The sequence below is a fragment of the Acinetobacter sp. 2JN-4 genome (assembly GCF_003687745.1).
Taxonomy (GTDB): Bacteria; Pseudomonadota; Gammaproteobacteria; order Pseudomonadales; family Moraxellaceae; genus Acinetobacter; species Acinetobacter halotolerans.
Window position 1 is genome coordinate 1 of sequence record NZ_RDNY01000011.1, and the last position, 57,671, is coordinate 57,671.

Here is a 57,671-nt window from a genome sequence, read left to right on the forward strand (position 1 = left end):
GAACTCAGAAGTGAAACCTCTTCGCGCTGATGGTAGTGTGGCACTTGCCATGTGAGAGTAAGTCATCGCCAGCTTTTAAATTCTAAACACCCCAGTCTCGTAAGAGGTTGGGGTGTTTTTATTGGCGCTGAATAATTGAAAAAATAGCGTTTTATAATGAATTTGAGCTTAGACAGCACATTAAATTTAATCAATCCTTTATTGTGAGGCGTAAATCAAATATAAATATTTGAACAGAACAATGTAAGCTATTATTTAGATGTACTTTTAGTACCTTAAAATTATAAGAAGGAAACGTTTGTGTTCAATGTCATTGTGCAGTTAATGGGTGGAATCGGTTTATTCCTTTTAGGCATGTCTCTGATGACAGATAGTCTAAAAGCAATTGCGGGTGAAGCCCTGCGACAATGGCTAGTCAGATTTACAAACTCACCAATCAAAGCTGTACTATCGGGGATTGGTTTGACCGTTGTCGTTCAATCCTCCACAGCTACCACTTTGGCAACGATCGGTTTTGTCAGTGCAGGGATATTAAGTTTTAGTCATGCGATTGGTGTGATTATTGGTGCAAACATAGGCACGACAAGCACAGGTTGGATGGTTGCATTACTTGGTTTAAAGTTTTCTATTGCCAGTTTTGCCTTGCCCTTGATTGGTATAGGTGCGGCACTCAAATTATTTGGTAAAGAAAAATTTAGTTTTATTGGACTCACTTTGGCAGGCTTTGGGCTGTTATTTCTAGGGATTCAATTTTTACAAGATGCCATGAGTGGTATGGCTTTATTAATCGATCTATCTCGGTGGGCTGAACCAACTTTAATGATGAAACTCATTCTTGTGGTTATTGGTGTCCTCATGACGATCTTATTGCAATCCTCCAGTGCAGCGATTACAACCACATTAGCAGCACTATCTACCTCTACAATTAATTTAGAACAAGCTTTAGCCTTAGTGATTGGTCAAAATGTCGGAACGGTTGCAACTGCTATTCTCGCGGCGATAGGGGCGACTACCAGTGCTAAACGAACAGCGGCAGTTCATGTCATGTTTAATATTGTGACTGCCATTTTTGCATTTATTTTATTATCTCCAGTATTTATATGGGCATATCATCATATTGAAAGTATTCATCAATTGGATTCTGTGATCTTAGTTGCGGGATTTCACACGACTTTTAGTTTATTAGGTGCATGTATTTTCATGCCATTTTTGTCTCAATTTGAACAATTGATTATTCGCTTACTGCCCGAAAAACAACCGCTGATCACACGGTATTTAGACGAGTCACTTTATAGTGTTCCAGCTTTGGCGATTGCAGCAGCAGAACGTGCACTTTTGCAATCGATAGCTGATATGTATGAGATTTTTATACGTTGTATTCGTGGAGGAGTCGTTACTTCATTGGTTAAAACGGATGAGTTCGATCAAACTTTGCTTAAAGTTGAGCATTATTTAGATAAAATGACGGTTTCACAATCTTTAGAAGATCAACATCGTTTAATCATCTTATTGAGATTGGCGGTGTATGTCCGTGTTCTTAAAAATGATTTAAGTAGTGTGGCGCATATTGAAAGCATTCAAAATCAAAGAAATATTCATGAATTAGCCAATCAGTTTGCAACAATTCTTGAGCAATTTATTCCGTATTTAATGCATGAACCATTTGCGCGAATCCCAAAAAAACTTGTAGATGAGTTAGCTGATTTTTCCGCTGAGATGCAAGCACATCAAGATTTGGTGCGGCAGAAAATTATCGAGGACTCTTCATTAAGAACAGTATCGGTCACTTATACCTTGGACCAACTCGCTGCACAACGTTGGTTAGAACATTTAGTAATTCATTGTAGTCGTGTGGCGATTTTACTGGGTGATACAGAGCAAGTATTATTGAATGAGGAATTGGGATCAACTCAATTACCATCATGACAGTGTGGCGTGATTGGGTTTTCAAATGATAAAAATATGAATCGCAGGTTTTATGGGCTTATGTTTTCTATGCAGTGATAAGTTGTAGCGTTGTCATGGTCTGTGCCTAAGGCGTAATGCGTTTTTATTATGAACCATAAGATCTCATGCTCTAAAAATATTGTTTTTCATAAAAGCTAAGGTTTTCTACTTTTCTCACAGGCTGACATGCCTATAATGATTGGGAATCATTCCAAATCTAATAAGGAAATAACATGTCTACTGATCAACAATTTCCAACACCTGCCAATCTTGGTATCGCAGTTTATGAAAATAATGCAGAGGCAATTGGTAATACCCCTTTAGTGCGTATTAACCGTATTATCAAAACGGGTGCAACGGTACTGGCAAAAATCGAAAGCCGTAATCCTGCATTTTCAGTAAAATGCCGTATTGGTGCAGCTTTGATTGCCGATGCGGAAAAACGTGGTGTACTCAAAGCAGGGATGCATATTGTTGAACCAACCAGTGGTAATACTGGTATTGCCTTGGCTTTCGTGGCAGCAGCAAAAGGTTATCCCATTACTTTAACCATGCCATCGAGTATGAGTTTAGAGCGTCGGAAAGTGCTTAAAGCTTTGGGTGCAAACTTAGTCTTGACTGATCCAGCCATAGGTATGAAAGGTGCGGTAGATGAAGCGGTACGCTTGGCTACTGAAAATCCAGAACTGTATTTTTTACCACAACAATTTGAAAATCCAGCAAACCCGCAGATCCATGTTGAAACAACGGGTCCTGAAATTTGGCAAGCAACCAATGGTCAAGTGGATATTTTGGTTGCAGGTGTCGGTACAGGCGGTACCATTACAGGTATCTCACGTTATTTTGAGCAAATAAAAAATCAGCCTTTGTATTCTGTTGCAGTTGAACCTGCTGAATCGGCAATCATCACCCAAACGAAACGCGGTGAAAGCATTACACCCGCGCCACATAAGATTCAGGGCATTGGGGCGAACTTTATTCCGAAAAATTTAGATCTAGATTTGGTCGATGAGGTTGTACCCGTGAATAGTGCCGATGCAATTGAATGGGCGAGAAAATGTGCGATGCAAGAAGGAATTTTAGTCGGTATTTCTAGTGGTGCGGCATTAGCAGCGGCAGCTCAAATCGCAGAACGTCCTGAAAATTCAGGTAAAACTATTGTGGTTATTTTACCTGATAGTGGCGAGCGTTATTTATCTTCAGTATTGTTTGAAGGTTTATTTGATGAGGCTTAGTTATAAGTTTAGCAAAAAAAGCCATGCTTAAAGCATGGCTTTTTTATACTTGCTGCAATGATTTATAACGCAGCTTTCAGCATTTTTTTATGATGTTTAACCGACTTCGCATATTTTTTACCTTGGCGCTTCATTTTCCAATTACGCTGATAACCCGTTGGCCCCACATTATAATAAGCCAGTGCTTTTTCCCAGCTACCCGCAGATTGATTATATTTTGCAAGAATATAAGTACCACAATTGACGTTGGTATATTCATCAAATAAGTTACCGCCACAGGTGCTTTGCCAATAACGCGGGATGATTTGTGTGAGTCCAACTGCACCTGCTGACGAGGTGACATAAGGTCTGTAGCTTGACTCTTGTCGAATCATCGCAGCAATCAGGAGCGGATCAACATCATGTTGTTTGGCACTTTGAATGATCATCGGGGCAACGCGATTGGCTGTATCTGGTTGTACCGAATAGGCTTTTTGAATCCCAACTGATAATTTCTGAGCGCGTGTTGCGCTTGAACCACTTAAATGGCTACAAGCCGTTAAGTAAACAGCAGCAAACATCATGCTGAGTTTAAAAAGTAATATCGCGATATTACTGATATGGCGTTTTGCACTGTTTTTTGGAGTGATCATCGTGAAAATAAAAACTTAATCGCATATTCGAAAGTAGGGTGATGGTATGAAGTTAAATTCATGCCGTCAAGTGTGGTTATTTTACTGAGTACAAACAAAAAAGCCCCGACATCCTGTCGAGACTTTTTTATATTCAGTTTATTGCCGTTAACTCCTGTCAACGACCACATCCTGTGTATATTGTTATTCTGAATGAGACTTCCTGCCTCTCTATGATTTATATATTACGGAATAAACCTGTACACGGGTATATTCGCCATTCACTGCAAGTGATGTAGGCTTTAACTTACAACGCTGTTATCGAAGATAAATATGCTTAGCGGTTTTTAAGAATGAGACCGACAAGTTTCTGAGCGATAGGTGCACAGACCAGTACACTTGGAAAAGCAAACATCCATGCAATCATCCAAGCTGACATCCACATGGAAAAGAAATTTTCAACGAAGCCTAATGCTTTTAAAGTGGTGATTCCAGAAATTAGAAATGACATCATACAAGATAGAATTAATGGAAATAAAAGCGTAGCTGCCTTCATCGGTTAGCCTCTTGAGTGGTTCGGATAAAAAGGTATGGCCAATCGCTATCATACCGTGTTCGCTCGAAAAGGTGAAAAGTGAATTAGAGGAGCTTAAGGGATGAGGATAATCATTGTTGGGCATATCAACCGACTAAACTTGAATGTGTTGTTGTGAAAATTTAAGTGAAAAGTCACCAATATTGTCATTGATTATTTTGATGAGAACGCGCGTATACTGATCAGGCATAAGGAGTGGTCATGTCTGAATCAGTTTTACGCCCAAGCCATATTGAGTATGGTTCTAAATCGTTTACTTCAATTTTATGGTCATTGTTTTTTGCAGGTTTTGCTTCATTTTCATCGCTCTATTGTGTTCAACCAATGATGCCGATTTTTGCAAAATTCTTTCAGGTTAGCCCGACGCATAGTAGTTTTCCTTTGTCTTTCTCCACCATTGCATTGGCAACTGGTCTGTTATTTACAGGCTTTATTTCAGATCGGTTTGGACGTAAACCGATTATGGTCTTTGCCTTATTTCTGGTTTCGATTTTATTGTTGATTAGTGCCTCTTTCCCGATTTGGGAAGTGTTTTTAGGTACCCGTATTTTTATTGGTTTAGCGGTCAGTGGTGTGGCAGCCGTAGCCATGACCTACATCGGGGAAGAAATCGCACAAAAAGATATTGGTTTCGCGATGGGACTTTATATATCTGGAACCGCGATTGGGGGCATGGGTGGTCGCTTGATTGCAGGGGTGTTGGTCGATTTTATTTCTTGGCAATCTGCTACTTATATTATTGGATTTCTCAACCTCATAATCGCCTGTTTATTCTATCTGTTATTACCAAAATCTCAGCATTTCCAACCCTATCCGTTCCGTTTTTCTCGCTTTAAAGCTGCTTTTGAACAGAATCTCAAAGATCCAAAATTACGGATTTTATTTGCTCAAGGTTTTATCCTGATGGGGTGTTTGGTGACGGTGTTTAATTACATCAGTTATCACTTGTTAGAAGCGCCTTTTCATTTATCACAAACATGGATTGGGGTGATTTCGATTGCCTATTTGGCAGGAATTTATAGTTCACCTAAAGCGGCACAATGGGGCTTTAAATACGGACGGGATAAGGTTCTGCCATTTTTATTGTTGAGTATGATCATTGGATTATTGATTACCTTGATCCCATCGCTTTGGGCCATCTTAATTGGTTTAACTGTTTTTACCTTTTCATTTTTTGCTGCCCATTCAACCGCAAGTAGTTGGGTCTCGGTACAAGCCGTGCAATATCGAGCAGTGGCTTCATCACTGTATTTATTTTGCTATTACCTAGGATCTAGTGTGTTGGGGAGCAGCGGCGGTTTGATTTGGGAAAACTTTGGCTGGCTCGGCATTAATTTAAGTGTGGGTGTGGTCTTGGCAATAGGTTTCATGCTCACCTTTTATTTGGGTGACTCAAAAAAAACAGGATATTCTCGTAAAATAAAGCGACAGATATAGTCGCCGAGGGCTTGCTAAAAATCATTGGATTTTAGTAACTTAAGCAAGTGCTAATTTAAAGCATTATCATATTTTTTAGATTTTTTATCGTGGGGAAAGAGCAATGGAATTACATAGTCGTGTTTATTATAAGCATCCAGATGCAAAAATAATGGGGCAATTAGAAGTCTTATTTAAGGAACATGAGGGAAATGCGGAACGGTTCTTACAAGCTGCTTTAGCCATCAATCCAGAAAGTGTGGAAGCCGCACAAGACTTGCTCGATCAAATTGATTCGCCTGAATATGATTTGGAACCAGAAAGTTTATATTATGAGGCAGGGTATGCAGTTTTGGATTTTGTTCATGGTTCTTCTGGCGATGAAAACATTGAAAATATTTTACTTTTTTTAAAAGCTTTGCTGCCAGAGATACATGCCCAAGCATGGGGGTGTGGCGATGATGATCCTTGGGAGTTTTGGTTCAAATTTAATGGGGATGAGTTAATTCGAGAAGATGATGAGCCATTTAACGATCCTGAGGAAGATGAGAATATCAAAGCATCAATTTATGCGTGGTGGCATAAAGACTTGCCAACAGAGATTAAGGAAGGTTTTTTAAACGAAGCCTAAACATTATCAATTAGTTATCACCATATTTCCCCATTCTCTAAACGCGAGAGAATGGGGAATCTTTTTTGTATGTTTTTTAATCTATAAAAATGAATAGAATTCATGTTAAACTGATCAGCTTTCATTTTGGCATCAAAAATTCCGAGATGCCTCTCTCTTCCTTATTGCTAGCCGAGATTCGCAAGCTATGTCTACTGCCTATACCATGCAGACCGCGCCAAAAGCGTTGTTTGATTACGACAAATATTGGGCGTCGTGTTTTGAACCCGCACCATTTTTGCCGATGTCACGAGAAGAAATGGATCTCCTCGGCTGGGATGCATGTGACTTTATTTTAGTTTGTGGCGATGCATATATTGACCATCCTTCATTTGTATCAGGTGTGATTGGTCGTGTGCTTGAAGCGCAAGGTTTTCGTGTTGGTATTATTGCGCAGCCTGACTGGACCAATGCTGAAAGTTTCCGTGTACTTGGTAAACCAACCATTGCGTGGGGCGTAACCGCAGGCAACATGGATTCAATGATCAACCGTTATACGGCAGATCGTAAAATCCGTTCGGATGATGCATACTCACCAAATAACGAAGCCAATAAACGCCCTGATCGTGCGGCAACAGTCTATTGTCAGCGTTGTCGTGAGGCATTTCCAGATGTACCTGTGTTACTTGGTGGTATTGAAGGCAGTTTACGTCGTATTGCACATTATGATTATTGGTCAGACAAAGTTCGTCGTTCAATCTTGATGGACTCTAAGGCCGATTTATTGATGTACGGCAATGGTGAGCGCGCCATTATCGATGTAATGCATCGTTTAGCGAAAGGTGAAAAAGTCCACGAGATTACTGATGTTCGTGGTACTGCATTTATTATCAATAAGCATAATAAAAATTCAAAAGCAAAGTTCGTTGAAATCGCCAGTAATGATGTCGATAGCATCGGACGTGTGGATCAAATCATTAACCCTTATGTGATGACTGAAGATATTGATGGCTGTGAAGTTGAAAAAGAAAAGGGCAACTCACTGGCACAATATCAAGATTTTCAAAAAGAATTTGTGGCAAACCCAATTGTCCGTGAAGGGGATAATTTAGATCCTGATACACAGATCGTACAGCTCAAACCTGCACCATCAAAAGCGATTAAGCATAAACTGCCACCACGTGAACTTGCGGTGATCCGTTTACCTTCTTATGAGGAGGTTGCGAATGATCAGGTCCTTTATGCACATGCCAACCGTATTTTGCATCTTGAAACTAACCCCGGTAATGCGCGCGCCTTAGTTCAACGTCATGGCGAACGTGATGTTTGGATTAATCCGCCTCCGATTCCTCTAGCCACTGAGGAAATGGATTATGTCTTTGATTTACCTTATGCACGTTTACCGCATCCTGCTTATGGCAATGCGCGTTTCCCTGCTTTTGATATGATCAAATTCTCAGTCAATATCATGCGTGGTTGCTTTGGCGGTTGTACCTTCTGTTCAATTACTGAGCATGAGGGACGTATTATTCAAAACCGTTCGGAAGAGTCGATCTTACGTGAAATTGAAAAGATTCGTGATACCGCACCTCAGTTTACAGGCATTATTTCAGACCTAGGTGGTCCAACGGCAAACATGTATCGTTTGCACTGTAATGATCCTGAGATTGAAAAGAACTGTCGCAAGCCATCTTGTGTCTATCCGGGTGTTTGTCAAAACTTACATACCGATCATGCACCATTGGTTCAGCTTTATCGTAAAGCACGTGAAATCAAAGGTGTGAAAAAGATTCTGATTGGTTCAGGTCTACGTTATGACTTGGCAGTATTGAATCCTGAATATGTCAAAGAATTGGTACAACACCATGTCGGTGGATATTTAAAAATTGCACCTGAGCATACCGAACAAGGTCCATTATCGAAGATGATGAAGCCGGGTATTGGCACTTATGATCGCTTTAAACAAATGTTTGAGCGTTTCAGTAAGGAAGCAGGCAAGGAACAGTATTTAATTCCTTACTTCATTGCTGCTCATCCGGGTACGACCGATTACGACATGATGAACTTGGCGATTTGGTTGAAGAAGAATGGTTTCCGTGCCGATCAGGTACAGACCTTCTATCCATCGCCAATGGCAACGGCAACCACGATGTATTACACAGGCAAAAATCCATTGTCTAAAGTGGCGCGTTATACGGAAAATGTCGATATTGTCAAAGGCGATAAGCGTCGTCGTTTGCATAAAGCATTCTTACGTTACCATGATCCAAATAACTGGCCATTGTTGCGTGAGGCGCTAAAAGAAATGGGTCGACCTGACTTGATTGGTAACTCAAAACAGCATTTGATCCCGACTTATCAGCCTCAAGGTACTGCTGAGAGTGAATATAAATCTGCGCGTAAGAAGAACTCGACCGTCGCGGGAGATTCAGCAAAACGCAATCAATCGCAACCACAAGCGGGTCAAAAACGTCCGCAAAAAGGTCAAATACTGACCCAACACACGGGTTTGCCACCGCGCGAAACTGGTGAGAAAAGACCATTTTCAGGCAAGCCGAAAGCCAAAGCGAAAACACATCGCTAATTAGCATCAAAGAAGGCATGTGGAAGCATGCCTTCTTTTTATATAAAAATGATAAATGGTTCGCAGTCTAATTTCAAAACTATACTCTATGGAAACATATACTGACAATATCGACTTGAATATTTGCGATATGCTGATTATAAATAACAAGACAGCAAGCTTTTACGACTTTGGTAGGAACGATTAAGAACTTCAAGTTTGAACTGTTAAAATAACTTTACTATCGTTGTTATTGATTAAAAAATTGGCATAAAGCCAAAAATGATTATAAAAAATCTAAAGGGATTAGTTAGAAATGTATTATTTCATAACAATAGTTGGTTTGCTGTTAATTACAGCACTTGCACTTCGACATTTACATCAAAATCGGCGTCAAGATAGTCCATTAAAGCGACGTGGTATTTTGAATATTGCTGAGCAAATTACTTTAATGCGTTTACAAGCCGTTTTGCACCGTCATACGATATTGGCACATGTATCGTTTGATGCCTTGCTTACGACTAAGTTTAGCCATACACGACGTAAGTATCAGGGTTTGGTTGCTGATTTTGTGGTGCTTGATCAACAACATCAGGTGCTTGCGATTGTTGAGATTGCAGATGAATCTTATGTCAATCGTCTGAATCAAAAGCATTATCAAGACAGCCTACTCGAATTGGCTGGATATCGTGTTTTTCGTTACAGCAGTATTCCAACTGAACAAGAATTACGTGAAGACTTGATCCCTGATTTGTTTGATCCAATGAGTTCTGCTACCTCAAAGATTTCAAGTCCGATGCCGCACACTGAACATATAATGAAATACAATGTGTTTGCGGCAAAGTCATTTTAATCTGGACGTACCGCAGTTACGGTCATTTCGACCAAGACCTCAGGTGCGTATAGTTTAGACTCTACACAGGTACGTGCTGGGGGATGACCCTCAGCAATCCATGCATCCCAAACGGCATTCATTGCTGCATAGTCTTTTTCGATATCTTTTAAGAAAATCAATACCGACAAAATATGGGTCTTATCGGTACCTGCTTCGGCAAGTAAACGATCAATATGGTCTAAGGTTTGCTGAGTCTGTGCGCTCACATCTACACTGGTATCATCTGCCAATTGACCCGCCAAATGAACAAGATTTCCTGAAATTGCGACTTCGCAAAAACGTGAAGTGACATGCAGTCGTTGCACAGACATAGAGATGCTACCTAATCAAAAATGTATCTATAAGATTGTACTTGAAGCATTCTTAGCACAGTGTAATTTTGTATAAATTAGGCTGAAAAAATATCTATTTCCATTAATTTACGTTGTTTGAAAATCAAAATAGAGCGGGATTGTGGGCAAATAATAATATTGCCTAGATTCAGAAATTGAATTTCGGCTTGTCGAAGTTGATTTAAACAGCTCGCAATTGAGCTCTGGTTGGGACACAGTTGTTTGAGTTGGCTTAAAGCTGAAGTGGACGTGTGATACATGGTCTTATTCCTTATCATCATTGTTAAAAATTGGGCAAAGATATGACCTTGCCCGATTCATTTAGATGTTTTGTTGTTCGGATTGATACCAATTGACATGGCGTGTGATGTACATGACGCATGCAATTAAAATGAAAGACAAAATGGAGCCGAATAAGAAAGTTTTTCCGCTGGATTGTAGTAATAGATACATCATGCCGTATAAAGCACTAAGTAAAACACCGAAGAGTATGGTGGCTTTAAAACCTTGAACGACGAAGTATAAATACCAAGTAATCAAGCCAATACATGCAACTGCCGCAATCAGATAGGCAAGGGAAAAAGCGTAATATTCACTGATTGATAGTAATAAGACGAAGAATACGCCTTGTGCCATGGCAACCAAAGCATACTGAACAGGATGAATTTTAAGATTCTTCAAAACCTCGAATAAAAAGAAGCAACCAAAGGTAATAATGATCACCATAATGCCATATTTGATGGCACGATCAGTTTGGGTATAAATATTAACGGGTTCTAAAAACTGCGTCGAAATACCAGAAATGTTGTTTGAAGATACATTTGAAGTAGCATAAGCAGCTTCAACATCACTGATCAGATTGCTTTTAGTATTTAAAGTTTGGTAAAAACACTGACTGTTTTCACAGCTTGAGAGACGATCTAAATTACGTTTACCTAAAGCAATATTTTTCCAGTCCGCTTCAAAAAGTTGTCTTTTGCTGAGTTTCTTAAACGGTAAACTTTGACCATCGTATTTCACATCACCCCAATTGCCTTTAGCTTGATAAGTCATTTCGTAACTGGTTGGGATAAATGCAAATTCGCTTAAACCTTCTAGATCAAATTGCAGGTTAAAGCTAAAACCCTGTTGGAATTTTTGGATCAGTTCAGGATATTGCTTACTGGTGATATGTAGTAGATCAAAGCCTTGCTGTCCTTGGCTTTGCTCAGAAAAGCCAAACTTATAATTTTTTCCATCAATATTAAATGTTGGCTTGGCGTTTAGACCGCGAGCATCTTGGATAGGAAAAATGATTTCAGCTTGATTCCAAAGATAGTTGCGTTGCGGTTCAATCGTGGCGCCTTTAAATACACCTTTACCTAGCATGTGATTTTGATAACTAATCGCTTTATACATACTGCGTTTGTAGGTGCTGTCTGAAACTTTAAATTGAGCTGTCCAGTCTGTTGTTTCTGCGCCTAGGGTAATAAATGCTGTTTGCGTACAATCGTAAGTTTTCTTTTGTTCATCGGTACATGTGGTTTGAATTTGATAGGGAAGTTTTAAATAGGGTGCAATCACTTGTTGTGGGCGAATTTGTTCTTTCGCAATGTCCTGAATCACTTGTTGTTGATAGCTTTTGCGCTCATCTACCAAGTTAGAGATGAAAAAAAGACCAATATAAAAAATCAAAATCAGGAGCAAAATCGCTCCTATTTTCAGATTAATAAAGTTTCTGCGCATGGTGGATTCCATTGTCATTGTGATATGACCAGTATCACGAATCCATATGCGTTCTAAATGAGTTGCAATTGAAGCTTATGTGAAGTTTCGATGAAGTATAATTTTTACCAGTACCCCTGATTTGTGCTGCTCTAAGAAATTCAAATAATTTTCAGGGATATTTTGAATGGTGACGTGACCTTGATGCTGTTGAATAATCTGCTGCACAATACTCAGACCAATACCTGTGCTCCGTTGCTGATTATGCGGACGTGGTAATGAAAAATAGGTTTCAAAGACACGATTTAAAGCGTATTCAGGAATGGCTTCACCCTCATTGAATAATAGAATTTCAATACCATTAGTGTCGGTATTTTCCCTGAGTTGAATGGCGAGAACACCTTGTTCAGAGCAAAAGTCTCTTGCGTTATCTAAGACATTATTGATTGCTTGTTTAAGCCAAAATGAATCAGCATAGATTGAGAAATCTTCAGGAAGATTCAGCTCTATTTGAATCTGTTTAATTTGGAAAGCACTCTGTTGTTGTATCACGCAGTCCCGAATCAATTTTGATAAATCAATATTTTGAAACTCTAAAGCATGCTGATTCTTCTCTAGGCGTGTGAGCAACAGCATGCGTTCGATTAAGGATTGCAAGCGATGACTTTGCTCAACAATATGTGCTGCAAATTGTTGTTGGTCTTCTAAAGGCAGATCATCTTGTAATAGTTCTGCACTGGCTTGAATTGCCGTGAGTGGGCTTTTTAACTCGTGGGTTAGCGTATTGACATAGTTCTCGACATAAGCACGATCTTCGAGTTTCTCTCGCATGTCACTCAATGCTTGAGTCACTTGGTTGAGCTCTTTTGCAGAATAGAAAAATGGAGCTTGATTGACGGGTGCTAGCGCTTGAGCATAACGACGCACTTTATCAATACTGTGTCTTAACCAATATGCCACCATGCTTGCAAGTAATAAACTCAATGCAGCGATCCATAACGCTTGATGAATCAGTTGACGTTCTGCGCGTGCAATATATGGTTGTACGGATTGATTTGGTTTACCGATACTGACCACACCTATTAATTGTTGTTTGTAGATAATCGGTGCAGCAATATGCATCACACTGCTATTTCGGTCATAACGGTTGGTTGCAGTAGAACGTGCACCGTATTTGCCGCGTAAGGTCAGATAAACATCATTCCATTTGGAATAATCTTGCCCAACGGCTTGACCTTCGGAGTCATAGATGACAACACCGTGCTGATCAGTAATATACAGTTGTTGGTTGATTTTATCTTTTTGATGCTGCCAAATTGTGGCATTGAGTTGGCGAGATAATGCTGCTTGAATTTTTTGATCAAATTCAGGTGTACTGACTTTTTGTTGTGCTACATCTTCTGCAATCAGTTGGGCAATGATATTGGTATTCTCGGCAAGAGTATCTTCGACCACTTGACGGACATTTGGTTTGACCTGTTGATTCAAAGTATAGGCAATAAAGCTCAGGCTCAGCACCACCACCAAGCTAAAGAAAAACCAAATGCGGATAAAGATGGACATTGATTAACCTAATCTCACTAAACTATACCCAAACCCTCGATGCGTCCGAATCGGATCATCATTAGGAGTAATTTGCTTTAGCTTTTGCCTTAAACTTTTGATATGTGTATCAACTGTACGTTCTAAGCTATGCTCAGGGTGTTCCCAAATATGATCCATTAGTTGTTGTCGGCTAAAGACTTGTTCAGGATGTTGAATCAGTAAAAATAACAAACGATATTCATAACGTGTCAGTTGTAATGGTTTTCCATGGTATTGAATTTGCAGTGATTGTGGATTGCACGTCCACGTCGCAGATTGTAGGGTTATTTCTGCTTGGGTGATTGATGGTTGTGATGAGATATTTTGCGCCTGTATTTCCATTCTGCGCCAAATGGCTTTGATTCTTGCCACAATTTCCCGTGCACTAAAAGGTTTTGTACAATAATCATCTGCGCCGATTTCTAAACCAACAACCCGATCAATTTCGTCATCTCGTGCGGTGAGGAATAATAAAGGTGTTTGATATTTTTGGCGTAGCTGTTTGCAGACTTCAAAACCATTCAGATCAGGTAAACCGACATCTAAAATAATAAAATCAAAAGTTTGTTCTGAAAGATATTGTAGTGCTTGAGCACCTGTATTTGCCCAACTAACGCTCCAGCCTTCGCGTTCAAGTACATAACGTAGAGGAAGAATAATCGCTGCTTCATCTTCAACACATAGAATTTGTTTTTGATTCATCATGATTAACTAATCAATATTTTCTAATTTTATTGGGTTAGTTTAGCGGAAGATGTGGTGGAGAAAAGTAGTAATACTCATTTTTATAATTATTTAATAAAATAAAGGACACTTGAAGTGCCCTGTAATATTCGGATTTGATCGTCACGCCAACCACAGGAGCAAATGCTAAAAGCGAGGATTTCTTTAGCAAGAGCAAGCAACATGGATAATGCTACTGCGTTGTCTAGAGTACTGAAAACTGCATAAAAAGCAAACATAAATTTCAGGGTGAATGATATTTTTGTGTAAAAAAACGACATTACCATAAGGAAAGTTGGGATTCTTGTTGAATCGGTTGCAACTGATAGACCCCAACACCAACTAAACGAAACTGAAAGTTAGGATCAATATGCATTTCATTCAGTAATTGCATAACCACTTGTAATAATTCTTGTGGAGACTGTAGCGGGTGTTTAAAGCTTTTACTGTGTTGTAAGACCTGAAAATTTTTGAGCTTTAGTTTGACATTCACGCCTCGTGCTGTGAGTTGTTTTTTATCTAAACTTTGCCAGATTTTTGTCGTCAATGGCTGCCATGTCGGAGCACATTGATCGAGGTTATAGTCGTCATCAAAGGTAATCTCTTTAGAAATTTGTTGACGTTCTCGTTCAGCTTTGACAGGGCGGTGGTCGATGCCTTGTGCATATAAGTAAAGCTGTTTGCCATATTTTCCAAAATGATGGATAAGAACGTTTTCTTCGATTTTTTGTAGATCACCTAAGGTGTGTAAATTCAATTGATTTAGTTTTTCATAGGTAACTTTGCCGACACCTGGAATTTTGCTCAATGCTAAGTCTTGAATGAATTGCATCACTTGATGGGGCTTAATGACAAATAAGCCATTCGGTTTATTCCAATCCGAAGCGATTTTTGCCAAAAACTTATTCGGTGCCACACCTGCAGAAGCCGTCAGTCCTGTCATTGTGAAAATATCCGAACGGATCTGTGTCGCAACTTCGGTGGCACTTGGGATATTTTTTAGATTTTCAGTGACATCTAAATAGGCTTCATCTAAAGACAGTGGTTCAATCAGCGTGGTGTATTGCTGAAAAATCTGATGGATTTGTGCTGAAACCTCACGATATTTTTCAAAATTTGGCTCAATCACAATTACTTGTGGGCACAGTTTTTTGGCTTGTCCCATCGACATCGCAGAACGTAAACCAAAGACTCGAGCAGGGTAAGATGCAGCCGCAACCACCGCACGAGGATGATGCGAGGAGATCACCACCGGCAAATCTTTGAGATCAGGGCGCTCTCTGAGTTCGACTGAAGCAAAAAAGGCATCCATGTCGATATGGATGATTTTACGCAGTTCATTTGCCATCCTGAATGCCTTGTTCTTTTAAAAACATACGCCACTGCTGTGGTGATTCGGCATAGACATTTAAATCAACAGGCTTTGCAATACCGTCAATTTTACCTGTTTGACTATGCTGCCAAAATAACCATTTTCGCCCATCTTTGAGTTCAGGTTTGCCGTCATAGTCTCTGACCCAAAGTGGCGTGTCGGTAAAACTTCCCATCAATACAATGTGATAAAAACTTTTAGAAATATAGAAAATTGGTTGTTTGCCATAATGTCGATGCAGTTGATCATGCATGAGCTGAATTTCTTTGAGTAACTGCTCTTTGGTATAGGTATTAATACAGTTACTGTCATATTCCAAATCAATGACAGGTGGCAAAGCATCGGTTTTGTTGGGCACAGTGGCAATGAAATTGTCTGCCTGTACTTTGCCATCGCGACATAAACGATAGAAGTGATAGGCACCCACATGTAGACCTTGTTCACGTGCTTTGAGCCAGTTGTCCTGAAATTTTCGATCTTTAAAATCGCCGCCTTCTGTGGCTTTGAGATAGACAAATTGATATTGGACAGGTGAAATTTGTTTCCAGTTAATCTCACCCTGATGATGAGATACATCAAAGCCACGAATGGCATAATCTTGTGCAGATGCTTTTTGCTGATAGAACACACCGAAATACGTCAAAACACCCAACAGACTCGCAAGCCCAATACTCACATAGGTATTATGGCGTTGGTATACGGGTTTTTGATTCGATTTTGGCATGTAAATTTTACAGCGATTTTAAAATAATCATCATAACGTGATTTTGGAGTGGATGCTATTTCAGCTCATCTGTGGTCTCTTTTGGAATCTGCCAAAACACGATCGCGGTAATGATGTTTATACAACCCAGCGTAATCAATGAAGCATGGAATGCTGTGGTAATGGATGCCGTTGGATAATACTGACTAAACAGATTAATCAATGTTCCTGCCAAAGCTACCCCGATACTCATGGAGAGCATCATAATCATGGATAAGAAGCTATTGCCACTGCTGGCATCGTGCTGAGGTAAATCTTTTAAAGTAAGGGTATTCATTCCCACAAATTGGAGTGAGTTGAGTGTGCCAAAAATAAAGAGGTGCACAATTTTGAGCCAAAGCGGTGTTGCAGCAGTCATTAAAGCAAAACTGGCAATACACAAGCCAACCAAAACCGTATTGGTCAGTAGAAAGCGACGATAGCCGACACGTTGAATGAGTGGGCGAACAATTGGTTTGGAAAATAATGAACCTAATACCATTGGGATCATCATTAAACCTGTAATAAAAGGTTCAAAGCCAAAAGCGACTTGTAGCATCAGCGGTAAAATAAAGGGAATAGCATTACTGCCTAAACGCGCAAAGAAATTGCCCAACACCCCGATGGAAAAAATTTTGTGTCGAAACAAACGTCCATGAAACAGTGCATTTGGGTGGCTATGTGCATGATAAGCATAACCTAACGTTGCAATACTCCCGATCACCAATAAGCTGATACTGACGATGCCTGAGTATTGTGGTGCGGCAATATTTTCAATTCCCAATGAAAGCCCGACCATGGCGATGATTAATAAGATGAAACCACTTAGGTCAAATGATTTTACGGTCGGCTCTTTGTGATTTGGCATGACTTTGAGTGCCATGATCACGCCGAGTACGCCCATGGGCAGGTTAATTAAAAAAATCCAGTGCCATGTTGCAACCTGAACCAACCAGCCGCCAAGGGTGGGGCCCATCAAAGGACCAATCAGACCTGCAAGGCTCATTAAACTCATGGCCGATAGAAATTGCGTACGTGGAATCAGCTTTAATAAAGCGAGTCGTCCGACAGGCATTAACAATGCACCGCCCATGCCTTGAATCACACGACAGACCAGCAGTTGATTTAGATTCTGAGATAAGCCACAACCAAGCGAAGCTAAACTAAAAATGACCATTGCGGCGAGATAGGTATTGCGGATACCGAAGCGATCTGCCAACCAGCCACTCAGTGGTATAAACGCAGCCACAGACAGTACGTAGGCCACAATCACGCCATGCATTTGTAGTGGATTTTCATTGAGTTGCAGCGCCATCATTGGAATCGCCGTATTGACGATGGTGGTATCCAATGCCTGCATAAAAAAGCCAATGGAAACCAATAACACCAACAATCGGAATTCGGGCTGTACAGCTTGATGTGTGGTTGTTGCCATGAGTCGCGATGAATAAAATAACCGTTTTAGTTTAATGCAATCGACATTGAAATAAAGACAAAAATTGTCAAAGAGTGGTCATTGAACTGACATGAAAGTGTCATCGAATTTGCATCTCAAAACACTAAATTGGCCATACAAAATAAAATGTATGGAATTTGATCATGAAATTTAAGGTTTCAGTATTACTGACTGCAATGCTATCAGTGGGGTTAATGGGGTGTAATGATGATAATAAGCAAAACAAGATACCTAGCAAAGAAGTGATTGAGCCAACGCCAGAACGTATTCAGCTGAGTTTTCTAAATCGTTACGAATCCGGTGTTTTTGCGAAAAGTGCTGCTGAAATCCCAGCCTATGATCCAGCAACGCAACGTATTTTTGTCGTGAATGCAGAAATTGGGGCATTGGACGTATTGGATCTTTCCGATCCTGCAAAACCCACTTATCTACAATCACTGACCGTAGATGATATCGCCGAAGGTGCAAAGGTGAATAGTGTCAGCATACGGAATGGCATTATTGCATTGGCAGTTGAATCAGCCAATAAAACTGATCATGGTTTTGTGGCGTTTTACCAAGCCAGTGATCTAAAACGATTGAGCCATGTGCCAGTCGGTGCATTGCCTGATATGTTGACCTTTACACCTGATGGAAAAACAGTATTGGTGGCCAATGAAGGTGAGCCATCTGATGACTATCAAATTGATCCAGAAGGTTCGATCAGTGTGATTAATGTCAGTGATATCAGCAAGCCAACAGTCAAGACAGCTGATTTTGAAGCCTTTAATAGCCAGAAAGAGGCGTTGGTTGCCAAAGGTGTGCGTATTTTTGGACCTAATGCCACGGTTGCTCAAGATTTAGAGCCTGAATATATTGCGGTTTCTGATGATGGCAAAACCGCTTGGGTGGCACTGCAAGAAAATAATGCCATTGCTGTTTTGGACATCGCTACGGCCACTGTGACCTCGATCAAGGCAATGGGTTATAAGGATCATGGCTTCAGCGACAGTGGCTTTAAGTCGATGCTTGATCCAACTAAAAACTCAAGTAATGGCTTGGATGTCAGTGACTTTGATGGCAAGAAAACCGTCCAAGATATTATGATCAAGACATGGAATGGGTTGAAAGGGATTTATCATCCTGATGCAATCACCGCATATACCGCAGCAGATCAAAAAACTTATCTGATCTCTGCCAATGAGGGCGATGCACGGGCGTGGGGTGAAAATACCGCCGAGTACTTTGGTTTGACTAAACTCAAAAACTTTGAGCAGAATAGCTTACAACGTTGCGACAATGACAATCGCAAAGGTCTGGTCGAAGAGTGGCGCGTCAAGCATCTAGTACATAAAGACGGTTTCGATCGCCGTTGTGCCGATGATTTGCCAGCACAATTACGTGATTTAGCTGCGGGCGCACATTTGAATCCAACCACCTTTAGTTATTGTGGTGCAAGCAAAGGTGATGCAGGTGATTGTCGTGATGACAAACAATTAGGCCGTTTAAAAATCACATGGACACAAGGTTATCAAACTGAAAATGGCAAACCTGTGTACTACTCAAAAGCGGGTGATAAAATCGGGGTCAATGGTAATCCATTAACCGATTATTTAATGTATGACGAGTTATATCTGCTCGGCGCTCGCTCATTCTCGATTTGGGATACACAAAACCAAGTCAAGATCGCCTATGACTCAGGTGATTTTATTGAACAATACCTGAACAGTGATCAATGTAAATTAGGCAAGTCACGTAATCTTCCATGTAAAGACTGGTTTAACAGCAACCATGAAAAAGGCAATACATTGGGTGGCCGTAGTAGCAGCAAAGGTCCAGAGCCAGAAGGTCTCACCATCGGTAAGATTGGCAATAAACAATTCTTGTTCCTAGGGCTTGAGCGGATGGGTGGGGTGATGGCGTTTGATGTCAGTAATCCAAAACAGCCAATTTTCCAAGATTACTTAAATACTCGTGAAATATGGGATCAGGCTGATCCATCGACCGCATTATCTGAGCATGGTGATCTTGGGCCTGAAGGTTTAATCTTTATCTCAGCCAAAGATTCTCCGAATGGAAAAGCATTGTTGGTGGTGGGGAATGAAGTCAGTGGCACAACCACCATTTACCAAGTCAAGGCACAGTAAGTCTAAACGCAAAAAAGCGGATCGAACCTGATCCGCTTTTTTCACGGCATATCACATTGCCACATGTTCAGGTGAGTTGAGATTTTTAATCACATTTGAAATCTGCTCAGTATTTTCACAAATAATCACTTTGGCACGATGTTGAGGGGGTAAGAAGCCTTCATCAACGGCGTGATCAAGTTGAGCAATTAAGGCATCATAAAAACGGTTCACGTTATAAATGATCATCGGTTTCTGATGTTGGTTGAGTTGCCCCCAAGTGGCGATTTCCAAGATTTCTTCGAAAGTGCCGAGTCCACCTGGTAGCGCGATAAAGGCATTGGCACGTTCAGCCATCAATGCTTTACGCTCGTGCATACTTCTCACAACATGCAGTTCCGTCAGTTGATTATGTGCAATTTCATAGTCCAGCATAAATTCAGGAATAACCCCAACAACCTCACCACCGTGTTCAAGTACGGTATCTGCGACTTGTCCCATGAGGCCGATACTGGCACCGCCATAAACAATACCAAAATTCTGTGTAGCGAGATGTTGGGCAAGTTCAATTGCCTTTTCACGATAGATCGGATTGTTGCCGGGACGAGAACCACAATACAATGCAATTAGCGGGAGGGTTGTTTTTATGGGAGGAATGGTTTTTTTAACGGTCATTCTAAATACACTATTCATCTAATTTATTTTTACCTTATCATTTTCATTGTGCTTGTCTAGGCTAAATGAATTTTATGACAGTTTTATGCACATTTCCCATACAAAGTTCTTTCGTTATTGCTAGAACAGAATTAAAAAACACCCATATAAAAAATGATGAATTTTGTTGAAATCTTACCTATACTAAAAATCCTTTCATTAATAAATGTACCTCTATGAGTAGTGGTTGTTGTCGCTCTGCTTTGTTCTCTTTTTCTAAAAAAAATGTTTGGGCTGTTTATGCCGATCTATTCAATGATCAGTTTCAAGCTGATTATGTAGAGGAGTCAGCACTATGATTTTTGAATGGATGTCTGATCCTGCTGCATGGGTGGGTTTAGCGACACTGGTGGTGCTTGAAATCGTTCTGGGTATTGATAACCTTGTTTTTATTGCAATTTTAGCTGAAAAATTACCACCAGAACAACGTAATGCTGCGCGTAAAATTGGTTTAATTCTCGCATTGTTAATGCGTTTGGTGTTACTCGCGTCTATTGCTTGGGTGATTACCTTAACTGAACCATTGTTCCAAATTTTTGATCATGCATTTTCAGGTCGAGACTTAATTTTACTGTTTGGTGGGGCGTTCTTATTGTTTAAGGGAACGATGGAGCTGCATGAGCGGATAGAAAGCAAGCAAGTGCTCAAAGAAGAAAATCCAGTGCATGCGGTGTTCTGGATGGTGGTTGTTCAAATCGTTGTGCTTGATGCCGTGTTCTCACTGGATAGTGTGATTACCGCTGTGGGTATGGTGAAAGACTTATCTGTGATGATGATCGCGGTGACGATTGCGATCGGGATTATGTTGATCGCCTCTCGACCATTGATGGACTTTGTTAATAAACATCCAACCGTGGTGATCCTGTGTCTCGGTTTCTTGATGATGATTGGTTTCTCATTGATCGTTGAAGGTTTTGGTTTTCATATTCCAAAAGGCTATTTATACGCCGCAATTGGTTTCTCAGTTTTGGTTGAGGCCGTGAATCAGACTATGCGCCGTAACCAAGAGAAGCTGGTGACCACAACCGATTTACGTTACCGCACTGCATCCGCTGTATTACGTATGTTAGGTAGTAAAGGCGCTGGTGAGCAGCACAAAGAAACAGAGGATGTACTCGCTACACAAGCCTATGCCAAAGAAGTCTTTGATGAAGACAATGGCGTTTATCATAGTGTCTTGGTACAGGGTGTTTTAGGGCTATCTGAGCGACCTGTGAAGTCGGTGATGACACCACGCCCAGAATTGGAATGGTTAGACTTAGATGATGATCCTACAGAATTAAAAGACCGCTTGATGGCAATGACACATTCGCGTTTGATTATTGCGCGGGGAGAGTTGGATAATATTGAAGGTGTCGTACTCACGCATAAAGTATTGAATGAATACATTGAAACAGGTTCGATTGATTTTGCAAAACATTTACGCGAACCCGTGATTGTGCATGAGAACGCACAAGTTTTAATGGTCATGGAGCAATTACGCCAAGCACCGTTACAAATGGCAATCGTATTGAATGAATATGGTTCGATTGAAGGGATTGCAACGCCGATTGATATATTGGAAGCGATCGCGGGTGAGTTCCCTGATGAAGATGAGCTTGAAGCAGCGGCAGAAACGCTCGATGACGGCTCTATGCTATTAGAAGGTTCAACCGATATTCGCCATGTGTCTTTATTATTGGGTAAAGATTTGGTGGATGAAAGTGAAGAGTATTCCACTTTATCAGGCTATATCTTATTCCATCTCGGTCGGTTACCTGAAAATGGTGAAATGGTCGAAGCAGACGGACATTGTTTTGAAGTGGTGACGATGGATGGGCACAAGATTGAAAAAGTGCGCATTATTGCCAAAGAGAAAACTGACGAAAAATGATTTCCTCACCAAACTGTCCATGTGGACAAGGGCAATATGCTGCGTGCTGTCAGCCCCTACATTTGAAACAACAATTTGCTGAAACTGCTGAACAACTCATGCGTTCGCGCTATAGTGCTTTTGCCTTACAGCAAATTGATTACATTCTTGAAACAACGGCTCTAGGGCAGCAGGCTAGTTTAGATCAGGCTGTGATTACCGATTGGAGTCAGTCCAATCAATGGCTCAAATTAGAAGTCATCCAACATCAACCAAAATTGGATAAAACCCATGCCTTGGTTGAGTTTAAAGCGCATTACCGCGATAAAAACCATGATGGGAAACAACTTCATATTCATCACGAAATTTCACATTTTGTGCGACATCAACAGCGTTGGTATTTCCTCGATCCGACTTTAGATATGCAAATCACCATGAAACAACCGTGCATTTGTGGTTCGGGGAAAAAATTTAAGCAATGTTGTGAACAATTCATCTAAGTTTGTCTTAAAATAGCGCACACTTTTCCGCCTTGTTTAAGGATGTCGGCAGATGTTACTTACCGTGATTTATATTATTGCCATTACTGCGGAAGCGATGACAGGTGCATTGTCAGCGGGTCGACGCAGTATGGACTGGTTCGGTGTAACACTGATTGCCTGTGTAACTGCCCTCGGTGGTGGTTCAGTCCGAGATGTATTGCTTGGGCACTATCCCTTAACTTGGGTCAAGCATCCTGAGTATTTGGTTTTAACCTGTTGTGCGGCTTTTGTGACGATTGTTATTGCCAAATGGATGCGTCATCTCCGTAATATCTTCTTGGTACTGGATGCTTTGGGTCTAATTGGTTTTACTATTATTGGTTGCCAAATCGCTTTATCTATGGGGCATGGTTTTGTGGTGTCTGCGGTTGCAGGGGTCTTAACAGGCGTATCAGGTGGTATTCTGCGTGATATCTTGTGTAATGATGTGCCTTTGGTGTTCCGCCGTGAGTTATATGCCAGTATTTCCTTTGTCGCGGTGATTTGTTACTGGGTCTGTTTAGAAGTTGGATTGCCGCACGATTTAACGGTAATTTTCACTCTGGTCTTTGGTTTTACCCTACGTTTAATCGCGATTTATTTTGGTTTAGAGATGCCGAAATTTATTTATCAAGAAGACGATGCTGAATCTGCTTCGTCTACGGATGAGCACTGATTAATAAATAACAAACGGAGTAAAGGATTTTGGATTGAAATATCTAAATACCCTTTGCCACATATAAATTAACCATTACTTGAATCTTAAATTAAAAATGAATCTCTTATCTGTACAAGAAATGGCTCCTGAGGTCATGGAATTCGATGTAGATCAACAAATAAAGATAGGTCTTGATTATTGTCTTGGGCGCAATGACAGGGTTAAAAATCTTTTATTAGGTAGAAACTGGTTGTGGATTGCAGCAACATATAATAGATCGCTTGTAGCTGAATATAATTGGGCTGCAACTTGGATGGAACAACCTGAATATAACGAAAGTGATTTGATCTATATTGAAGATCTTGAGGTAATTGCTGAGCAAGGAAACGCAGCCGCTTTATATCTTTTGGGCGTTTATCATTCGGGTTCAAATGAAGAAGAGCAGGTCGATATTGATCTTGCATTAAAATATTATGAGAAAGCTGCATAGCAGAAGTTTCTTCCAGCCATTAATAATCTTGCTGATAAATATGAAAATGGAACAGGTGTTTCAAAGAATTTAAAAATAGCTTTTGAATTCTACTCTGTTGCTGCGGATCAAGAAATTGCCGCATCACAGTATAGTTTGGGTCTGTTTTATTTAAAGGGACTCTATGTTGAAAAAGATGATGAATTAGCTAGGCAATGGTTAAAAAAGGCGGAGAAAAATGGCTGGTTTCTAGCATCAGAAATTCTATTGAATATGTTGCATTAAGCTTAACAAGACACCATTTGACGTTTAAACAACAACAAGGGCTTGTCACAACGCTTGCATCCACATAGCATACAAAGCATTGACGATAACAATGATTTTGGATGACTTGCTGAAATGACCAGCCTTGCACATCATGCAACAGAAAACCGCTCCGTAGCCGAATTCACAGAACAAGCTTATCTCAACTATGCCATGTACGTGATTATGGACCGTGCATTGCCGCATATCAGTGATGGTTTGAAGCCTGTACAACGACGTATTGTCTTCGCCATGAGTGAGCTTGGCTTAAAGTCGACTGGAAAGCCAAAGAAATCAGCACGTACCGTTGGTGATGTACTCGGTAAATACCATCCACATGGTGACTCGGCGTGCTATGAAGCCATGGTGTTGATGGCACAGCCATTCAGTTATCGTTATCCGTTGGTTGAAGGTCAGGGTAACTGGGGTTCACCTGATGACCCTAAATCATTTGCGGCAATGCGTTATACCGAAGCCAAACTTTCAGCTTATAGTGAGCTATTGCTGAATGAATTGGGGCAAGGCACCAGTGAATGGCAAGATAACTTTGATGGTTCGATGAAAGAGCCGATTACTTTGCCTGCTCGTATTCCAAATATTCTGCTCAATGGTACAACAGGTATTGCAGTCGGGATGGCAACCGATATTCCGCCGCATAACTTGCGTGAAGTGGTGAAAGGGACGATTGCACTGATTCGTAATCCTGAAACCACCGATGAAAAATTGGCGGAGTATATTCCAGCACCAGATTTACCGACCAAAGCAGAAATCATTACGCCACCTGAAGAATTACTTAAAATTCAAACCACAGGTCGTGGTAGTTATCGTATGCGTGCGGTTTATACGATAGAAAAAAATGAAATCGTGATTACTGAATTGCCTTATCAGGTATCAGGTTCAAAAGTGGTTACCCAAATTGCTGATCAAATGATTGCGAAGAAGTTGCCTTTGGTGGCTGATATTCGTGATGAATCCGATCACAGAAATCCAACGCGCTTGGTGATTGTACTGCGTTCAAATCGTGTTGATGCTGAAACGGTGATGAGCCATTTATTTGCAACGACTGATTTGGAATCAAGCTATCGTGTCAATCTGAATATGATTGGGGCAGATGGTCGCCCACAGGTAAAATCTATTCGCCGTATTTTGTTGGAATGGATCGAGATTCGTAAGCAAACTGTGACGCGTCGTCTGCAATATCATTTAACCAAGATTGAAAAGCGTTTACATATCTTGGCAGGTCTTTTGATTGCCTATTTGGATATTGATACGGTGATTCGTATTATTCGTGAAGAAGACAAACCCAAACCTGTGCTGATGCAACATTTTGGTATCGATGAGATTCAAGCAGAAGCAATTTTGGAACTTAAACTTCGTCATTTAGCGAAGTTAGAAGAAATGGAAATTCGTCGTGAGCAAGAAGAGTTAGAAGCGAAAGCGGCAATTCTTCGCGAACAACTCGAAAATCCTGAATCACTGAAAAGCTTAATTATCAATGAACTGAAAGAAGATGCGAAAAAGTTTGGTGATGATCGCCGTTCACCACTTGTGGTACGAGCAGATGCGGTTCAAATTAAAGAACAAGATTTGCTGCCAGCTGAAACGGTAACTGTTGTTTTGTCGGAAGCGGGTTGGGTGCGTGCAGCCAAGGGCGGTGATGTTGATGCCGCAAATCTAAACTTCCGTGCAGGTGATCAATATTTAAGTCATGCGGTGGGTAAAACCAATCAACGGGTTTATTTCTTGGATAAAACAGGGCGGAGTTATGCTTTACCAATCAGTAGCTTGCCTTCAGCCAGAGGTTTAGGTGAGCCCTTGAGTTCAAAACTTGCGCCAGCAAGTGGGGTGTCCTTTCTCCAAGTTTTAGTTGAAGATGATAGCAAAGAGTTATTGGTTACCAGTTCAAATGGCTATGGTTTTAAAACCAGAGCAGGTCAATTAGATACCAATGCCAAAGCGGGGAAAACCTTTTTAACCGTTGGAGATAAAGCCACTGCATTACCGTTGCTCCCAATTCAACAGTCCACTCATGTTGCAATACTAAGTTCAGCAGGACGATTACTTATTATTGATTTGGCTGAACTCCCTATTCTAAATAAAGGTAAAGGTAACAAGTTGATACAACTTGAGGAGAAAGAACAAATTTTATTCATGACAACCTTGACGTTAGATGAAATAATCCAAGTCGCTGCAGGACAACAGCATTTAAAACTGAAAGGGGATGATCTCCAAAAATATATAGGAAAAAGAGCAACAAAGGGGCAACTTTTACCACGGGGTTATCAAAAAGCAAATAGACTCTTCGTTCAGAGATAAGGCTGGTATTCTGTGATACAAATACGTTATATATGATGTCGTATTCATATTATTTGGATAGGTCTACAGGGCAATTCAAAAACTTAATAAAAATGTTTTGCCATGGAAAGTAACGTTGTTACATTTTAAGGATTACCACTCGGAGATAATGGCATTATGGAAAAGATTTGGTTTGCTGAATACCAAAAGACAGGAATCCCAGAAACAGTTGCACTGCCTGCTGAAAACACTTCACTTGTTGATATTTTTGAACGCAATTTCCAAAAATTCGGATCACGTGATGCCTTTATCTTTATGGATAAGGTTTTAACGTTTAATGAGTTAGAAGTTGCGAGTCGTAAATTTGCAGCTTATTTACAAAGTTTAGGTTTGGCAAAAGGAACACGTGTAGCGGTAATGATGCCGAACGTTTTCCAATATCCAGTAGTGGCATTAGGTGTATTCCGTGCTGGTTTGGTTCTTGTCAACGTAAACCCACTCTATACAGCACGTGAGTTAGAGCATCAACTCAATGACTCTGGTTCGGAAGTGTTGGTCATTATTGAAAACTTTGCCAGTGTCTATCAAAGCATTATTGGTAAAACTCCTGTTAAGCATGTCGTTGTTGCGACTGTTGGGGATATGCTGGGCACGCTGAAAGGAACATTGGTCAACTTTGTTTTACGTAAAGTGCGTAAACAAATTCCAGCTTGGGATATTCCAGGTTATACCAAATTTAATGCTGCATTAAACAAAGAAAATCCAAGTAACTATAAACGTCCAAGCTTAACTTTAAGTGATACAGCTGTCCTTCAGTATACGGGTGGTACGACAGGTGTTTCTAAAGGTGCTGAGCTGACGCATCGCAATTTAGTATCAAACCTTTTACAGTGTGATGCTATTTTCTCAAGTAAGTTTGGCGATGCTGACGGTGCAAAAGATGATCGTATCGTTTGTGCATTACCGCTTTACCATATCTTTGCATTTATGGTTTGTGCGATGTACGGCATGTACAAAGGTCAAGCGAATATTTTGATTCCTAATCCACGTGACTTACCTGCGGTGATTGGTGAATTACGTAAATACCAACCTTCATTCTTCCCTGCAGTAAATACCTTGTTTAATGCGCTAGTGAACAACGAAGAGTTTAAACAACTGGATCATAGTAAACTTAAGATGGCGATGGGCGGTGGTATGGCAGTATTACCATCTACAGCTGAAGCTTGGAAGAAAGTAACAGGTACAATTATCATCGAAGGTTATGGTTTATCTGAAACCTCTCCAGTAGCAACCGCAAATCCACCAGCAACCACTGAATTTAGTGGCACGATTGGTGTCCCATTGCCATTAACTGAAGTTGCGATTTTGGATGATGACGGGAAAGAAGTTGCTCAAGGTGAGCAAGGTGAAATCTCAATCCGTGGCCCTCAAGTGATGAAAGGCTATTGGAACCGTCCAGATGAGACAGATAAAGTAATGACCGCTGATGGATTCTTCCGTACAGGTGATATCGGTATCATGGATACCCGTGGTTACTTCAAAATTGTTGATCGTAAGAAAGACATGATCTTGGTATCTGGCTTTAATGTTTACCCAAGTGAAATTGAAGAAGTCATTGCACAACATCCAAAAGTATTGGAAGTTGCTGCGATTGGTGTTCCTGATGAAAAATCAGGTGAAGTGCCTAAATTATTCATCGTGAAGAAAGATGCTTCATTAACGACTGAAGAAATCATTGCATATGCGAGAGAAAACTTAACAGGCTATAAATGCCCACGTTATGTTGAGTTTATCGATGAGTTGCCAAAATCTAACGTAGGTAAAATCTTACGTAAAGATTTACGTAAACCAGCTTAAAAATCTTTTCTAGCCTCTCTTTTGTAAAGGGAGCTACATAAAAAATGCCGCACTTGCGGCATTTTTTTATGACTATCGATTGTTGTTGCTGACTAGGCAGATTTTTTCATAAACCAGCGATCAATATAGCGTCGACTGATACCTGCAATCCCCACGAAAATGATCATGGTAATGAGCTGGAAACGTAAACGAGTTGGGTCGATGCCGTTAAAGCTAAAATAATTATCAGCAAAGACATATAGCGTGGTGATGATCAACCAGTGCCAGAGAGTGAAACGCTTAATCCCAACTGCATAAAAGGCAATAGTCAAAATGACAAAGGTTCCTAAGGTTGATTGCCAGTTTAGGTTGGCACAGATCACGCTGAGTAAAAAAGCAACAATCGGAAATACAATTTTTAAGACCCGATCGACCTTAAGTTGGTTTTGGCGTTGTTGATCAAGGATATTAAACATTTCTTTTTGATCTTGCTGTTGCATAAACTGACCCTAAACCAATATAAAAACATAGCAATGTCATTCGATCTAACTTTCTAGTGGCTCACATGTACAAAAAGAAATGTAAGTTGAACAAGTACAAATGAAAGTTTCATAAATCATAAGTTATGATAGCATGATCAGAAGAACTTCAAATGATGGATGTCAGATGCACGGTATTAGCGGCATTATATTGATTATTATCGTCGCATGTTTATTGCCTTATGTGTTTACTTTGATTGCGAAATCAAAAGGTGGTTTTCAAGCAAAAGACAATCACAATCCTCGTGAATTTTTGGCTAGAACCACAGGGTTGTCTGCACGAGCAAATGCTGTACAGCAGAATAGTTTCGAGAGTTTACCTTTATTTATTGCTGCAATTTTAATGGCGGAATATATGGTGATTCCAGAGCGATTTATTCTGACATTGGGCTGGGCGTATATTATTTTCCGCGTTATTTATGGGATTTGTTATTTAGCCAATCTCGCAACTTTACGCTCAATCATTTGGTTTTTTTCCTTACTTTGCCCAATATTTTTGTTTGTGATCACCATTAAAATGACTTAAATCAAGTTGCTCATAAAAATTCATGACGCCTAATACTAATATACAGCATCATTTTGACTGTATTCACGTTATAATCTGACCGATTTTTTATATTTAATTTCACATACACGAGTGTTGATATGAGTTATAGCAATATTCCTGCGGGTAAAGACGCGCCAAATGACATCTATGTCATCATTGAAATTCCTGCAAATGCAGCGCCAATCAAATACGAAGTCGATAAAGATTCAGATGCGTTATTTGTAGACCGTTTCATGGGTACAGCAATGTTCTACCCAGCAAACTATGGTTATGTACCAAACACCCTATCTGAAGATGGTGATCCTTTAGACGTACTTGTTGTGACGCCTTATCCAGTTGCTGCAGGTTCAGTAATTCGTTGTCGTCCAGTGGGTAAATTAAATATGGAAGATGATGGTGGTATCGATGCGAAACTGATCGCAGTTCCACATGAAAAATTATCTCCATTGTACAAAGATGTTCAAGAATATACAGATCTTCCACAATTGTTGATCAGCCAAATTGAACATTTCTTCCTACACTACAAAGATTTAGAGCCTGGTAAATGGGTGAAATTGAATGGTTGGGAAAGTTCTGAAGTTGCTAAAGCAGAAATCATTAAATCAATCGAAGCTGCTCAAAAGTAAGTTTGAAAGATTAAATCAAATTTTCTAATTTTAAAAATTTGGTTTAAAAAAAACCTCCATTCAGATTGAATGGAGGTTTTTTTATGCCAAGTTATTAACTGTGAATTAGAAGAATTTCACAGGAATATCAAGCCAGAGACGCCATTCGTTGGTGTCGCCGATGTAAGCATTAGTTTGATATTCATCACTTGCACGGTAATACGAGTGACGTACACGTAAGCTGGCATCTTTAGCAAAACCTGATTGAACGGTGTATTTTACTTGGTTAAAGAATTCACGTTCTTGGGCATTGTCAGTTAGATTTTTAACTTTAATATCCCAACCATAAACAAACGCTGTTGTCCAAGATAGGCCAGGAACACCGTAGCCACCAAAGTCTACATTGTATTGTAATTGAGCTGATTTTTCGCTATTACCAATGAAGTCTGAAAGGTAAGAATTTGGTAAATAGATACTTTGAGCACCGTCAGCATTTTCACCATAGTCATAACCAGTATTACCATTATTTTGTTGGTAAGCCAGCATCACGCTATGTGGACCTGTATTATAGGTCGTGGAAAGTGCCCAAATAGTATTTTTACGATTAGATAAATCATCGGTCGTACTTGAATACGTACTTGCTTTTTCATCCCACTTGGTGTGATAAGCGCTTAAATCGTAAGTCAAGCCGCTATCTTGGTTTAATGGTTGCTTGTAGTTTGCATTAATATAATGGCGGCCTAACTTATCTTTGCTATCTAAGCCGAAATACGAAGTCGTTAGATGATCATCGAATTTATATTTTGCGCCCCAAACAACTGCACGATCAAGATGTCTACCATCGCTATTGATCTGATCAGAGTATTGGTCTTTGGTGAATTTACCAGCCGTTAACTCCAGACCATCAATCTCACGACTGGTCGCTAACACACCTTCAAAGTATTCAGGGACTAAACGTGCTGTATTGCTCGCCAATACAGGAATATCTAGGATATGAGTACCATAAGAAACGGTCGTATTTGAGTAGCGTGCTTTTACATAACCGCCACCACGCGCCCAATGGTCATATGCTGAACCATCTGGGTGCTTTGGGATCATGCCGTTACCCGCATTATTGTTAGAGCCTAATTTAAAAGACGCATCACCAATAATACCAACACCGAAGCCTACAACACCTTGGGTAAAGCCAGAGTCTAGCTTAACCATCGCAGTTTGCGCATATGAGCTGGTGTCTTCAACACCATTTTTTTTGTCACGATTTAGATAACCTGTACGGAATAAAACATTTCCGCTTGCATCTTCAACAAATCCTTTTGCTTCGCTTTGTTCGCTTGCATATGTTGAGGTGATTAGTGCGGCATTAATCAATACCGCTAATGTAAGTTTCTGTGCCTTTGGCATAGCTTAGCCTCATAAAAAAATTGGGAAAGAAACTGCAAATTTTGAACAATTGTATAAGTTATACATGAAAAAGATAGATTTTTATTAAAATTTTTTCATTAATTTTTAATAAAAAGCTTATACAATTTTATGATTTGTTTCTCGTTTAAAAAGTGATCATAATAAAATTAAGTTAATGATTTTAATTGGTAAATATATTTATAAAGGTTGTAATATTCGATTGTTATTTCTATATAAGTTATGTTTAAAAAGTGTGATTAAGGCATATAAATTCTGTTTAAATTTAATATGTTATTTATTGGTTGGTTAAAAATATAGCAACTTGATTTGCAAAAAATTACATCCCGACGAATGGCAATCTGACAACGACGAAAAAGGAACACTTTATTCAGATTATTTTAAGGTATCTCAGATGCACTTTTATTGAGCACTCATTAAATTACATACGTATACCTGACATTTCTAATAGTTAGACAACTTATGGTGCTGAAAAGTGCGTCTTTTTTGTGCAATAAATAACCTGAATTTCTGCACTGCTTCTAAATAGATCAAAAAATTAAGAAATAAAGACCTTAGGGTCAATGGAAGCGCATTTAAAGTGTCGTAATGGCACCTTTATGGTACAGGAACTATATTTCCTAAGGATTGTTTGGAGTTGGCACAGCATTTGCTATCTATTCCGTGATGCAATTTAAAACATAAATCAGTCGAATATCCATCATGGGGGAGATCAATATGATGAAATTTGCATGTAAGGCACTTGCGCTTAGTATGATTGCTGGACTTTCAACAGTGAGTTTCGCTGCAGAAGATAATGCACTTGCGAAAAGTGGTTTGAGCTTTTCAGGAAGTGCTGCATTAACAACTGATTATCGCTATCGTGGTATGACTCAGACGCAAAGTGATCCCGCTTTACAAGGTGGTTTTGCTTTAACTCACGAATCTGGTGTTTATGCTGGGGTATGGGGTTCAAATGTTAATTTTGGTACAGCTGATCCACATTTAGAGCTTGATCCATATATCGGTTATGCGACAGAGTTACCATTTGCTGGTAAACCAACTTTAGATGTAGGTTTATGGTATTACGGTTATCCAAGCGCATCAGATTTAAATTGGCTTGAACTGTACGCAAAATTAGGATTCAGTGACCTCGTTGCTAGTGGTGATAGTCTCTTAGCGAGTGTTAACTATACTAATGACTTCTTTGGTCTAGACGAGGATGCCTGGTACTTAAATGCGACTTATTCAATACCATTCGCTGATACTGGTTTTGGTGGCGTTGCGAGCGTTGGTTATACCAAAGCTGATAACTATGACTTTAGTGACAACGGCAGTGAAGATGATAATTATGTCGACTGGAAAGTAGGCGTGACTTATGCTGTAAAATCTATTGAAGGCTTCAGTGCAGAATTGGCTGCAGTAGGGACAAATATTGATGCAGATGCACAACCTTATAAGCGTGGTGTGGAAACTGGTGCTGTCTTTACGCTAACCAAAAGCTTCTAAGCTATTGTTTCTCTAAAGCAGAGCGAATGCTCTGCTTTTTTTATACCTATATTTTCTCATGGGAAAATATTCCTTCTGATGAATATTATTTTTTATTTAATCGAAAAGCAGCGTAAATGCATATAAAACGAGATCATCACTGTATTTTTAAATAATGATTGAGTTGAATAAGGGGTGATAAAGTTGCTTGCATTTTTATTGTTACTTTTTGAGTGCGCCATAATGATCAGTTCCATTGCAGTTTAGTTGCACTATTTAGTTCATCCTTTTTTTTAAACCCAAAGCATGATCGGGTTGTTGGTTTTTTACTTAATTAAGTTATTGTTATTTATGTATTTATTATATTTTCTTAAATGCTCTAAGCTTGGCATAGCATTTGCAAATTACCCCGTGATGCAATTTAAAACTTAAATCAATTGAATATCTAAATCATGGGGGAGATCAATATGATGAAATTTGCATGCACAGCTGTTGCTTTAGGGGTAATTGCAACAGCATCAACTTTTACTTTAGCGGAAGAATCGAAGCTTCCATTTCCGGGTGCACTTTCAGGAAATATCAGTGTTGTATCCAGTTATAACTTACGCGGGATGACCAATTCACCTGAAAGTGATACACCTGCGATTCAGGGTGGGCTTGATTATAGCCATGACAGTGGATTTTATTTGGGTTACTGGTTTTCAACATTGACCGCGGCCTATGCTGATTTTAATACATCACCGACTTATGTACCCAAAGAGAAAAAGTCATTCGAAAATGATTTCTATGCAGGATATAAAGGCAAAATTAGCGATGACTTGGGTTATCAAATTGGGGGAACGGTTTATTACTATTATCCGGGTTGGGAGTCTACGGGTTACGAAACGATTGTGGGTTTGACGTATAAGGATTTAACGCTGACAGCCCAAACGCTTTTGAATAACGTGACTTTTGGCAATAAAGGTGACACCTACTTTTTGGCAACTTATGCACCCAAACTCGCAGGTGAATTTACAGGAAAAGTTCAAGTTGCAGCCTATTATTATGGCGATGATGATGAATATTTAGCCTACCAAGCTAAAGCTGGCGATGTCACCAAAACCGACTTTGCTTTCCGTCATGCAACTTTAGGTGTATCACATCCGCTGGGCGAAACAGGTGCAACTTGGAATTTAGATTATATTTTCGGCGGCTATACACGTGATGAAGCTAAGCAGAAAAATAAAGTGGTTTTAGCGTTAGGCTATGCTTTTTAATCATAAAAACAATCAAAAGCGACCATAAGGTCGCTTTTTTTTAAGTTTGACTACCCCGATAAGACAGTGCTTCGGTGAGATGGGTGCTGGAGATCATGTCACTTTCAGCTAAGTCAGCAATGGTGCGAGCAACGCGTAATACTCGATGATAGGCTCGAGCGGAAAGATTGAGACGTTGTTGTGCCATTTCAATGATTCTTGCAGAGCTGTCATCTAAAAGCGCATATTGCTCTAATAACTTCGGAGAAAGCGCTTGATTTAAACACTGTTGTCGTTGAATCTGCTTTTCATACGCGGTGATGACGCGTTGGCGTACAATTTCAGAGTTTTCAGTGGGTGTTCGATCTTGCAACTCTTGTGCTTGTAACGGTGGTACATCGATATGTAGATCAATACGGTCTAATAACGGCCCTGAAATACGATTTTGATAACGTTGAATACTTTCAGGTGAACATTGACAACGACTATCTTGATTAAAGGCATAACCACAAGGGCAGGGGTTCATTGCCGCGATAAACTGAAAATTGGCGGGAAAGGTCATTTGTCTTGCCGCACGCGAGATCACAATTTCTTTAGACTCAAGTGGCTGGCGTAATACTTCCAATACCTTACGATCAAACTCAGGCAGCTCATCTAAAAATAATACGCCTAAATGCGCAAGTGTTATTTCGCCGGGTTTTGGTTGTGAGCCACCACCGACCAATGCAATTGCGGATGCAGTGTGGTGCGGTGCTCGAAAGGGGCGTTGTCCAAAATGATGTTGGGCATTTGCAACCGAATAGATGCTCGCAACTTCTAAATTTTCCTGAGCATTGAGTGGCGGCAAGATCGAGGGCAACCTTGATGCAAGTAAGGTTTTTCCAGTGCCGGGTGGACCTTTAAAGAGTAAAGAATGTCCGCCCGCCGCAGCGATTTCGAGCGCCCGCCGCGGACGTAACTGACCTTTAACATCTGCGAGATCAAATTGATAGCTAGATAATGCCGCATTTTTTTGTTTAGGCGCTGCTGTTATCTGTGAATTGCCCGAAAAGTGTGCACAAACTTCTTGTAAATGATTCGCTGCATAGACATCAAAATTTGGAAGTTGATTGGCTTCATCTAGATTTGCAGTGGGAAGCAACAAGCGATGTTGACTCTGTTGGCATGCCATTGCGATCGTCAGCGCTCCTGAGATTGGACGCAAATGTCCATCTAGTGCAAGTTCTCCAATAAATTCAAAGCCCTCTGTACTATTTTCAGGGAGTTGACCAGAAGCGATTAGGATTCCTAAGGCGATGGGTAAGTCTAGGCGTGAGCCATTTTTAGGAAGATCCGCAGGTGCAAGGTTAATGGTTAAGCGTTTGGTTGGAAACAAAAATCCACTGTTAATAATTGCAGAGCGAACCCGATCTTTACTTTCTCTCACTGCGGCTTCAGGCAAGCCGACAATGGTTAGAGAGGGTAGCCCTGAACTAATGTGGACTTCAACTTCGATTTGAGGGGCGTGTAGCCCCAATAAACCCCTTGTGTAAATTTTTGCGAAAGACATTTTCTTGTTGTTCCATTGTGGTGCTTTATTTTTAGTCATTTTACGGTGCTGTCTGCACCGTGTTGGTGCTTATTTTTTGTTCTGTACGATTTCTTCAAGTGTTTTCATCTGTTGTTGTAGCTCAGTGAGGCGTTGGTTAGCTAAATTCAAGGCTGTTCTCTGACGATCGAGCTCTTGCTTAGAGACGAGGTCTAATTTTTCGATACTTTCATTAAGTAAAGCACGTAAATTTTTTTCTAAGTCTTTTTGGGGTTGATCGACTTGCTGCAAAATAGCCTGTAAAAGAGTTTCAATCATAAAGTGCTCAATCGTTTATGTGTATTTGTTGCGCAGTGTATCATTGCTTGCGGCAATCCTCTAGCGCTGTTCAGAACAGCTTGATGGGTGACCGCAAGATTCAGTTAAATCTTGGTAAATAGAACTTATTTTTGATTGAGGATCTACATCTCTAAGCTTAAATAGGTTATAAAGAAAACTGATGTCCAGTATTTGAAACCCCCTAACCTTCCAATATTGGCATGAAAATTGAACATAAAACCTTACTGGTGAAAATAAGCCGAAGGAAAACACACATGAAGCTTGTAACTGCAATTGTAAAACCATTCAAATTAGATGATGTTCGTGAAGCACTCTCTGATATTGGTGTTCAAGGGATTACCGTAACTGAAGTCAAAGGTTTCGGGCGTCAAAAGGGACATACTGAACTGTACCGTGGTGCAGAGTATGTTGTTGATTTCTTACCGAAAGTAAAAATTGAAATTGCGATTAGCGATGAAATGGTAGATGCAGTGATTGAATCTATTACGCGTGTCGCAAGCACAGGAAAAATCGGTGATGGGAAAATCTTTGTCACTAATCTAGAACAAGTCATCCGTATTCGTACTGGTGAGACTGGACCAGATGCTGTCTAAATTGGCATAAAGTTTGCTGAGTTAGAAATTAAGAGACACAGCTCACAAAATGAGGTTGGGGGACACGAATGAAAAAAATGCTTATGGCGCTTAGTCTATCTGGCGCACTCTTAGGTGGTTCAGCCGTTGTTTGGGCTGAAGAAGCTGCTTCTACACCAGTTACTGAACAAACTGTAGCAGTAACTGAAACAGTATCGACGACTGTTGCGGCAGAATTGCCAGCAGTTGCGGAAGTCGAACCTGAAGCAGAAGCAACACTCGATACGGGTGATACAGCTTGGATTCTTGTTTCAACAGCACTGGTTCTGTTGATGACGATTCCTGGTTTGGCTTTATTCTATGGCGGTATGGTCCGCAAGAAAAACGTACTTAGTACCATGGCACATAGTTTTGTTGCTGCGGCAGTGGTGAGTATTGCTTGGGTTGCGATCGGTTATAGTTTGGCTTTTGGTGAAGGAAATGCCTTTATCGGTGGACTTGATAAACTGATGCTATCAGGTATTGGTACTGATACTTTAAGTGGATCGATTCCTGAAATTCTATTTGTCATATTCCAAATGACCTTTGCGATTATTACGGTTGCGATTATTAGTGGTTCTATCGCAGAGCGTATGAAATTTGGTGCTTTTGTTGCCTTTGTTGCGATTTGGGTTGTTGTCGTTTACGCACCAATTACTCACTGGGTATGGGGCGGCGGCTGGTTAGGTAATGACGGTGCGCTAGACTTTGCTGGTGGTACAGTTGTTCATATTAACTCAGGTGTTGCAGGTTTGGTTGCAGCGTATATGCTCGGCAAACGTATGGGCCTTGGTCGCGAATCAATGGCACCGCATAACCTTGCTTTAACTGTGGTTGGTGCAAGTTTACTTTGGGTGGGTTGGTTTGGTTTCAACGGTGGTTCTGCGTTGGGTGCCAACGGTTCTGCATCGTATGCAATCATGGTTACTCAAGTTGCAGCGGCAGCAGCGGCATTGTCTTGGTTAGTGGTTGAGAAAGTTGTCCGTGGTAAAGCATCTGTTCTTGGTGGTGCATCGGGTGCGGTTGCTGGTTTAGTGGTGATTACGCCTGCGGCTGGTTTCGTAACTGTTGGTGGCGCATTAATCATGGGTCTCATCGGTGGTGTTGTATGTTTCTGGGGTATTACTGCACTTAAGCGTTTACTCAAAGCAGATGACTCTTTAGACGCATTTGGTTTACATGGTGTTGGTGGTATCGTTGGTGCGATCTTAACAGCAGTCTTTGCAAGTGAATTCATTATGGGTGATGCTGCACCTGCAAATATGATGGCGCAATTATGGGTGCAAGTCGAAGGTGTACTTGCAACGATCGCATATAGTGCAGTGATGACCTTCATTATCCTTAAAGTAATTGATCTAGCGATTGGTATTCGTGTCAGCAATGATGACGAACGTATGGGTCTCGATCTGAGTCAACATGGCGAACGTGTTGAATAATCGGATGTAAAATACAATTCGATAAAACGAAACAGCCTTGTGCTCCTGCACAAGGCTGTTTTTTTGTGTAGTGATGGCTAGTTCAGCAAATGAAGAAACTTTGCTACACTTAGCCAAAGTGAGTAAATAATTGCACAACTATGCATTGTCCATTTTGTAACGCTGCTGATAGTAAAGTCATCGACTCCCGTTTGGCTGCCGAAGGCTGTCAAATTCGCCGTCGTCGTGAATGTACGATTTGTGGTGAACGCTTTACCACCTTTGAAAGTTATGAAGTGGTGATGCCACGCGTGATTAAATCCGATGGTAAAAGTGAACCGTTTGATGAAGCGAAATTACGTCGCTCACTCATGCATGCTTTGCAGAAGCGTCCTGTGACGCAAGAGCAAATCGAAACGGTGCTCAGTGATATTCAGTTGCAGATTCGTCGTTTAGGCGAACGTGATGTCAAATCAAGAATGATTGGTGAAATCGTGATGCAGGCATTATTTGCATTGGATCATGTCGCTTATGTTCGATTTGCCTCGGTTTATCAAGATTTCCAAGATGTAGAAGCATTTCGTCATCAGATTGAGCAAATGCAACAACGTGAAAATGAAGCCTAAATTAGAGAAATCATGTCTGAGCTAAACCAAGATCAAACTTTTCAGGATCAAGCTTTTCAAGATCAGTATTGGATACAACGAGCAATTGATTTAGCTCGACTTGGACAATATTCCACCAAACCAAATCCGAATGTCGGCTGTGTCATTGTAAAAAATGGTCAATTGATTGGGGAGGGGTATCATCCCAAAGCAGGGCAACCACATGCCGAGGTTTTCGCCTTAGCGCAAGCAGGTGAACAAGCCAAGAATGCAACCGCTTATGTGACTTTAGAACCTTGTGCACACTACGGTAGAACTCCGCCTTGCGCTGAAGCACTGGTCAAGGCACAAGTCAAAAAAGTTGTGGTGGCATGCTCTGATCCAAACCCACTGGTGGCAGGTAAAGGGGTGAAAATCCTACAAGATGCAGGCATTGAAGTTGAAACAGGGATCTGTACCGAAGTAGCGAAAACTTTAAATTTGGGTTTTCTAAAAGCCATGTCAACAGGTTTACCTTATGTGCGTTTGAAAATTGCCTCAAGTCTCGATGGGCGTACTGCAATGGCTTCGGGTGAGTCGAAGTGGATTACCGGAACAGCCTCACGACAGGATGTACAGCATTGGCGTGCGATTTCAGGCGCTGTGATTACTGGGATTCAAACGGTTTTGGCAGATGATTGTGAACTGAATGTTCGTGCATTAGCAGGTGTTGACCTTATAACAGTTGTTCAACCGAAACGAATTGTGCTCGATCGACAAGGACAGTTACCACTCAGTGCCAAGATGTTACAGAATCCGGAAACAGTGATGGTAATGACCCCATTTCGTCAAGAACTTGCCGATTTAGGCGTGATACAATTGGCGCCGCAACCTTTAAATCAGTTATTGCAAACCTTATCTCAACAGTATCAAATTTATGATGTATTGGTTGAGGCAGGTGCGACTTTATCGACTGCCTTTTTACAACAAGGTTTGGTTGATGAAATGATTAGTTATGTTGCACCAACTTTACTTGGTCAATCTGCTCGATCAATGTTCAATGCTGAATTGAACGAAATGGCAGAGCAGCTTCGTTTTGAATTGGTCGATGTAACCCAACTTGGGCAAGATATTCGCCTAAGATTGCTCCCTACCCAAGAGATGATATGAATCCTGAAGCATCGGTTTATCACAAACGTCGCCATGCGGCGCGTACCACTGACGAATATCTTTTTCATCAGCTCGTACCTTATCTGGGGAATAAGCGCCGACTCCTTCATCTGATTTTAGAAGCGCTTGAGATTACGGGAACACTGAATAGTAAAAAAAAGAATCCACCAATTTTTGCTGATTTCTTTGCGGGCAGTGGTGTGGTCTCTCGTTTGGCTCGCCAAAATGGTTATCGTGTGATTGCCAACGATTGGGAACCTTATAGCCATGCCTTAAATCACGCGATTTTGGCATGTACCGATGCACCCGCATTTAAAGAATTAGGTGGCTATCAAAAAGCGATTGATATTTTAAATCGATTGCCTGAGGTAAAGGGTTGGGTGACACATAATTTGTGTCCTCGCAATGATGATGTCTATGATCCAGCACGTGACCGACTGTTCTTTAAGCGTCGTAATGGGATGAAGATTGATGCGATTCGTCAGCAAATTGCAACTTGGCAAGCACAAGGTGCGATTAATGATGTGGAAATGAGTGCTTTACTTGCACCATTGCTGTACTCAGCCAGTTTCGTCAGTAACACCAGTGGCGTATTTAAAAGCTTCCATCAGGGTTGGGGCGGTAAAACGCAGACGGCATTAGAACGGATTGAGTCGTTATTGTGGTTAACACCAAGCCGTTTTTGTGAAATTGGTGAGAGTAAACGACCTGCCGCAGAAGTGTGGTGTGTCGATGCACAGCATTTAGCCAATCAAATGAGTGGCTTTGAAGTGGATGTGGCGTATCTTGATCCGCCGTATAACCAGCATGCCTACAGCAGTAATTATCATGTTTTAAATGCCTTAACTTTATGGGATCAGAACGACTTACCCTCACCTGACACCAAAGGTTTTAAAAGTGGTATTGATCGGGCATGGCGTAAAGAACGTCCGAGTTCGTATAACTCGTCTAAACATGCTCAAAATGCCTATGAAAAGTTATTGGAAACCATCAATGCGCGTTATATCTTGACCAGTTATTCGACTGATGGAAATATTGAGCCTAAAGATTTACTGACCGCCAATTTAAAGCGCGGAAAAGTCACGTTGCTGACTCAAGACGTGCCGCGTTATCGCGTCAGTAAGCAGCGACAGTCTGAACGGGCACGGGTGCTTGAGTTTATTGTGATCACCGATACTCATGCAAAATCAGGTCCGCCATTGCGACAGTTACTGGGTCAGCTCTACCACTTTGCTGAATTGGGTGGTGTGGATACCTCAGGGAACAGCACTCAACTTGCACTTTGGTAAGCTCAAACAAACACCACTTTATAAACAAAGTGGTGTTTTTACATGTAGATGTGCTGTGGTATCGGTAAATAAGATCAACTAAATCGTATTTTTAGATAAGTAACTGTTTTTGTGGTCATTATCTTATATTTTTGAGCTGTATTTTGACTGAGCAGAATTCTCGTTAGAATTGCTTTACTTCGGTTTTTATTTAAAATAACGATAAAATACATAGATCTATGAGAAATTAACTTATATTCTTAAACTCGATACATTGCATTTTAAAAATTAAATAAATTTTACTATTCGGTTAAAAAAACATTGACCCAATATCAAAATAAATATAATTTTCCGAGCTCATTTAGGGTCTTATCGATGAGAAGCGATAGCCATGAGAGGTTGTTATGAGTCGCTCGGAACCCACTTTGTTGGGACAATGTATCGCTGAGTTTTTTGCCACTGCGGTTTTTTTATCATTTGGTATCGGTGTAGTTGCTGCGCTCAAGCTAACAGGTGCTGGGTTTGGCCAGTGGGAAATTAGTGTGGTCTGGGGTTTGGCAGTTGCATTAGCAGTCTATCTTTCAGCAGGCATTTCTGGTGCACATCTCAATCCAGCAGTCACCATTGCATTAGCATTATTTGCGGGCTTTGATAAAAGGAAAGTGCCTTTCTATATCATTGCCCAAGTTGCAGGTGCTGCGGTTGGGGCATTACTGGTCTACGGGCTTTACAGTAATTTGTTTATCGACTATGAACAAAGCCATAACATGGTCCGAGGCAGTGTTGAAAGTTTAGAATTGGCGGGAATTTTCTCGACTTATCCGCATCATTTACTTTCAATGGGGCAAGCGTTCTTGGTCGAGATGTTTATTACCATGCTGCTATTGTGGTTGATTATGGCAATAGGTGATGATCAAAATGGCTTGCCGCGCGGTGCTTTGGCGCCATTATTGGTAGGTTTATTGGTTGCAGTGATTGGTGCTTCTTTTGGTCCGTTAACAGGTTTTGCTATGAATCCTGCCCGTGACTTTGGCCCTAAAATCATTGCTTATTTCTCAGGTTGGGGACCTGTTGCCTTTACTGGCGGTCGTGATATTGCATACTTTATCGTTCCGATGACCGCGCCGATTGTTGGGGCTTGCTTAGGTGTACTTGGCTATAAATTATTCTTTAGCCATTTTTTAGTGAGTCATCAAGTCGAAGTGCCAAGCACTGCTGAAAAGCAAATCTCGGATATGTAGTGGTGATCAAAATAAGACAATGAAATAAGAAGAAGGGTGGCCAGAGGATCACCCTTTTTGATTTGGCGGCATTTGCGTCAGCGTCGCTTGTTATCTCAAGTTCTTTGCATTAAGGTATCTTGATTCGCTGAGACTCGTACTTGAATGAAGGTAGGTTAAAAGTCACATGTTTACAGGCATTATTGAAAGTTTAGGCAAAGTTGAAAGTCTACAAAGTGTAGGTGGTGATGTTCGTCTACGAATTCAAACTGATTTGGATATGTCGGATGTGCATTTAGGAGATTCTATTGCCACTAACGGTATCTGTTTGACGGTGATCGAGTGGGGCGAAAATTGGTATGCAGCCGATGTTTCCCGTGAAAGCTTAAATCGTACCACCTTAGGTCAATGGAAAGTAGGACAAGCGGTCAATGTGGAAAAAGCCATGTTACCCACCACACGCTTTGGTGGGCATATCGTCAGTGGCCATGTCGATGGCTTGGGTGAAATTACGGTCTTTCGTCAGGATGCGCGCTCATTGTATTTCGAAGTGACAGCACCAGTTGAGTTGGCCAAATATCTGGCAGAAAAAGGCTCGGTGACGGTAGATGGCATTAGTCTGACCATTAACCATTTACGTGGCAATATTCTTAGCTTGAATTTGATTCCACATACCGTTGAACGTACCAATATCGGTTCTTGGCAAGTCGGTACTAAAGTGAATTTGGAAGTGGACGTGTTGGCGCGTTATATCGAGCGTTTATTGTTAGGAGATAAAGCTGCCGAGCAAAAACCTGAATCTAAACTCAGTATGTCTTTTCTAGCTGAAAATGGTTTTTTGAAATAAGATTTTAAGCAATAAAAAGCCCAGATTGACTGGGCTTTTTTGTCTTTATTTTTCGTTAGAAAATTCACTATTTTTCAGTATATATTCAATTTCATCTTGAGCGAGCGAATGTAGTTTGGCTCGAAATACCGTCACCGCTTGTTCGATCAGACTTTCTGATTCTAATTCAAGGCGAACTCGAACGCTTTCGAGTTCAGATAAAATTTGATGATCTTCAATGACAAGCTGTTGTCCAGAAGCATAGTCAATGCTCGGTAGTTCAGGATTACTTTGATAACGCTCAGTTTGTTGTGCAATCTCTTGATCAATATGATTGCGCAATGCAACAAGATTCTCAGTTTGTTGAGCAAATTGTTGTGCTTCATCTGCTTGTAGCTGTGCTGCATACGCAGCTTCAGCAGCACGTTTTTCGGCAAGGGCCTTTTCTAGTGCTTGTTGTTTACGAATGCGGGCTTGTTCGATCAACTCTGCTTTGAGATCAGCATAGGCCTTTTCGATGCGTTGCTGAGAACGTTGTGCCGCATGCTCCTCATGTTGTGTCCAAGTTTGAATCTGGGTTTGTGGCAACAGTAGATCACAGATACGTGCTAAATCTTCCTGATAGGTCTGACGGACAGTTTCAGGGGTGTTTAACCAACGTTTCTTAAAGTCCTGACCAACATTTAATGCCACAAGACACTCCTCAAATGATGTTATTGCATGCAGATTTATAATTTAAACGTTCGGGCTTCAATACCTAAACGCCGATACTGTTTAAATTTTTCTCGCCCAATCTGTTTCGCGGTTTCATTGTTTTCAATAATCTCAATAATGTGGCGAAAATCCTGAGTGAGTTCAAGTGCATGATTGTTAAAATTAAACACGATCCAATCATTGGATGGTGGTAATTGTTCTGAAATACAGACCGCGTTATTCGGTTGATGAATGCCGTGAGGAATAAAGCTAAGTGGATCAAAGGTCCACAGCTTTTCATCTAGCTCAGTTTGGAGCGCTAAATCAGGACAATACCACCATATATGCGGATGCTGATTTAGAATCTTTCGACATAAACGGCAAGCACTTTCGACTTGCCGTTCTGCACTTTTTTCAAAGAGGTAAAAGCTGATTTGGGTCATGTTTTTAGTTATTCGTTTCAACACGATTTGCTAAGAACTGCATCAATAATGGTACTGGACGCCCCGTTGCACCTTTGGCTGTACCTGATAGCCATGCTGTTCCAGCAACATCAAGGTGTGCCCAGCGGTATTCACGTGTAAATCGCTCTAGGAAACATGCCGCGGTAATTGCACCACCATACGGTCCACCGATATTAGCGATGTCTGCAAAAGGTGAGTCGAGCAACTCCTGATATTCTTCCATCACAGGCATACGCCATACGCGGTCAAGCGACTGTTCGCCTGCCTGAAGTAAATCTTGTGCAAGCTCATCATCTGGCGTGAATAAGCCACTGACCACTTTACCCAGTGCAACGACACAAGCACCTGTTAATGTTGCGATATCAATCACGAGTGCAGGATTGAAACGTTTGATATAGGTTAATGTATCGCAAAGAACCAAACGGCCTTCTGCATCGGTGTTTAAGATTTCAATTGTTTGACCACTCATGCTAGTGACAATATCACCGGGACGCGTCGCACGACCTGAAGGCATGTTCTCAGCTGCTGCGATCGCACCGACTACATGAATTGGTAATCGTGCTTCACAGAGCGCCTGCATCGTACCCAAAACGGAGGCTGCACCGCACATATCAAATTTCATTTCGTCCATGCCTAAGCCAGGCTTTAGTGAAATACCACCTGTATCAAAAGTCACCCCTTTACCGACTAAAACGACAGGTGCTTGTTCGAGTTGGGTGTTGTATTCAAGAGTAATGATTCGTCCTTCACGATCAGAACCTTTGCTGACGGCTAAAAAGGCATTCATGCCTAAGTCTGCTATGTGTTGTTCGTTCAGCACATTCACGGTGAGCAGATCTGGGTATTGTGCAGCGAGGGCCAGTGCTTGATCTGCGAGATACTCAGGGAAACAGATGTTGCCGGGACGGTTGCCTAAATCACGTGCATAGTTTTGTCCAGATTGAACGGCATGAATCAAATTCAATTGTTGGTCATTCAATGGCGTCTGATCGACCATAAGTTGGATGCTTTCTAAAATAAATTCATTTTTCTTGGATTTGAATTCATCGTAAGCATAAGCCGCTTGGGTTAAGTTTAGAGCGAACAATTGATGTAAATCAGTAGGTAGCGCCGACAAATCTACAGTGATTTGTTTAAATTTATTTTGTGTTGATTTGATAATCGTTTGTGCGATTTTTGCTAATTTTATCGCTTTTAACTCAGAACTTTTGCCAAGACCTAACAACTGGGTGTTGCTTTGAACTGGGACTTGAGCAATTAACGGCAGGTTTTCATTAAAACCAGCTTTGAACTGTGTGACTGTAAGTATGTCTTCTAGTTGATTGATTTTATAGCTGTTTAGGTTTTTTTGTAAGTCTTCAGAATCAACCAAAATCCATAAAGATTCACTTGATGTTTGCGTTGGCAATGCGCGATGAAGGGTAAATTTCATTGTTTGTATAAAACCTAATGGACAAAAAAGAAAGTTAATCCCATTAAACACTTTCAGATATGAGGTTGCAATCCGCAACAAGCGATAGGTTTTATATTTTTAACATTCGGGTAAACTAGCATTACCCCTCGATTGGTCTATTTTTGGAAGCATTACTTTGATTATTCGGCGTTACCTCGTCAAACAAGTGGTGTCCACTTCACTGGTTGTGACTGCCTTACTGACTTTAATTATTATGGGCGGTCAGCTCATCAAGATATTTGGACGAGCTGCACAAGGACGTTTGGATGCTGGCGTTTTGCTCAGCATTATTGCCTATCGTTTGCCAGAATTCTTAACTTTGATTTTGCCATTGGGCTTTTTTATTGGCCTGATGTTGGTCTTTGGTCGTCTCTATGTCGATCATGAAATGGCGGTGCTCAATGGCAGTGGGGTCAGTCGTAATCAATTGACACGACTATTGTTGCCGATGAGCTTTGTATTTTTGATTGTGCAAGCGATATTGATGTGTTGGGGGGCATCTGCGGGCATCAGTGGTTATCAAAATCTGATGCAGACGCAAGCGGTGCGCGCAGGTTTTGATTTGGTGAGGCCAAGAGAGTTTATTTCCTCGGGATCATATACGATTTATGCGGGGTCGCTGTCAGAAGATCGGAAAAAGCTAAAAGATGTTTTTTATTATTATAAGTCTGATCGCGACGATAAACCTGATCAAATGATTTTGGCTAAAGAAGCGACTCGGGTAGAAATGGAAAATGATACTGCCAGCGTCGTTGATTTGGTGCAGGGTCGACGTTATGAAATCTATCCAAATCAGCCACGATATACCCAAGCTGAGTTTCAATCTTATCGTTTACGTTTAGAAAATGATAAGGATGTGAAATTTGAAAGTGAGGATGTTGAAGCCTTGTCGATGGCGAAATTATGGCAAAAACGTGATGATTTTGTGGTCAGAAGTGAGCTGGGCTGGCGGATTTTTGGTCCATTTGTCATGCTGGTTGCCTTGTTGCTTGCGGTGGCATTATCTGAAGTGAATCCACGTCAAGGACGATATTATCGTCTGATTCCTGCGATTTTTATTTTCGCCAGTTTGATTGTGTTGATGATTGCGATTAAAACTCGGATCAGTAAAGCAGAGTTAGACGTTTGGGCATACCCAGTTGTATTGCTTATTTATGCAATGGTCGCGGCAATTTTTGCACGGAAACAGAAACTGGCACCAAAAATCAAGAAAAGTATTCAGCGAGTGGGGTTGTAATGTTAGCACGTCGAATAGTCGCCAAACATGTGACAAAAACCACAGTCCTCGCCATGCTTGGTACAACGCTGGTGTTGTCTTTTTTGCAGGTGTTATTTACGTATCTCGGTGAGTTAGGCGCGCTGAAAGACAGTTATAATGCGTGGCAAGCCTTCCTCTATGTGATGTGGGGTGCACCCCGTTATCTTTATGAGATCTTGCCTGTTGCGGCATTGATTGGTTCTGTTCTGGGATTGGGAGCCTTGGCTTCAAATAGTGAACTCATCGTCATGCGTTCAGCTGGGATTAGCCTTTGGCGAATAGTCGGCTGGGTGATGCGTTCAGCGCTGTTGTTGATCGTCTTATCTTTTGTTCTGAGTGAATGGGTGGTTCCATATACCAATGAACAAGCCCAAAGCATCAAAAAGCAACGCAGTGTTGCCGCTTTAGGTGAAGTCAAAGGTTACTGGTCACGTGAAGGGCAGCGTTTTGTTTATATCGACTATGCCAACGCACAAGGGCAGCTTCGTAATATTCAGTCGATTGATTTTGATGAAAACTATCGCTTACAGTCTTTTGTAACGGCTGAACATGGCAACTTTGTCAAAGATGGGCAATGGACTTTAGAACAGGCACATCAAGTTGATTTATTAGCCCAAGGCAATGCCGTCAAAACTGACCACGCACAACAAGCTTTGGCTTTGGCGCTACAACCGAAATATGTGCATATGGTGACTTTGGATCCAGAAGATCTCTCTCCAAGTCAGCTAATTAGTTTTATGCGCTATATGGAGGAATACAGCCAAGTGCCAAAAACCTATGAATTAGCGTTTTGGCAGAAAGTTGCATCGCCGTTTGCTTTGATTGCGTTAGTGCTGATTGCATGTTCTTTTATTTTTGGTCCATTGCGCCAACAATCAATGGGTTTTCGTTTGGTGATTGCCTTATTTACAGGTCTAGGCTTTTTCTACCTACAAGACTTTATGGGTTATGCGAGCTTGGTCTATGCACCTTCACCTGCTTGGTTTGTATTATTACCGGTGGTGTTAATGTTTAGCATCGGTAGTTATTTATTGTATCGAGCAAGATAAACAATACTTTATTGATCCATTATTTCCCTGCTGTAGATGGGTGAAAGCCAGCAGCAAGGTCATAGAGAATTTGCTTAAATTTCGGTAAACTATGCCGATCAAATGATAGACACACAGAGAGCCCATTATGACGGATGCAAATGCTGGTAAAATTCCTCACGTTCTTGTAATTATGGATGGTGTAGGACATCGCGAAGCAGTCGAAGATAATGCGTATTTAGCCGCTAAAACGCCAAACCTTACAGCGATGAAAGCTAAGCATCCGAACAGTTTGATTTCTGGTTCAGGTGAAGATGTTGGTCTACCTGATGGTCAAATGGGCAACTCAGAAGTTGGACATATGAATCTTGGTGCTGGACGTGTGTTGTACCAAGATTTTACTCGAATTACCAAAGATATCCGTACGGGTGATTTTTTTGAGCATGAAGTCCTGATTGATGCCGTTGAAAAAGCCAAAGCTGCCAACGGTGCAGTGCATGTGATGGGACTGCTGTCTGAAGGTGGGGTGCATTCACATGAAGATCATATTGTTGCGATGTGTGAGCTAGCGCTCAAACGTGGCGCAACGGTTTATTTACATGCTTTTTTAGATGGTCGTGATACACCACCACGTAGTGCCAAACCGTCATTAGAAAAATTAGATGCCTTATTCGCTCAATATCCAGATCAAGGTCGTATTGTTTCGATGATTGGGCGCTATTTTGCAATGGATCGTGATAACCGTTGGGATCGTGTTGAACAGGCCTATCGTTTAATGACTGAGGGTGAGTCAACTCGAGTTGCAGCTACTGCCGTTGAAGGTTTGGAACAAGCGTATGCGGCAGAAGAAAATGATGAATTTGTCAAAGCAACTCGTATTGGTGAAGTCGTAAAAGTACAAGATGGCGATAGTCTAGTCTTTATGAATTTCCGAGCTGATCGTGCGCGTGAAATTACCCGTGCTTTTGTTGAAAGAGATTTTGCTGGTTTTACACGTAAAGTTATTCCTCAATTGTCAAAATTTGTCATGTTGACACGTTACCAAGCCAGTATTGATGCACCGATTGCTTATATGCCTGAAGGGTTAAAAAACTCGATTGGTGAATACCTGTCGAGTTTAGGCAAAACTCAATTACGGATTGCTGAAACTGAAAAATATGCACATGTGACCTTCTTCTTTAGCGGTGGGCGTGAGGATGAGTATACGGGTGAAAAACGTATTCTGATTCCATCGCCAAACGTTGCAACCTATGACTTAAAACCAGAAATGAGTGCCTATGAAGTCACGGATGAGTTGGTCAATGCAATTAACTCTGGTGAGTTTGATCTGTTGGTCGTGAACTATGCCAACGGTGATATGGTTGGACATACTGGGATATTTGACGCTGCGATCAAAGCTGTAGAAACCGTGGATACCTGCTTAGGTCGTGTTTATGATGCGGTGATGGCAAACAAAGGGCATATGTTAATTACTGCTGACCATGGTAATGTAGAGCAAATGCAAGATTATGTCAGTGGACAAGTCCATACCCAGCATACCACTGAGTTAGTTCCATTTATCTATGTCGGTCCTACCCAAGCCACAATTGCTGAAGGTGGTATCTTGGCTGACGTTGCGCCAACTTTACTCCATTTGATGCAGATTCCTGTACCTCCAGAAATGCAAGGTAAGAACTTAATTACTTTACAGTAATCTGCCCACTTAATCTCGCTTATACGGCGTGATGCTTTAGAAGGTGAACGTATGACTCAACACAACAACATTTATCGAGCACTATGGGCAAGTTTGTTGATGTGTTGGGGGCTTACACTTCATGCTGCTCCTCCTTCTGGATGGGGCGATGACAGCACATCAAGAAGTGCCGAAGTGCCGATTGAGTCGATTCAGCAGTTTGTACAGATTTATGGCATTGTGCGAGATAACTATGTTGATAAAAAATCAGATGATGCTTTATTTCAGCAGTCGATTAAAGGTTTGGTGAGTGGCTTAGATAATTATTCTCGTTATTTATCTGCTGAAGAGTATCGTCAACTGATTCAATATACCGAAGGTGATCTGGCTTCGGTCGATTTTAATTTAAATTATGATGCGCATACAAAATTGTGGCAGATTCAAGGTCTAAAAACAGGCTCTGATTCGAATAAACTGGGTCTGCGTAATGGGCAGGCGATTCTTAAAATTGATCATCAAGAGTTAAAAAACTTAAATCAAGACCAAGTCCAAGGGTTATTGTATGGCTCAATTGGTAGTACCATACAAATTTTGCCAGAAAACAATATAAGTACACTGATCTTGGTCAGAAATAAGAAAGTAGAAACAGATATAGAACCCGTTTTATTACACAATCAAGTTTTAGTCCTTAAAATTAGAGTGTTTCAACAAGACACAGCCAATGAAATTAAGCGACTCATTGAAGAGTTTGGTTCACAAAAATTAAAGGCTGTAGTGTTAGATCTGCGCAATAATCCGGGTGGTCTACTTTCAGCCGCAGTTGAATCGGCAGATTTATTTTTGGACAACGGTCTGATCGTCACAACCAAGAGCCGTTCCGAAGGTGATCAGCAATTTCAGGCGCTACCATCGAATGAGTTCCAAAAGCTTAAATTAGGAATCTTAATTAATCGTCGTTCGGCATCGGCTGCTGAAGTATTTACAGCTGCATTAAAAGAACATAAACGTGCATGGGTGGTTGGAGAAAATAGTTACGGTAAAGGCGTCGTACAAAAACTGTTTCCATTGCCGAGTGGCGCAGCGCTACAAATGACGGTGTCGCACTATTACACACCCAAAGATCAAATGATCGAAGGGCAAGGCATTCAGCCGAATCAAAGTTATGCTTTGCAGCCTGAAATGAAAGAAGATTATTATTTAGAGCATATCAGCGAATTAGTGCTGAAAAGTAAGCCTTAATGCAATGAAGCCCCTGATTATTAGGGGCTTCATTTTTTTTAAGAATTATTCGTCCTCTTCAGTATCCAAGCCGAATTTCTTTAAACGATAGCGTAAAGAGCGGAAGGTCATCCCTAATTTCTTAGCAGCTAAGGTTCGATTCCAGTGGGTTAAGTTAAGTGCGTTGAGCAGGACTTCTTTCTCAATATTTTCTAAATAACGTTCTAAGCCTTCAGGTGGAAGCTTTTTGGAACTGGTGCTTGGACTGGTTGAATATTGTGCTGGTTCAACATCTTCTTGAGTATAGAGTGATGCTGTTGGCATCGAGATCGTGCGCAAAGGTGCGGTCTGTAAGTGTGCGAGGTCAATGCTGTTATCATCGCTAAGCGTCATTGCGCGTTCAATGATATTACGCAATTCACGGACATTGCCAGGGAAGTATTGCTGTAGCAAGAACTGCTCGGCACGAGTCGATAAGGATTTAGGCGATAAATCCCATTCCTGACTAATTCTCTGGATGAAGTGATTGGCCAATAACAGGATATCTTGTCCGCGTTCGCGTAAGGGTGGAAGTACGATATCCATCACATGAATACGGAAAAATAAATCTTGTCTAAATCGACCTTGTTGCACCAATAGTTCCAGGTCTTGATGACTGGCACTAATCACTCGAAAATCAACATCAATTTCCTGATCCGAACCGACAGGGCGAATTCTCTTTTCCTGTACTGCACGCAGTAATTTTACTTGCATATTCAAAGGCAATTCAGCAATTTCATCTAAAAATAAACTACCGCCGTGCGCAGAAAGAATTAAGCCTTGTTTGTCTTGTGTCGCACCCGTAAAGCTGCCTTTTTTATGCCCAAATAACTCGCTCTCCATCAATTCAGTTGGAATCGCACCACAGTTAATCGCGATAAATGGCCCTTCACTACGATTGCTTAAACGATGGACCAGATTTGCAACCACCTCTTTGCCTGTTCCTGATTCACCTGTAATAAACACAGGCGCTTGAGAACGCGCAATTTTCTTTAAAGCGATCCGTAACTGTTGAATTGGCGGCGAGCGCCCGATTAACAGTTTATTTTCTAACGCTGTTTCGGCTGCCTCTTGTTCAGGTTGCGGTCGATTCAAGGCTTTTTGAATCAATTGATCCAAATGCTTTTGATTGACTGGTTTACTGACAAAATCAAATGCACCTGCTTTTAGTGCTGCAATCGCAATGTCCATATTGCCATAAGCCGTAAGTACAGCGATGGGTGTGTTGGGATGGTTCTGAGTGACGTGTTTGACTAAATCTAAACCGTTGCCATCTGGGAGGTTCAAATCTGTTAGACAAGCATCATACTGAAACTCAGTGAAAAACTTTTTTGCTTGCTCAATCCGATAAGCGAGATGTGTCTTGATGCCCATTCGTGCAAGTGTCATTTGCATTAAGAGACACAAGTCCTCTTCATCGTCTACAAGCAAGACGAGTGGTTGTTTAGTTGTCATTCCCCGAAAAACCTAATTTAATCAATTAATTATTGAGCACTCAATCCTGAAGCATGCTCCTTGTTGTCGCTCTACATAAGTGAGCTTTGCATGATTTGCCTCACAAAATGTATGAGACAGATACAATCCTAAACCAGTTCCATTAATTTCGGTACTAAAAAATGGTTTAAACAGTTGAGAAAGGTCACGTTTCGCAACACCCGTACCAAAATCAATCACATCAATGCGTATTCGTCCCTCATAGCTCTGAACTTCGATCTCAATATAAGGGGCATCTGAGGCATTATGGCGCAATGCATTTCGAATTAAATTAATCAGCACTTGGCGTAATTGTTTGTCATCAAATAGAACTTTGATGTCTTCAGGAATGTTGAGCTGAATCATGTGTTTGACGTCAGCTAAGTCCTCATTGCATAGACTTTCAAAGAATGTGGTCAGATCAATCGTTTGAGGCTCTGTTGGCTTGTTACGTGCCATCGCCAAGGTGTCTTGCACAATGCAGTCAATCCGCTTCGCTTGTTTGCTAATCATACGAGACAGCATTTCTTGTTGATGCTCATCGCTGGCTTTAAATAACTCATTGGCTTGCACGATCGCAGCCAAAGGGTTGCGAATCTCATGGGCGATGCTGGCCGAGAGTTGTCCTAGCGCAGCTAATTTTAATTGTTGTACTTGTTGCGTGAGCTTCTGCGCATCTTTTAATACCAGCAACACCAGTGCTTGTTCAGGAACGATTAAATGTTTCACCCGAACATTGACGGTATATAGACTCTGTTGCGACTCAAATGTAAATTCTTCGCCATCTTCTAAATCACTAAATTTAATCAGTTCAAAGAGATCTGGTTGCCACTTAATGAGGGGCGTTTTTTCAGTCGAGACAGGCACGTGAATGCCCAATAAGGCGTTGGCAGCGGGATTGGTCAATACGATATGATTGCTTTCATCGAGTACCAAATAGCCGTCTTCAATTTGTTCCAGAATATAGCGGTTAATATTTTGAAGTTGATGAATTTCAATCGATTGATGAAAGGTCAATGCTTCTAAAATATTAAACCGTTGTACTGCAATACGCCCAATCGCAAACACCACGAAAAATAAAAAGGCCAATAGCAGACTATTGCCTAAATGATTTAAGTTGTTGTAATCAAGAAAGTTACCAATGAAACGCTGGTAAATCACCATGATCACAGCAAAAAGCGTAATAATCAGGGAAAGTCGGGCATCGAGTAAGATTGCAGATGAAAAAATAATAATGACGTAGAGCAAGCTGAGTTGCAGATTGGGTCCACCTGTTGAAAAGGTGATAATACTTAAGCAGACCACATCAATGATGAAGATCAAGATAAGTTGCTTACTGATTTGTGATGGAACCAATCTTAGAAATAAAAGCTGACCGATATTGAGCGTGACATAAGCGATCAGCGTATAGAAATATAAAGACGGGTAAATGTAATTGTTGGCCAGTTGCTCGGCGGTCAATAGGTAAATGAGCAATAAGCTGACGGAAATAATCAGACGATATCCGCTATACCAAGCGCCTAGTTGGTAAATGGTTTGTGACACTGAGGATGCAATTTTTCCCAACATAGGCGATTCACAAGGGTTTTAAGGTTTAATCAGTCCATAACGAATCGCAAGATGGGTGAGTTTGACATCACTATCAATTGCCAGTTTTTCAAAAATACGATAACGATAGGTATTTACGGTCTTCACACTGACAAATAACTTGTCAGCGATTTCTTGGGCGCTAATACAGTTGACCACCATCATCGCCACTTGCATTTCACGTTCAGACAGCGCATCAAAAGGGGATTGCTGCGTATCAGAAAGATAAGAACTGGCCAGTTGCTCAGCGATGTCAGCACTGAAATATTTACCACCCAGCATCACTTTGTTAATCGCACGAACCATTTCCGCAATCGGTGCACCTTTGGTGATATATCCTTTGGCGCCTGCTTTGAGTAAAAGGGAAGGGTAAGGTTCTTCTGCTAGACCACTTACAGCGATAACTTTTGTATCCGGAGCACTTTGTAACAAGCGTCGTGTGGTTTCTACACCACCAATCCCCGGCATGTTTACATCCAGAAGCACAACCTGAGGGTGTTTTTGGCGAACAATAGCGATCGCGTCTTCTCCAGATTCGGCCTGTCCAATGACCTCAACTTCTGGGTGGTCTTCTAACATACGACAAATACCAGTACGTACGAGTTCATGATCATCAACAACGAGAACAGTGATCAAGAAGACCTCCTTTTATTAAAAAATTGGTTTTTTGTTACATAAAGCAAAATTAGCTTGCAATGAAATGACAAAATTAGCAATGCTATTCTTCATTTTAAGAGAATAGTTGTACACAATTGTGTCTATAAAAGCTTTACCCAATATGCTCAAATGTAAGGCATAATGATAGTAAGCGCAAATGTGCAGCACCCTGAGTTGAGTATTGTGTCGTGAAAAATGCTAAAAAATCTGTCATGCATGTCTTAGGCATGTCTATCTTGTTGGCTTGGAGTTCAACAAGTTTTGCTGAGTTGGTTGTTAATAACAATTCAGCGTCTTCGATTGACAATGGTTCAGCATCATTGAGCTGGTCGGCCAGTGATGTCAATCAGTTGATGAATGATGATGAGTCATTGGATATTACTCCACAAGGCTCTACGTCTGTAACGACGACTTTGCGTAGTGGTGGATCTGCTACGATTAGTTCATCAGCAACGCCACAAAAAAGCGTTCAGATACGTGATACTTCTGGTTCAATCAGCCAGCCTTCAGTGAATGCACGCGCTGCATTGGTGATGGATGCGCAAACGGGTGAAGTGCTGTATAGCAAAAATACCAACTCAGCTTTGCCAATCGCGTCAATCACCAAAGTCATGACAGCCGTGGTTACTGCTGATGCTCGATTGAACATGTCTGAAGAAATTACTTTACAGAGCATCGATTTTGCTGGCGCAGGCGGAAAGAACTCGAGTTCCACACTACGCGCAGGCGATAGTATGAATCGAGCAGAATTATTACTATTCGCTTTGATGAAATCAGAAAATCCTGCTGCTGCTGCTTTAGCGCGAACTTATCCAGGTGGGCGTAATGCTTTCTATGCGGCGATGAACAGCAAAGCAAAACAATTGGGAATGACAGCGACCCATTATGTCGAGTCAACAGGTTTACATCCGGGCAATGTTTCATCGGCACGTGATCTGGGTATTTTAGTCAGTGCAGCTTCACAGTATGGTTTGATTCGTCAGTTCTCAACCACACCAACTTATGATTTTAATTTAGGTTATCGAGTTCTTAAGTCGAATAATACCAACGCCTTGGTTCGTAATGGCGGTTGGAATATTAACTTGTCAAAAACAGGTTTTATTAATGAGGCGGGACGTTGTGTGGTGATGCATACCACTGTGAATTCTCGTCCTGCTGTTGTAGTACTACTTGGTGCATCGAGCTCTCAAGCACGTACCAACGATGCAACCAACTTATTGACTTGGTTAAATACTTTGCCAAAACGTGTTTAATTATTATTGAACAAATAAAAAACCAGTTGCATGCAACTGGTTTTTTATTTTATAAGACGCGATGGTTACATATTAGAAAGAATCGAATCTTTTACTTGATCCATCGTAGCATCAATCGACAACATCACAGCATCAGCACATTGCTTGATCGCTGTATCAGGATCTTTTAAGCCATTCCCTGTAACAGTACAGACAATCACAGAACCTTCAGCGATTTTACCTGCTTTAAGATCACGGATTGCACCGCCAATCGATGCTGCTGATGCAGGCTCGACAAAGACACCTTCATACATTGAAAGTAAGCGTTGTGCTTCTAGGATTTCAGCATCTGTTAGTTCATCAAACCAACCTTTAGAATCACGTACTACGGCTTTAGCATGGTTCCAGCTTTGCGGGTTACCAATACGAATTGCAGTTGCAACAGTTTCAGGATGCTCTACTGGTGCGCCACGTAAGAATGGCGCAGCGCCAGCAGCCTGATAACCGACCATGGTTGGTAAGCCTTCTGGTTTTGGTCCAGTAAACTGATCTGTAGCTGCATCGTAAATCACTTGTTCAAACTGATCAGCAGGCTGATTTGCAACAGCTTCAGTGTAACCCATCCAGTGTGCAGTGATATTACCCGCATTGCCCACTGGCAAGCAGTGATAGTCAGGTGCACGACCCAAAGCTTCTACGATTTCATAAGCAATGGTTTTTTGACCTTGCAAACGATAAGGATTAATTGAGTTTACAATAGTAACAGGTGCTTGATCAGCAACCTCTTTGACGAGGCGCATACCATCATCAAAGTTACCGCGGATTTGCATGGTAATCGCACCGTACATCATCGCCTGAGCCATTTTACCCATCGCAATCTTGCCTTCTGGAATCAAAACAAATGCCTTGATGCCTGCACGCGCTGCATAAGCTGCTGCGGCTGCTGAGGTATTTCCTGTAGATGCACAGATGATCGCTTTAGAGCCTTCTTCAACTGCTTTGGTCACCGCCATCGTCATACCACGGTCTTTAAACGAACCTGTTGGATTCAGACCTTCGTATTTCACGTAGATTTCAACGTTTTTACCAATAATACGTGGAATATTCTCGAGTTTAATGAGCGGTGTATTACCTTCACCTAAAGAAATTGCACGCGTAGTTGCAGATACAGGTAAACGGTCACGATAACGATCTACAAGACCAGTATAACGATTGGCATTCGACATGATGGTGTTCCAATATATAGATATTTTAAATCTTTGTTTTCAAAAGGGACTTGACGATGTGCAAGTCCCCCCTTTGAAAAGGGGGATTTAGGGGGATTTAAAAACCTGATTAACTATCGAGCGATTCTAAACGAATTCTGACGATTTCGCCATGAATTGCAGGTAATGCTTGAATTTGTGCAAGCGCTTCATCCATTTTTGATTCAACAATTGGATCAGTTAAAATCACGATTGGAATCAAATCTTTTAGACGAGATTGTTGCATGATGGCATCAATACTAATACCTGTACGGCTTAAAATCGCGGTGACATCAGCCAGTACGCCTGTCTGATCTTCGGCATTTAGACGGATGTAGTATC

At 41.0% G+C, this 57,671-nt stretch carries 53 protein-coding genes (1 of these 53 running past the window's edge); 30 read left to right on the forward strand and 23 right to left on the reverse strand.

Features of this window, described 5'->3' with window-relative positions:
- Positions 1-300 precede the first annotated feature (300 nt).
- Positions 301-1,926 (forward strand): Na/Pi cotransporter family protein, encoded by a 1,626-nt coding sequence (locus EAH57_RS13905; RefSeq protein WP_121930574.1) that lies wholly within the window; start codon positions 301-303, stop codon positions 1,924-1,926.
- Between the two features lie 254 nt (positions 1,927-2,180).
- Positions 2,181-3,182, forward strand: a complete 1,002-nt coding sequence (gene cysK, locus EAH57_RS13910) for a cysteine synthase A (protein ID WP_121930575.1) — start codon at positions 2,181-2,183, stop codon at positions 3,180-3,182.
- 62 nt (positions 3,183-3,244) lie between these two features.
- On the opposite strand, the gene EAH57_RS13915 is transcribed toward cysK, so the two are convergent.
- Both EAH57_RS13915 and EAH57_RS13920 read right to left on the reverse strand, forming a co-directional pair.
- Positions 3,245-3,745, reverse strand: a complete 501-nt coding sequence (locus EAH57_RS13915; protein ID WP_034594865.1) for a lytic transglycosylase domain-containing protein — start codon at positions 3,743-3,745, stop codon at positions 3,245-3,247.
- A gap of 385 nt (positions 3,746-4,130) precedes the next feature.
- Positions 4,131-4,349: a DUF2798 domain-containing protein gene (locus tag EAH57_RS13920; RefSeq protein WP_121930576.1), complete on the reverse strand. Its 219-nt coding sequence runs from the start codon at positions 4,347-4,349 to the stop codon at positions 4,131-4,133.
- A gap of 240 nt (positions 4,350-4,589) precedes the next feature.
- Here EAH57_RS13920 and EAH57_RS13925 point away from each other — a divergent pair, with 240 nt between their 5' ends.
- From EAH57_RS13925 to EAH57_RS13940, 4 genes are all read left to right on the forward strand, one after another.
- A complete protein-coding gene (locus EAH57_RS13925) occupies positions 4,590-5,825 on the forward strand; it encodes an MFS transporter (RefSeq protein WP_121930577.1) in 1,236 nt (411 codons plus the stop codon).
- Positions 5,826-5,928: 103 nt separating this feature from the next.
- On the forward strand, positions 5,929-6,435 hold the full coding sequence (locus EAH57_RS13930) for a hypothetical protein (RefSeq protein WP_121930578.1): 507 nt from the start codon (positions 5,929-5,931) through the stop codon (positions 6,433-6,435).
- A gap of 187 nt (positions 6,436-6,622) precedes the next feature.
- Positions 6,623-8,998 carry a YgiQ family radical SAM protein gene (locus EAH57_RS13935; RefSeq protein WP_121930579.1) on the forward strand — a complete coding sequence of 792 codons (2,376 nt, stop codon included), beginning with the start codon at positions 6,623-6,625 and terminating at the stop codon, positions 8,996-8,998.
- 295 nt (positions 8,999-9,293) lie between these two features.
- Positions 9,294-9,830 carry a DUF2726 domain-containing protein gene (locus EAH57_RS13940; protein ID WP_121930580.1) on the forward strand — a complete coding sequence of 179 codons (537 nt, stop codon included), beginning with the start codon at positions 9,294-9,296 and terminating at the stop codon, positions 9,828-9,830.
- On the opposite strand, the gene EAH57_RS13945 is transcribed toward EAH57_RS13940, so the two are convergent.
- The 8 genes from EAH57_RS13945 to mdtD form a co-directional block, all read right to left on the reverse strand.
- Positions 9,827-10,183, reverse strand: coding sequence for a RidA family protein (locus EAH57_RS13945; protein ID WP_121930581.1), 357 nt, complete (start codon positions 10,181-10,183; stop codon positions 9,827-9,829). The genes EAH57_RS13940 and EAH57_RS13945 overlap by 4 nt on opposite strands.
- Positions 10,184-10,260: 77 nt before the next feature.
- Positions 10,261-10,464 (reverse strand): hypothetical protein, encoded by a 204-nt coding sequence (locus EAH57_RS13950; protein WP_121930582.1) that lies wholly within the window; start codon positions 10,462-10,464, stop codon positions 10,261-10,263.
- 61 nt (positions 10,465-10,525) lie between these two features.
- Positions 10,526-11,929 carry a cell envelope integrity protein CreD gene (gene creD, locus EAH57_RS13955; RefSeq protein WP_121930583.1) on the reverse strand — a complete coding sequence of 468 codons (1,404 nt, stop codon included), beginning with the start codon at positions 11,927-11,929 and terminating at the stop codon, positions 10,526-10,528.
- Positions 11,930-12,004: 75 nt separating this feature from the next.
- Positions 12,005-13,471: a two-component system sensor histidine kinase CreC gene (gene creC, locus EAH57_RS13960; RefSeq protein WP_121930584.1), complete on the reverse strand. Its 1,467-nt coding sequence runs from the start codon at positions 13,469-13,471 to the stop codon at positions 12,005-12,007.
- A gap of 3 nt (positions 13,472-13,474) precedes the next feature.
- On the reverse strand, positions 13,475-14,197 hold the full coding sequence (gene creB / locus EAH57_RS13965; protein ID WP_121930585.1) for a two-component system response regulator CreB: 723 nt from the start codon (positions 14,195-14,197) through the stop codon (positions 13,475-13,477).
- Between the two features lie 298 nt (positions 14,198-14,495).
- Positions 14,496-15,551, reverse strand: a complete 1,056-nt coding sequence (dinB, locus tag EAH57_RS13970) for a DNA polymerase IV (RefSeq protein ID WP_171407478.1) — start codon at positions 15,549-15,551, stop codon at positions 14,496-14,498.
- A gap of 1 nt (position 15,552) precedes the next feature.
- Positions 15,553-16,311: a GH25 family lysozyme gene (locus EAH57_RS13975; RefSeq protein WP_121930587.1), complete on the reverse strand. Its 759-nt coding sequence runs from the start codon at positions 16,309-16,311 to the stop codon at positions 15,553-15,555.
- Positions 16,312-16,366: 55 nt separating this feature from the next.
- Positions 16,367-17,764 (reverse strand): multidrug transporter subunit MdtD, encoded by a 1,398-nt coding sequence (mdtD, locus tag EAH57_RS13980; protein WP_121930588.1) that lies wholly within the window; start codon positions 17,762-17,764, stop codon positions 16,367-16,369.
- Between the two features lie 164 nt (positions 17,765-17,928).
- On the opposite strand from mdtD, the gene EAH57_RS13985 reads away from it, so the two are divergent.
- Positions 17,929-19,911, forward strand: coding sequence for a choice-of-anchor I family protein (locus EAH57_RS13985; RefSeq protein WP_121930589.1), 1,983 nt, complete (start codon positions 17,929-17,931; stop codon positions 19,909-19,911).
- Between the two features lie 51 nt (positions 19,912-19,962).
- Here EAH57_RS13985 and EAH57_RS13990 read toward each other — a convergent pair whose 3' ends face one another.
- Positions 19,963-20,583: a TIGR00730 family Rossman fold protein gene (locus EAH57_RS13990; protein WP_121930590.1), complete on the reverse strand. Its 621-nt coding sequence runs from the start codon at positions 20,581-20,583 to the stop codon at positions 19,963-19,965.
- Positions 20,584-20,899: 316 nt separating this feature from the next.
- Between EAH57_RS13990 and EAH57_RS14000 the strand changes: the two genes are divergently transcribed.
- From EAH57_RS14000 to EAH57_RS14025, 7 genes are all read left to right on the forward strand, one after another.
- Positions 20,900-22,477, forward strand: a complete 1,578-nt coding sequence (locus EAH57_RS14000; RefSeq protein ID WP_121930591.1) for a TerC family protein — start codon at positions 20,900-20,902, stop codon at positions 22,475-22,477.
- The gene (locus EAH57_RS14005) at positions 22,474-22,956 is read left to right on the forward strand and encodes a YchJ family protein (protein ID WP_121930592.1); all 483 of its coding nucleotides are present in this window, start codon (positions 22,474-22,476) and stop codon (positions 22,954-22,956) included. Before EAH57_RS14000 ends, EAH57_RS14005 begins: the two co-directional genes overlap by 4 nt.
- Before the next feature lie 52 nt (positions 22,957-23,008).
- A complete protein-coding gene (locus EAH57_RS14010; RefSeq protein WP_121930593.1) occupies positions 23,009-23,653 on the forward strand; it encodes a trimeric intracellular cation channel family protein in 645 nt (214 codons plus the stop codon).
- Between the two features lie 136 nt (positions 23,654-23,789).
- On the forward strand, positions 23,790-24,125 hold the full coding sequence (locus tag EAH57_RS16165) for a hypothetical protein (RefSeq protein ID WP_228200049.1): 336 nt from the start codon (positions 23,790-23,792) through the stop codon (positions 24,123-24,125).
- A gap of 18 nt (positions 24,126-24,143) precedes the next feature.
- On the forward strand, positions 24,144-24,389 hold the full coding sequence (locus EAH57_RS16170) for a tetratricopeptide repeat protein (protein ID WP_228200050.1): 246 nt from the start codon (positions 24,144-24,146) through the stop codon (positions 24,387-24,389).
- A 114-nt stretch (positions 24,390-24,503) separates the two neighbouring features.
- The gene (gene parC / locus EAH57_RS14020; RefSeq protein WP_121930594.1) at positions 24,504-26,723 is read left to right on the forward strand and encodes a DNA topoisomerase IV subunit A; all 2,220 of its coding nucleotides are present in this window, start codon (positions 24,504-24,506) and stop codon (positions 26,721-26,723) included.
- Positions 26,724-26,879: 156 nt separating this feature from the next.
- Entirely contained in the window at positions 26,880-28,559 is a 1,680-nt protein-coding gene (locus tag EAH57_RS14025; protein WP_121930595.1) for an AMP-binding protein, read from the forward strand.
- A 92-nt stretch (positions 28,560-28,651) separates the two neighbouring features.
- Here EAH57_RS14025 and EAH57_RS14030 read toward each other — a convergent pair whose 3' ends face one another.
- Positions 28,652-29,038 (reverse strand): hypothetical protein, encoded by a 387-nt coding sequence (locus EAH57_RS14030; protein ID WP_121930596.1) that lies wholly within the window; start codon positions 29,036-29,038, stop codon positions 28,652-28,654.
- Positions 29,039-29,204: 166 nt separating this feature from the next.
- On the opposite strand from EAH57_RS14030, the gene EAH57_RS14035 reads away from it, so the two are divergent.
- Both EAH57_RS14035 and ppa read left to right on the forward strand, forming a co-directional pair.
- The gene (locus EAH57_RS14035) at positions 29,205-29,603 is read left to right on the forward strand and encodes an MAPEG family protein (RefSeq protein ID WP_121930597.1); all 399 of its coding nucleotides are present in this window, start codon (positions 29,205-29,207) and stop codon (positions 29,601-29,603) included.
- A 119-nt stretch (positions 29,604-29,722) separates the two neighbouring features.
- A complete protein-coding gene (gene ppa, locus EAH57_RS14040) occupies positions 29,723-30,250 on the forward strand; it encodes an inorganic diphosphatase (RefSeq protein ID WP_121930598.1) in 528 nt (175 codons plus the stop codon).
- A gap of 105 nt (positions 30,251-30,355) precedes the next feature.
- Here ppa and EAH57_RS14045 read toward each other — a convergent pair whose 3' ends face one another.
- Complete coding sequence (locus tag EAH57_RS14045; RefSeq protein WP_121930599.1) at positions 30,356-31,630, reverse strand: OprD family outer membrane porin; 1,275 nt, start codon at positions 31,628-31,630, stop codon at positions 30,356-30,358.
- Between the two features lie 735 nt (positions 31,631-32,365).
- Between EAH57_RS14045 and EAH57_RS14050 the strand changes: the two genes are divergently transcribed.
- The gene (locus EAH57_RS14050; protein WP_121930600.1) at positions 32,366-33,136 is read left to right on the forward strand and encodes a TorF family putative porin; all 771 of its coding nucleotides are present in this window, start codon (positions 32,366-32,368) and stop codon (positions 33,134-33,136) included.
- Positions 33,137-33,582: 446 nt separating this feature from the next.
- Positions 33,583-34,371, forward strand: coding sequence for a TorF family putative porin (locus EAH57_RS14055; RefSeq protein WP_121930641.1), 789 nt, complete (start codon positions 33,583-33,585; stop codon positions 34,369-34,371).
- A gap of 40 nt (positions 34,372-34,411) precedes the next feature.
- On the opposite strand, the gene EAH57_RS14060 is transcribed toward EAH57_RS14055, so the two are convergent.
- Together EAH57_RS14060 and EAH57_RS14065 are read right to left on the reverse strand one after the other, a co-directional pair.
- Positions 34,412-35,899: a YifB family Mg chelatase-like AAA ATPase gene (locus EAH57_RS14060; RefSeq protein WP_121930601.1), complete on the reverse strand. Its 1,488-nt coding sequence runs from the start codon at positions 35,897-35,899 to the stop codon at positions 34,412-34,414.
- A gap of 69 nt (positions 35,900-35,968) precedes the next feature.
- Positions 35,969-36,196 carry an accessory factor UbiK family protein gene (locus EAH57_RS14065; protein WP_121930602.1) on the reverse strand — a complete coding sequence of 76 codons (228 nt, stop codon included), beginning with the start codon at positions 36,194-36,196 and terminating at the stop codon, positions 35,969-35,971.
- Positions 36,197-36,471: 275 nt separating this feature from the next.
- On the opposite strand from EAH57_RS14065, the gene glnK reads away from it, so the two are divergent.
- The 7 genes from glnK to EAH57_RS14100 all read left to right on the forward strand — a co-directional run bounded on the left by glnK (position 36,472) and on the right by EAH57_RS14100 (position 43,332).
- A complete protein-coding gene (glnK, locus tag EAH57_RS14070) occupies positions 36,472-36,810 on the forward strand; it encodes a P-II family nitrogen regulator (protein WP_000780326.1) in 339 nt (112 codons plus the stop codon).
- Between the two features lie 68 nt (positions 36,811-36,878).
- Complete coding sequence (locus EAH57_RS14075; protein ID WP_121930603.1) at positions 36,879-38,264, forward strand: ammonium transporter; 1,386 nt, start codon at positions 36,879-36,881, stop codon at positions 38,262-38,264.
- Between the two features lie 140 nt (positions 38,265-38,404).
- Positions 38,405-38,869, forward strand: a complete 465-nt coding sequence (nrdR, locus tag EAH57_RS14080) for a transcriptional regulator NrdR (protein ID WP_004668188.1) — start codon at positions 38,405-38,407, stop codon at positions 38,867-38,869.
- 12 nt (positions 38,870-38,881) lie between these two features.
- Positions 38,882-39,997 (forward strand): bifunctional diaminohydroxyphosphoribosylaminopyrimidine deaminase/5-amino-6-(5-phosphoribosylamino)uracil reductase RibD, encoded by a 1,116-nt coding sequence (ribD, locus tag EAH57_RS14085; protein WP_121930604.1) that lies wholly within the window; start codon positions 38,882-38,884, stop codon positions 39,995-39,997.
- A complete protein-coding gene (locus EAH57_RS14090; protein WP_121930605.1) occupies positions 39,994-41,286 on the forward strand; it encodes a DNA adenine methylase in 1,293 nt (430 codons plus the stop codon). The genes ribD and EAH57_RS14090 overlap by 4 nt, the downstream gene beginning before the upstream one ends.
- Before the next feature lie 383 nt (positions 41,287-41,669).
- On the forward strand, positions 41,670-42,506 hold the full coding sequence (locus tag EAH57_RS14095) for an MIP/aquaporin family protein (protein ID WP_121930606.1): 837 nt from the start codon (positions 41,670-41,672) through the stop codon (positions 42,504-42,506).
- Positions 42,507-42,672: 166 nt separating this feature from the next.
- Positions 42,673-43,332: a riboflavin synthase gene (locus EAH57_RS14100; protein WP_121930607.1), complete on the forward strand. Its 660-nt coding sequence runs from the start codon at positions 42,673-42,675 to the stop codon at positions 43,330-43,332.
- A gap of 45 nt (positions 43,333-43,377) precedes the next feature.
- On the opposite strand, the gene EAH57_RS14105 is transcribed toward EAH57_RS14100, so the two are convergent.
- The 3 genes from EAH57_RS14105 to EAH57_RS14115 are packed head-to-tail and all read right to left on the reverse strand — an operon-like array spanning position 43,378 to position 45,900.
- Positions 43,378-44,004: a hypothetical protein gene (locus tag EAH57_RS14105; protein WP_121930608.1), complete on the reverse strand. Its 627-nt coding sequence runs from the start codon at positions 44,002-44,004 to the stop codon at positions 43,378-43,380.
- 35 nt (positions 44,005-44,039) lie between these two features.
- A complete protein-coding gene (locus EAH57_RS14110; protein ID WP_121930609.1) occupies positions 44,040-44,447 on the reverse strand; it encodes a DNA polymerase III subunit chi in 408 nt (135 codons plus the stop codon).
- Positions 44,448-44,451: 4 nt separating this feature from the next.
- On the reverse strand, positions 44,452-45,900 hold the full coding sequence (locus EAH57_RS14115) for a leucyl aminopeptidase (RefSeq protein ID WP_121930610.1): 1,449 nt from the start codon (positions 45,898-45,900) through the stop codon (positions 44,452-44,454).
- Positions 45,901-46,057: 157 nt separating this feature from the next.
- On the opposite strand from EAH57_RS14115, the gene lptF reads away from it, so the two are divergent.
- The 4 genes from lptF (at position 46,058) to EAH57_RS14135 (ending at position 51,118) form a co-directional block, all read left to right on the forward strand.
- The gene (lptF, locus tag EAH57_RS14120; RefSeq protein WP_121930611.1) at positions 46,058-47,158 is read left to right on the forward strand and encodes an LPS export ABC transporter permease LptF; all 1,101 of its coding nucleotides are present in this window, start codon (positions 46,058-46,060) and stop codon (positions 47,156-47,158) included.
- Complete coding sequence (gene lptG, locus EAH57_RS14125; protein ID WP_121930612.1) at positions 47,158-48,228, forward strand: LPS export ABC transporter permease LptG; 1,071 nt, start codon at positions 47,158-47,160, stop codon at positions 48,226-48,228. Before lptF ends, lptG begins: the two co-directional genes overlap by 1 nt.
- A 127-nt stretch (positions 48,229-48,355) precedes the next feature.
- On the forward strand, positions 48,356-49,900 hold the full coding sequence (gpmI, locus tag EAH57_RS14130; RefSeq protein ID WP_121930613.1) for a 2,3-bisphosphoglycerate-independent phosphoglycerate mutase: 1,545 nt from the start codon (positions 48,356-48,358) through the stop codon (positions 49,898-49,900).
- A gap of 51 nt (positions 49,901-49,951) precedes the next feature.
- Positions 49,952-51,118, forward strand: coding sequence for a S41 family peptidase (locus tag EAH57_RS14135; RefSeq protein WP_121930614.1), 1,167 nt, complete (start codon positions 49,952-49,954; stop codon positions 51,116-51,118).
- A 45-nt stretch (positions 51,119-51,163) separates the two neighbouring features.
- On the opposite strand, the gene EAH57_RS14140 is transcribed toward EAH57_RS14135, so the two are convergent.
- Genes EAH57_RS14140 through EAH57_RS14150 form a run of 3 tightly spaced genes read right to left on the reverse strand, consistent with a single transcriptional unit; the run spans position 51,164 to position 54,832 of the window.
- Complete coding sequence (locus EAH57_RS14140; RefSeq protein WP_121930615.1) at positions 51,164-52,591, reverse strand: sigma-54-dependent transcriptional regulator; 1,428 nt, start codon at positions 52,589-52,591, stop codon at positions 51,164-51,166.
- 21 nt (positions 52,592-52,612) lie between these two features.
- Positions 52,613-54,178 carry a sensor histidine kinase gene (locus EAH57_RS14145; protein ID WP_121930616.1) on the reverse strand — a complete coding sequence of 522 codons (1,566 nt, stop codon included), beginning with the start codon at positions 54,176-54,178 and terminating at the stop codon, positions 52,613-52,615.
- Between the two features lie 18 nt (positions 54,179-54,196).
- On the reverse strand, positions 54,197-54,832 hold the full coding sequence (locus tag EAH57_RS14150; RefSeq protein WP_004668213.1) for a response regulator: 636 nt from the start codon (positions 54,830-54,832) through the stop codon (positions 54,197-54,199).
- A 209-nt stretch (positions 54,833-55,041) separates the two neighbouring features.
- Here EAH57_RS14150 and pbpG point away from each other — a divergent pair, with 209 nt between their 5' ends.
- On the forward strand, positions 55,042-56,106 hold the full coding sequence (gene pbpG / locus EAH57_RS14155) for a D-alanyl-D-alanine endopeptidase PBP7/8 (protein ID WP_121930617.1): 1,065 nt from the start codon (positions 55,042-55,044) through the stop codon (positions 56,104-56,106).
- Positions 56,107-56,171: 65 nt separating this feature from the next.
- Here the strand turns inward: pbpG and thrC are convergent, their stop codons facing one another.
- The gene (gene thrC / locus EAH57_RS14160; protein ID WP_005194683.1) at positions 56,172-57,311 is read right to left on the reverse strand and encodes a threonine synthase; all 1,140 of its coding nucleotides are present in this window, start codon (positions 57,309-57,311) and stop codon (positions 56,172-56,174) included.
- Between the two features lie 109 nt (positions 57,312-57,420).
- Positions 57,421-57,671 carry the final stretch of a homoserine dehydrogenase gene (locus EAH57_RS14165; protein WP_004668219.1) on the reverse strand. 1,051 nt of this gene lie beyond the right edge of the window, so only the last 251 of its 1,302 coding nucleotides appear in the window; the start codon falls outside the window, past its right edge — the gene reads right to left on this strand; the stop codon is at positions 57,421-57,423.

Excerpts from the sequence above, each read along its gene's own strand:
- cysK (WP_121930575.1), top strand. The coding sequence starts at position 2,181 with ATGTCTACTGATCAACAATTTCCAACACCTGCCAATCTTGGTATCGCA.
- EAH57_RS13915 (WP_034594865.1), bottom strand. The coding sequence starts at position 3,745 with ATGATGTTTGCTGCTGTTTACTTAACGGCTTGTAGCCATTTAAGTGGT.
- EAH57_RS13920 (WP_121930576.1), bottom strand. The coding sequence starts at position 4,349 with ATGAAGGCAGCTACGCTTTTATTTCCATTAATTCTATCTTGTATGATG.
- EAH57_RS13925 (WP_121930577.1), top strand. The coding sequence starts at position 4,590 with ATGTCTGAATCAGTTTTACGCCCAAGCCATATTGAGTATGGTTCTAAA.
- EAH57_RS13930 (WP_121930578.1), top strand. The coding sequence starts at position 5,929 with ATGGAATTACATAGTCGTGTTTATTATAAGCATCCAGATGCAAAAATA.
- EAH57_RS13935 (WP_121930579.1), top strand. The coding sequence starts at position 6,623 with ATGTCTACTGCCTATACCATGCAGACCGCGCCAAAAGCGTTGTTTGAT.
- EAH57_RS13940 (WP_121930580.1), top strand. The coding sequence starts at position 9,294 with ATGTATTATTTCATAACAATAGTTGGTTTGCTGTTAATTACAGCACTT.
- EAH57_RS13945 (WP_121930581.1), bottom strand. The coding sequence starts at position 10,183 with ATGTCTGTGCAACGACTGCATGTCACTTCACGTTTTTGCGAAGTCGCA.
- EAH57_RS13950 (WP_121930582.1), bottom strand. The coding sequence starts at position 10,464 with ATGTATCACACGTCCACTTCAGCTTTAAGCCAACTCAAACAACTGTGT.
- creD (WP_121930583.1), bottom strand. The coding sequence starts at position 11,929 with ATGCGCAGAAACTTTATTAATCTGAAAATAGGAGCGATTTTGCTCCTG.
- creC (WP_121930584.1), bottom strand. The coding sequence starts at position 13,471 with ATGTCCATCTTTATCCGCATTTGGTTTTTCTTTAGCTTGGTGGTGGTG.
- creB (WP_121930585.1), bottom strand. The coding sequence starts at position 14,197 with ATGATGAATCAAAAACAAATTCTATGTGTTGAAGATGAAGCAGCGATT.
- EAH57_RS13975 (WP_121930587.1), bottom strand. The coding sequence starts at position 16,311 with ATGCCAAAATCGAATCAAAAACCCGTATACCAACGCCATAATACCTAT.
- mdtD (WP_121930588.1), bottom strand. The coding sequence starts at position 17,764 with ATGGCAACAACCACACATCAAGCTGTACAGCCCGAATTCCGATTGTTG.
- EAH57_RS13985 (WP_121930589.1), top strand. The coding sequence starts at position 17,929 with ATGAAATTTAAGGTTTCAGTATTACTGACTGCAATGCTATCAGTGGGG.
- EAH57_RS13990 (WP_121930590.1), bottom strand. The coding sequence starts at position 20,583 with ATGAATAGTGTATTTAGAATGACCGTTAAAAAAACCATTCCTCCCATA.
- EAH57_RS14000 (WP_121930591.1), top strand. The coding sequence starts at position 20,900 with ATGATTTTTGAATGGATGTCTGATCCTGCTGCATGGGTGGGTTTAGCG.
- EAH57_RS14005 (WP_121930592.1), top strand. The coding sequence starts at position 22,474 with ATGATTTCCTCACCAAACTGTCCATGTGGACAAGGGCAATATGCTGCG.
- EAH57_RS14010 (WP_121930593.1), top strand. The coding sequence starts at position 23,009 with ATGTTACTTACCGTGATTTATATTATTGCCATTACTGCGGAAGCGATG.
- EAH57_RS16165 (WP_228200049.1), top strand. The coding sequence starts at position 23,790 with ATGGAATTCGATGTAGATCAACAAATAAAGATAGGTCTTGATTATTGT.
- parC (WP_121930594.1), top strand. The coding sequence starts at position 24,504 with ATGACCAGCCTTGCACATCATGCAACAGAAAACCGCTCCGTAGCCGAA.
- EAH57_RS14025 (WP_121930595.1), top strand. The coding sequence starts at position 26,880 with ATGGAAAAGATTTGGTTTGCTGAATACCAAAAGACAGGAATCCCAGAA.
- EAH57_RS14030 (WP_121930596.1), bottom strand. The coding sequence starts at position 29,038 with ATGCAACAGCAAGATCAAAAAGAAATGTTTAATATCCTTGATCAACAA.
- EAH57_RS14035 (WP_121930597.1), top strand. The coding sequence starts at position 29,205 with ATGCACGGTATTAGCGGCATTATATTGATTATTATCGTCGCATGTTTA.
- ppa (WP_121930598.1), top strand. The coding sequence starts at position 29,723 with ATGAGTTATAGCAATATTCCTGCGGGTAAAGACGCGCCAAATGACATC.
- EAH57_RS14045 (WP_121930599.1), bottom strand. The coding sequence starts at position 31,630 with ATGCCAAAGGCACAGAAACTTACATTAGCGGTATTGATTAATGCCGCA.
- EAH57_RS14050 (WP_121930600.1), top strand. The coding sequence starts at position 32,366 with ATGATGAAATTTGCATGTAAGGCACTTGCGCTTAGTATGATTGCTGGA.
- EAH57_RS14055 (WP_121930641.1), top strand. The coding sequence starts at position 33,583 with ATGATGAAATTTGCATGCACAGCTGTTGCTTTAGGGGTAATTGCAACA.
- EAH57_RS14060 (WP_121930601.1), bottom strand. The coding sequence starts at position 35,899 with ATGTCTTTCGCAAAAATTTACACAAGGGGTTTATTGGGGCTACACGCC.
- EAH57_RS14065 (WP_121930602.1), bottom strand. The coding sequence starts at position 36,196 with ATGATTGAAACTCTTTTACAGGCTATTTTGCAGCAAGTCGATCAACCC.
- glnK (WP_000780326.1), top strand. The coding sequence starts at position 36,472 with ATGAAGCTTGTAACTGCAATTGTAAAACCATTCAAATTAGATGATGTT.
- EAH57_RS14075 (WP_121930603.1), top strand. The coding sequence starts at position 36,879 with ATGAAAAAAATGCTTATGGCGCTTAGTCTATCTGGCGCACTCTTAGGT.
- nrdR (WP_004668188.1), top strand. The coding sequence starts at position 38,405 with ATGCATTGTCCATTTTGTAACGCTGCTGATAGTAAAGTCATCGACTCC.
- ribD (WP_121930604.1), top strand. The coding sequence starts at position 38,882 with ATGTCTGAGCTAAACCAAGATCAAACTTTTCAGGATCAAGCTTTTCAA.
- EAH57_RS14090 (WP_121930605.1), top strand. The coding sequence starts at position 39,994 with ATGAATCCTGAAGCATCGGTTTATCACAAACGTCGCCATGCGGCGCGT.
- EAH57_RS14095 (WP_121930606.1), top strand. The coding sequence starts at position 41,670 with ATGAGTCGCTCGGAACCCACTTTGTTGGGACAATGTATCGCTGAGTTT.
- EAH57_RS14100 (WP_121930607.1), top strand. The coding sequence starts at position 42,673 with ATGTTTACAGGCATTATTGAAAGTTTAGGCAAAGTTGAAAGTCTACAA.
- EAH57_RS14110 (WP_121930609.1), bottom strand. The coding sequence starts at position 44,447 with ATGACCCAAATCAGCTTTTACCTCTTTGAAAAAAGTGCAGAACGGCAA.
- EAH57_RS14115 (WP_121930610.1), bottom strand. The coding sequence starts at position 45,900 with ATGAAATTTACCCTTCATCGCGCATTGCCAACGCAAACATCAAGTGAA.
- lptG (WP_121930612.1), top strand. The coding sequence starts at position 47,158 with ATGTTAGCACGTCGAATAGTCGCCAAACATGTGACAAAAACCACAGTC.
- gpmI (WP_121930613.1), top strand. The coding sequence starts at position 48,356 with ATGACGGATGCAAATGCTGGTAAAATTCCTCACGTTCTTGTAATTATG.
- EAH57_RS14135 (WP_121930614.1), top strand. The coding sequence starts at position 49,952 with ATGACTCAACACAACAACATTTATCGAGCACTATGGGCAAGTTTGTTG.
- EAH57_RS14140 (WP_121930615.1), bottom strand. The coding sequence starts at position 52,591 with ATGACAACTAAACAACCACTCGTCTTGCTTGTAGACGATGAAGAGGAC.
- EAH57_RS14145 (WP_121930616.1), bottom strand. The coding sequence starts at position 54,178 with ATGTTGGGAAAAATTGCATCCTCAGTGTCACAAACCATTTACCAACTA.
- thrC (WP_005194683.1), bottom strand. The coding sequence starts at position 57,311 with ATGTCGAATGCCAATCGTTATACTGGTCTTGTAGATCGTTATCGTGAC.